Genomic DNA, 56640 nt, shown 5'->3' with positions numbered 1-56640 from the left:
CCGGGATCCGCCGCACGGTCGCTGCCGGACGCACTCGCCGCGGCCGGACCGTCCGGTGCCGACCGGGTCGGTGCGGCCTTCGCCGACAGCCTGACTTCCAGTCAGCTGATCGGCGCGGCCGCGGTACTGGCCGGCGGGCTGGTCGCGGCCTGGCTGCTCGGCCGGGCCGGCGCGCAGCAGCCCGGGCAGCCCGGCCCGTCGCAGGCCGAGCCGGTGGCGCAGCACGGCTGACGGCCGCTCTACGATCGCTGCACGGCCGCCCTCGCGACCGTGCAGCGATCACGAGCAGCGATCGCCGGCAGCGATCACCGAAGGACAGAGGAATGCCCGACAAGCCCCGCGACCCCGGCGTCAGCGTCTGGCTGGCCCCGCCCAAGGACCGCAGGCGGGGCACCGCACCCGCGGGCCTGAACCGGGACCGGATCGTCCGCGCGGCCGTCGCCCTGCTGGACGCCGACGGTGTGCAGGCCTTCTCGATGCGCCGGCTGGCCGCCGAGCTCGAGGTCACGGCGATGTCGGTGTACTGGCACGTCGACAACAAGGACGACCTGCTGGAGTTGGCCCTCGACGACGTACTGGGGGAGTTGCGGATCCCGCCGTTCGGTGCGGACGACGACTGGCGCGGCCACCTCCGCACCCTGGCCCACCAGTACCGCCGCTGCTTCCAGGGTCATCCGTGGGCCGCCCAACTGGCCAGCCGGTTCCTGGCGGTGGGCCCCAACGCGCTGTTCTTCTCCACCAGTGCGATCGGTGCGATGACCCGCAGCGGCCTGCCCGGCGACCAACTGGCCGGCGCGCTCGGCCTGCTGTTCCAGTTCACCTACGGCTTCGCGATCGTGGAGTCCCAGTGGGTCCTGCGGGTCCGCGCCTCCGGCATGGACGAGGACGACTTCCACCGGCGGGTCTTCGGCATCGTGGCCCAGGTCGACGCCCGGTTCCTGGAGAACGAGGACCTGGTCGCCTCGCACGTCGACGGCGGGGTCGCCGCGGCCCGGGACCGGCAGTTCGAGGTCGGCCTCGACCTGGCGCTCGCCGGCATCGAGGCCGCGATCACCGCGTCCACCGGTGGCCCGGGAAACGCCCCGGACCACGGGGGCGGCCTGCGATGATCGGGGCATGAACGATCTTCTGACCGACCGTCTGGCCGTGCACCCGCTGACCGCGGGCGAGGCCGAGCGGGTCGTCGCCGCCGACCGCGGCCCCGACACCGCATGGGCCCCCGACTACCCCGCCGAAGGTGAGCGGACGGGGGCCCGGATGTTCCTCAAGGCCTGCGCCGCCGTGGGCGATCCGCATCCCTTCGGAGGGTACGAGATACGCCTTCGGGCCGGTGGTCTCGCGATCGGCGGCATCGGCTTCCACGGCCCGCCGGACGCGGAGGGCGCCGTCGAGATCGGCTACGGACTCGCCGAGTCGGCCCGCGGCCACGGCTACGCCGCCGAGGCCCTCCGCGCGGTCGTGGAGCATGCCCGCAGCCTGGGCGTCCGACACGTCCGCGGCAACACCACCCACGACAACGTGCCCTCCCAGCGGGTGATGCTCGCCGCCGGCCTGGTGCAGGTCCGTACCGACGAGGAGCTCGTCCACTACGAGCTGACCCTCAGCTGATGTCCGCGGCGCCCACCACGTCCGTGATGCGCTTGATGCCGACCAGGACCCGGTAGCGCTCCCGGGCCGCGAAGTCGGCCGGCCGCCACACCGCCGGCCGGCCGACCTCCGCGCACAGGTGGAGCACCGCGTCCTCGCCCGCGCAGACGCCCACATGGGCGCCGAAGGCGTCGTCGGTGGCGTTGAACAGCAGGAGGTCCAGCGGCCGGGCCGTCGTGACCCGGACACCGGACCGGGTGTCGGCCCACAGCTCGCGGGAGCGCAGCGCCGGTGCGCGGAGACCGAAGTGCTCCAGCACCCGGTACGCGAAGAGCTGGCAGTTGGCACCCTCGGAGAGCCGGGCCGCTCGGCCACCGCCCGCGACCCGGGGTGGCGCGCACCGACGTACGGCACGGTCAGGAAGCAGGCCGGGAGCCGGAGCGGGACCGGGGGCGGGAGGAGGCCGGAAGCCTCCCGGCGGGTGGTTCCACACCGTCCATGATGACCGGTCACCGTCCGGCGCGCTCAGGCGAGCAGGACCTCGCCGATCAGCTCCCGGGCGGTCTCGGCGTCGGCGGCGGGCAGCCCGGAGTCCGTCACCCAGATGCCCACCTCCGACAGGTCGGCGAACGTGGACAGGCCGACCGTGCCCCACTTGGTGTGGTCGGCGACCAGGACCGTCCGCCGCGCCGAGGCGATGAACGCCCGGTCGGTCTCGGCCTCGGCGAGGTTCGGGGTGGAGAGCCCGGCCTCCGGGGAGATCCCGTGGGTGCCGAGGAACAGCAGGTCGAAGCGGAGCGAGCGGATCGCCCGGTCCGCGACCGGCCCCACCAGGGCGTCCGAGGGGTGCGCACCCCACCGGTCAGCACCACCGTCGCGGCCGGTCCGCCGGCCCGCTGCGCCTGCTCGAAGACGTCCGACACCCGGACGGAGTTGGTGACCACGGTCAGCCGGTCGACGTGGGTGAGCTCGCGGGCCAGCGCGTACGTGGTGGTGCCGCCCGAGAGGGCGATCGCCGCTCCCGGGGCCACCAGCCGGGCCGCCTCGCGGGCGATGGCCTCCTTGGCGGACAGCTCCAGCGACGACTTGGCCTCGAAGCCGGGTTCGTGGGTGCGCGCCGCCTCGATGCGGACCGCACCGCCGTGCACCTTCTCGACCGAGCCCGCGCGCGCCAGCGCGTCGAGGTCCCGGCGGATCGTCATGTCGGAGACGTTCAGTTGCCGGGTGAGCTCGTTGACCCGGACACCTCCGCGCCGCCGCACCTCGTCGAGGATCAGGGCGCGGCGCTGCTCGGCGAGCAGCTGGGCGTTGTCGGACACGGCTCCTCCTCCGGTGGCGGGCCGGCGCGCGTCGGCCGGCCGGTGCCATCCTCGCATGCGGCCGCCCGCCCCCGGCGGTCAGCCGGGCAGGTCGGCGGGGACGAGCAACTGGAGTTCCTCGGTGGACGGGTCGGCGAGCTGCGCGACCCGCATGGCGTGCCGCTCCACCATGGTCTCGAACACCTGCCGGGCGGCTCGTCCGTTGCCGAACGCCGGCCCGCGTTCGAGACCGGCGAAGTGCACCAGCAGGGCGTCCGCGGTGGCCTCGGTCAGGGCGTACTCGTGCTCCGCGCACTGCGACCGGGCGATCGCGAGCAGCTCGTCGGCGGAGTAGTCGGGGAAGGTGACCGTCCGGGAGAAACGTGAGGAGAGACCGGGGTTGGCCGCCAGGAAGCGCTCCATCTCGGCGGTGTAGCCGGCCACGATCACCACGACCTCGTCGCGGTGGTCCTCCATCAGCTTCACCAGGGTGTCGATGGCCTCCCGGCCGAAGTCGCGGCCGCCGTCCTCGGGGGCCAGCGCGTACGCCTCGTCGATGAAGAGCACCCCGCCGCGGGCCCGGTCGAAGGCGGCCGCGGTGCGGATCGCCGTCGAGCCGATGTGCTCGCCGACCAGGTCGACGCGGGCGACCTCCACCAGGTGGCCGCGCTGCAGCACGCCGAGCGAGGCCAGGATCTCGCCGTACAGCCGGGCCACCGTGGTCTTGCCGGTGCCGGGGGCGCCGGTGAACACCAGGTGCCGACGGAGCGAGGGCGCCTTCAGCCCGGCCTGGCGGCGGCGTCGGCCGACCGTGATGAGGTCGATCAGCGTCCGCACCTCCTGCTTCACCGTGGCCAGGCCCACCAGGGCGTCCAGGTCGGCGAGGGCCTCGTCGGCCGGGCGGCAGTCCGGGATCGGTGCGATCGCGGCGGGCGCGGCGGCGACCGCGGTGGTGAGCTGCGCGGTCAGCGGCGGGGCAGCGGCCGGTACGGGCGGCGGGGCCGCGCTGCGCGGGGCCGGCAGTGCGGGCGGGGGCGGTGGCACGTCGTCCGCGACGCACCCTTCGGTGATCGGCCCGGTCTCGGAGAACTCGAACCCGGAGCGGCCGTTCTGTTCGGCCCGGCAGCGGGTGAGCACCGTCCGGCAGCCGTCGATCACGTGGAAGCCGAAGCCGCGGCCGTGCGAGACCCGGCAGTCCTCGAAGGTGCCGCGGCCCTGCGCCGAGACGTACACCCCCGCGTCGCCGGCGCCGCGGACGGTGCAGGCGCGCAGGACGGGGTCGGCGCCCTTGGCGACGATCACGCCGGTGGCGACGTCGGAGATCTCACAGCCCGTCAGCAGCCCGCCGCTGCCGTGGTCGCGGAACCACAGCCCGGTGCCGGCGTCCTGGATCCGGCAGTCCGTCAGGTCGGCGGTGGCGCCGCCGCTGACCGAGACGGCGGAGGCCCGGATCCGGCTGAACGAGCAGTCCGTGGCGGACGCCACCGACTCCCGGTCGAGGACGAACAGCGCGTCCGGCAGGTCGTGCAGGGCGCAGTCGGTGAGGGCCAGCCGGGCACCGTCGCTCACCCAGAGCGCCGGGTAGTCGCCCTCCGCCGAGTGGATCTCGGTGCCGGTGGCGGAGACCTCGGTGCCGGTGTCCCAGACGGAGAGCGCGCCACGGCCGAAGCCGTGCACGGTGCTGCGGTCCAGCTGCAGCCGGGAGCGGCCGCGCAGGTCGGCGGCGTTCTCCGGGACGTCGTGGATCCGGCAGCCGGCGAGCCCGAGCTCGGCCTCGGTGTCGAGGCTGAGGCCGTTGCCGGTGACCCGGTGGATCGTGCAGTCGGTCAGCCGACCGACCGCGCCGTCCTCGGCCTGCACGCCGGCGCCACGGATCTCGTAGATCTCGCAGCCGGTGAGTTCGGCGCCGCTGCCGCTGCCGGTGAGCAGCAGCCCGGCGCCGCCGGTGTGGTGGATCCGGCAGCGTTCCAGGACGGCGGCGGCGCCGCCGAGCACGGCGAGCCCGGCCTGCCCGGCGGCGGCGATCTCGCAGTCCTGCAGGCCGGCCCTGGCCCCGGCCCGCAGCCGGACGCCGAGACCGGCCGGGTTGGCGACGGTACAGCCGCGCAGCACGGCCGAGGCGCCGTCGGCGATCTCCACACCGGTGGCCGCGCGGGTGTCGATCCGGCAGCCGGTGAGCCGGGCGCCGTCGGCGGTGACCAGGACGGCGGGCAGGGAGCGGTCGGAGCCCTCGACCACCACGTCGTGGACGGCCGCGGCGGCGGCCAGGGTGAGCGGGATCCCACCGGGCGGGTCGATCCTGACGCTGCCCGGCCCGTCCGCGGCCCGCAGCGTCACCGCCTTGTCGATCACCACCGCCTCGCGGAAGATGCCGGGCCGCACGGTGACGGTGTCGCCGGGTTCGGCGACGGCCAGCGCCTCCTGCAGCGTCTCGTAGTCGCCGGCGCGGCGGCGCCAGCGCGAGGCGCTGTCCTGTGTCACCCGGACCCTGTGCTCACCCATGCGGTCTGCCGTCCCCCTTCGTCGAAGCCTGCCATCGTCCCCGGACGCCGTCGCCTCCGGCTCCGCGTCCCGCTCCGGACCCGCGCCCGGCCGGCCGCGGTGCCCCGCCGGGTGTCGTGCTGCCTGCACCGCGGCCGTCGTCCTGCTAACGAGCGGGCCCGGGCGCGGTGCCGCCGGTCAGCGGCGGACGTCCGGCGCCGGGCGGGGCCCCTCCTCCAGGACGGTCACCTCGTCGCCGATCCTGACGGTGCCGAGGAGGTCGCCGTCGGAGCCGTCCGGGCGTTCGGGGATCAGGTTCTGGCCGAAGACCAGCTGCTTTCCGAACCGGCGGTGCCGGCCGAGGGCGAGCAGCGGCTCGGGGCCGCGCCGCTCGCCGCTCTCCTGGTCGGTGGTGGTGACCACGCACCGCCCGCACGGCTTGGCCACGCGGAAGGTGACCTCGCCGACCCTGATCCGGCGCCAGCCGTCCTCGGCCCACGGCTCGGTGCCGCCGACCACGAGGTTCGGGCGGAACCGCGTCATCGGCAGGGGCTGCGCGCGGCGGTCGCCGGCCGGGTGGTCCGCGGCCAGGCGCTCGTTGAGCGCGTCGAGCGAGGCGGTGGTGGCGAGCAGCAGCGGGAAGCCGTCGGCCATGCTGGTGGTCTCGCCCGGGAGTGCGTACTTCGGGTCGATCCGGCGGCTGGTGCCGGGGCGGTCCAGGTGGAGCAGGCGGACGTCGCCGAGGCGTTCGCCGAACCAGACCTGCACGTCCTTGGCGGCCTCGGCGGCGGGGAAGAAGGTGCCGAAGACGTCGGCCTCGGCGGCGGGGTCGCCGGCCTCGACGGACGGTGCGGGCACGTGGATCCGGGCACCGTCCGGGTCGGTGACGGTGAGTGAGCCGTCGGCGTGCGGCCGGACCCGGTACTGTCCGAGGCTGGGATCGTCACGCTGGGTGACCGCTCGGCCGGTGGGCCCGGCCAGCATCCACCGGCGGTCCCCGGCGAGGCCCCACGGCTCGACGTCGGCGCTCTCCGGGCTCAGCCGGTAGGTCGACTTGACGGGGTAGAGATGGAGTCCGGTCAGCACTGGCATGCCCCCATCCTGCCAGCCGCCGGGCCCGCCCCGGGCAGCCCGGGGAATGCGCGGAGGCCGCCCGGTCCGCCGCGGTGCGGCGGGCGGACGGCCCCCGTGGGAAGACCCGTGCCCTGCTCTGTTTCGCTCGGCTCGCTCGCGGCGGCCCGGCGCCCTCGTTCGCCGGGTCGGTGCGACTGGGGTCAGCCGGCCTGCTGGTAGTACGTCGGACCGGGGTACTGCTGCTGGACGGGCCGGACCGGCGCGACCGGCGCGGCCGGACGCAGCTGGTTGCCGCCGAAACTCTGGTCGGCGAAGCCCTGCGGGGCCTGGCCGCCCTGCGCGCCGAACGGCTGGCCGGTCATGCCGGACGGCGCCGAGGCGAAGGAGTTCTGGCCGCCGAACGACTGGCCCTGGTAGCCCTGGGTCTGCGGGAAGGCAGGGGCCTGGGGGCGCTGCGGCGGCAGGTACGGCTGGGGGCGCCGTAGCCCGGGACGTTCGGCTGCGGGGCCGCCGCGTACATCTGATGGGCCGGCTGGGCCGGGATGTACGAGGTGGCGGGGCCGCTGCTGGGGCCGGGGCCGAGCGCCAGGCGGGCCGGGGGCAGCGCCGGCAGGTTGCTGCCGGGGCTGTCGAATCCGGTGCCGTACCCGGTGCCGTAGCCGGAGCTGTAGCTGCCGTACGCGGTGGCCGGGGGAGGGCCGCCGGCACGTTGATGGGGGCGATCTGCGGGACACCGCGTTCTGCGACGAGGCTGTCGTAGATGGGCGTGCCGGAGGAGAAGGACGGAGGGGGTAGCCGACTCCGTCGTAGGAGCGGGGCGAGGTCATGGGGCATACCGTAAGCCCACAACGTGCCTGCTGAGGAGAGTGGAACGGGAGGGAGTTCGACTGTTTACAGAGTCTTCGCCAGAGCGAAGGGTTCGAAAGTGTAAATATCCGACATATCGGCGTCGAGTTCCGGCCAGGACACCCCTCGGGCCCCGGTTCGAACACCGGGCGAACCCCCGGCCGACGCCCGGTCGACCCGCGGCGCACGACCGGCCGTCCGAACCGGAGGCGTGCGCTGCGCTGCGCACGCCGCCCGGCCGTGGGGATGCCGCCCGCGACCGGGCGGGTGGAGCGAAACCGCCGGTCAGTGCACCCGCACCGGCTGCGAGGGGAACCCGGGCCGGCCGGCCAGGTCCGAGGTGCAGTGCGCGCATCGGACAGCCGCGGCCGGCACCGTGCTGAGGCAGTCCGGGCAGTCGGACTTGGCCACCGGGGTGTCCTTGACCGGCTCGAAACGCGCCTGCAGCCGGCCGACCGGCAGCACCACGGCGAAGTAGATCACCGCGGCCACCAGCACGAAGCTGATCAGCGCGTTCAGGAAGGCGCCGTACGGGAAGGTGGTGCCCGCGACGGAGAACGCCTCCTTGCTGTAGTCGCCGACCACGCCGCTGGCCACACCGATGAGCGGGGTGAGGAACGCGGTAACGAACCCGGTGACGACCGCCGTGAAGGCTGCGCCGATGACGATGCCGACCGCCAGGTCGACCACGTTCCCGCGCAGCAGGAAGCTGCGGAATCCCTTGAACACCGGGTGCTCCAGTCATGAGGGTGGATCAGGCCGGACGGCCCGGGGCCGCCCGCCCGGGCGGCCCGCCGAGCCATCCTGCCGACCTCGGGATTCCCGGGTCCACCTCGCTTCACCTGATCCGGCGATATGTCGTACCGCAGACCGCCGAGGCCCCCGCACGGCGCCCCGTGCGGCTAGACCCCGGCCGCCTGCAGGGAGCCGGCGGACGCCTGCACCCGGATCACCGCCGCGGCCACCTGCCGCACCGTCACCGCGTCCATGTGCGTCCAGAGCGGCACCGTGAGCACCGACTCCGCCAGCCGGTCGGTCACCGGCAGGGCGTCGGCCTGGCCGAGGTGCGCGTACGCGCGCTGCCGCTGCACCGGCGGATGGAAGTAGCGCCGGCTGTCGATGCCCTCGGCCTTCAGCGCGCGGCCCAGCGCGTCGGCGCCCAGCCCGAACACCTCGGCGTCGACGATCAGCGTCAGGTCCTTGAAGGTGGAGGTGTCGCCCGGCTCGGGCAGGGCCAGCCGCAGCCCCGGCAGCCCGTCGACCACCGCCGCGAACTCCGCGACCAGCGCGCCGCGGTGCGCGACCCGCTCGGGCAGCCCGGCCAGCGAGGCCAGCCCGACCGCGGCGTGCAGCTCGCTCATCCGCGCGTTCAGCCCCGGGAACAGGGTGTCGTAGTCACCCGGGTTGCCGTAGTCGCGGGCGCAGCGCAGGGTGCGGGCGAGGTCCGCGTCGCGGGTGGCGACCAGCCCGCCCTCGCCGGCCACCGCGACCTTGGTCGGGCTCATCGAGAAGACCTCGGCGAGGCCGAAGCCGCCCACCGGCACCCCGCCGCGGGCCGAGCCGAAGCCGTGCGCCGCGTCGTACACCAGCGGCACCCCGGCGGCGTCCGCGATCTCCTGGAGCCGCTCCACCTGGCAGGGCGTGCCGTAGACGTGGGTGGCCATCAGGGCGGCCGGCCGGTCGGCGGCCTTGAGCCGGGCCTCGGCGTCGGCCGGGTCGAGGGTGATGTCCTCTTCGCGCGCCTCGGCGAACAGCGGGACCCCGCCCGCCCAGTGCGCGGCGTGCGCGGTGGCCGAGAACGTGAAGCCGGGCATCACCACCGGGCGGCCGCCGCCCACGCCGGCGGCCTGGAGGACGAGCATCAGGCCGGCCGTGCAGTTGGAGACCGCCACCACGTGCGGCACCTGCAGCAGGTCGGCCGCGCGTTCCTCGAGTTCGGCCACCGTGCGGCCGTTGGTGAGCTGGCCGCTGTCGAGGACGTCGCCGATGCGGGCCAGCACGGCCTCGCGGTCGGGAACCCGGACACGGGTGAGCGGGAGGCCGTCGGGGAAGGCGGGAGTGCCGCCGAGGGCGGCGGGCAGGCCGAGGTCGGTGGTCGTCATGGTCGGTTCGTTCCCCCTGGGACGAGGTGGTGCTCGGTCGGGGTGGTGCGCCCGGCCCGCCGACGGCGGCCGGGGGTCGGTGCGCCGCTTCGGCCGTCCGTCCGCCCCACTGCCCGGGCTGCACCCGCCACATCGGCGGCCGGGAGTGCGGACGGGCCCTGGGCCTGTCCCCGTCGGGCCGGGGTACCGCGAGCAGTACCAGGACCAGCGGCAGGACCTGGACGCGTTCGCGGGACAGGATGCCCATGTTGTTGATGGTCGAGAAGGCCCAGCAGAACAGCAGCGTGTAGACGATCGTGAAGGCGACGTAGGACCGTCTGACGAACAGTCGGGGCAGCTGCCGCAGCCGCGGCCAGCTCCGGATGAACATCACCAGCAGGGCGAAGCACTCCACCGACTGGATCAGGTTCTGGATGTTGGACGCCTCGAACGGGAACGGCCGGAACAGCACGCTGACCACCGCCACCGGCAGCCCCGCCGGATTCAGGCTGAACTGGGGCGCCGCGTCGTCGGCCGACGCCTGGTTGATCACCGAGTTGCCCTGCGAGGTCCGCCGCGAGGTCTCCGACAGCACGTGGTTGACGCTGTCCCCGGTGGTGCCGTTCGTGCCGAAGAACGTCGAGACCTGCTGGAGCATCAACATCACCATCACGCCCAGCACCACCACCGTCAGCACCGTGCGCAGCGGCCCGAGCGCACTCACCTGCTGCGGCCGCCGGCGCAGGACGTACGCCACCGTCAGGCCGGCGCCCGCCAGCACCGTGACGTGCGGGCGGACCATGCCGGTGCCCAGCGAGCCGAGCGCGATGCAGACGAACGCGCCGAAGCGGCGGTCCAGCAGCCGGGCCACCCCGTACGCGGTCAGGCCGAGGCAGAACATCATCCAGGCGTCCTTGCCGATGCTGGACGGCCAGAACAGCAGCGACGGCAGGAAGAAGACCAGCTTCGCGTACCGCCGGGAGTCGGCCTCCGGGAAGGCGATCTGCAGGGCCCGCCAGAACAGCAGCAGACCCCAGAAGCCCAGCCAGGAGAAGACCAGGAAGCCGCCCACCAGCGAGGGCCCGGTGATCGCGTACACCACGCCGGTCACGATGATGATGAAGCCGGTGCCGGCCACCTTCATGCCCAGGTCGTAGTGGAAGGTGCCGGACAGCGGGTTGTGGGTGTCCAGGAACAGCGCCAGGTCGCTGCCGCGCTCGTGGTACATCTTGGCGTCCGCCGCACCGCCGTACAGCACGAACGCCATCAGGTACCGGGGGAAGGCGCAGAGCAGCTTGAGGGCCATCGCCAGCATCAGCAGCCGGAACACGTCGCGCTCCGAGTTGGCGGCGGCGACCCGGGCCAGGATCGGGGTGCCGATCGCCATCAGCGCCGGGAGGATCAGCAGCGCACCCCAGGTGTCGTAGCCGGTGTGCACCATCGCCAGTACGAACACCGTCACGTAGCCGAGCACCAGGCAGCAGGCCACCGCGGTCGGCCAGGGCACCCGGTCGGCCAGCGCGCGCAGCGCCGCCGCCGGGGCGGCGGGAGCGGGCCGGCCGTGCGCGGCCGCCATCAGAAGACCTCCAGGTCGCCCAGGGAGAACCGCCAGTCGGCGGTGGAGCGGTCCGCGGGCAGCGGGCCGGCGGGGGTGCGGGCGGCCAGCACCATGCCGGTGCGCGGGGCGGTCAGGTAGCCGCTGCGCAGGGCGGCGGCCGCCGCCTCCGTCCCGGCCGCCGGGTGGCCCGCGGCGTGGTCGCAGCCGGACCGCGCGGCGGCCGTGCGCAGCAGCCGGGCGGCACTGCCCCGGTCGCCGGGCCGCACGATCACGTCGGCGAGGGTGAACTCGGTGAGCGGGCCGCGCCGCCGGGGCCGCCCGAAGGCCAGCCCGGAGAGTTCGCCGCCGCGGTGGCAGGTGAGCACCCGGTAGTCCAGGCCGGGGGCGTCGCCGTACCGCCAGCGCAGGAACTCCGGGGTGCGCCGCACCGCGAGCCGGGTGTCGGTGACGTCGGCGGCGGCGCGCTCGCGCAGCAGTTCGGCGAGGCCCGTGCACGGCCCGCCGAACCAGTCGGCGGCCCGCTCCAGCGGACAGGCGACGGGGCGCGAGGTTCCCGCCGGGCGGCGCGCCAGCACGCCCCGGACGCCGCGCGCGAACGCGGTCGGCCGGGCCACCCGGATCGCGATCGGCACCCGGCCCACCTCGCGCCAGCCCATCTTCAGGTAGCCGGGCAGACTGTTGCCGTTCGGGGTGTTGAAGACCAGTTCGGTGTCGCCGGCGACCTCCTCCAGCAGCCGCAGGGTGAGCTCCCGGAAGATGCCGCGGCCCTGGAAGTCGGGATGGGTGGCGGTGTCCACCGGCCGGACCGCCGGGATCACCCGCCCGCCGGAGCGCCACTGCCAGCGCAGGAAGAGCCGTACGCCGGCCAGCCGGCCGTCCGCGTCCTCGGCGACCAGGCCCGGGCTGTGCCCGAACGGGTTGCGGCGGTGCTTCCAGTCGAAGAACTCGGCACTGCGCGTCCCAGTCGGGCCGCCCGCCAGCGAGGCGGTCAGCAGTTCCAGCACGGCCGGCGTGTCGGCCTCCGTCAGCGGACGGTGGGTCAGCCCGCTGCCTGGCTTGCTCATCTGGTCGTCGGCTCCGTTCGGTGTGCTCTCAGTGAGGCCCTGCCGTCCGGCGGCGTCGGGCCGCCGGACGCGGTCCGGGCTCTGCCCGGCCCTGGTCAGCCCGCCAGCACCCGGGCGTAGACCTGTTCGATCGCGTGCTGGGCGCCGGCCACGTCGAAGCCCCGGGACCGCTCCCGGGCCGCGGCGCCGAGCCGGGCGCGCAGGGCGGGGTCGCCGGCCAGCCGGCCGAGCGCCGCGGCCAGCGCCGCCGGGTCGCCGGGCGGCACGAGCAGCCCCTGCCGGTCGTCGTCCAGCACCTCGGGCATGCCGCCGACCCGGGTCACCACCGACGGGAGCCCGCTGGTCATCGCCTCCATCAGGGCCACCGGCAGGCCCTCCTGACGGGAGCTCAGGGTGAACACGTCCAGGGCGGGCAGCAGGGCCGGCACGTCCGCCCGCGATCCGGCGAACACCACGCCCTCGCCGGCGCGGGCCCGCAGGTCCGCCTCCAGCGGCCCGGCACCGATCAGCAGCAGCGCCGCCGCCGGGTGGTCGGCGCGCAGCAGGTCGAACGCGGCCAGCAGCGTGGCCTGGTCCTTCTTGGCCGTCAGGTTGCCGACCGTGCCGACCACCAGCGCGTCCTGGGGCAGGCCGAGTTCGGCGCGCGCGGCGGCGCGGGCCGCGGGCCCTCGGGGGCGCCGGCGAGGTCGGGACCGTGGTGCACCACCGTCACCCAGTCCGGGGCCGGGCGGCGCCGCCCGATGGTGGCGGCCACCGCGTGCGAGACCGCGATCACCGCGTCGTTGCGCCGGTAAGTGAGCGCGTTCGCCCATCGGGTCGCCGTCCGGTACCGCTCCCACACGTTGTGCTCGGTGTGCACCAGCCGCGGCGCCCGGCGCCCGAACGCGGACAGCCGGGCCGCCACCGCCGGGATCGGCATGTGCGAGTGCACCAGGTCGTACCGGCGCTCCGCCAGCAGCCCGCGCAGCCGCACCGGCCACAGCGCGCCGGGCGCCGCGCCGAGGCAGTGCACCCGCACCCCGGCCGCCTCCAGGGCGGGCACCAGCGCGTCCTTGTACGGCAGCACGTAGGCCACCTCGATCTCGTACCGTCCGGTGTCGGCGTGCCGGGCGCAGTTGAGCAGCAGCTGCTCGGCGCCGCCCCGGCCGAGGCCCTTGGCCAGCCACAGCACCCGGCGGCGGCCGCTCACAGCTCCTCGATTTCGCGGAGCTGGAGGGTGGTCTCCACGACGGTCTCGGCGGGCGGGGCCGGGCGGCGGGCCCAGCTCGGGGCCGAACGGTGGTGCTCCTCGTACACCGGCGGTTCGGCGGCCGGCCCGGGCGCGGGCGCCGCCGGGCCGGGTGCGGCGGGCGCCGCGGGACGGGGCGCGGACGCCCCCGCGGAGCGGGCGGGCAGCAGCGGGGCGCGCTGGCCGTCCCGCTTGAGTCGCCGCCCCGAGGGGCCGATCGTGCCGAGCAGCGCCACCCCGGCCACCGGCACGCCGGTGCGGGCCAGCAGTTCGGAGACGCGGTCCGCCTGCTCCGGCGTCACATTGCCGGCCAGCGCGGTGACCAGCACCGCGTCGGCGTGCTGGACGAGGTCGTAGGCGTCGTTGGCGTGCAGCAGCGGCGAGGTGTCGATGAGCACCACGTCGGCGTGCCGGCGGGCCCGTCGCAGCACCTCGCCCGCCCGCAGGACGAGCGCGGCCGGGTAGGCGGTGGTGTTGCCGCCGGTGATCAGGCTGACGCCCTCCACGCCGGTTCGCCGGATCAGGTCGTCCAGGGCGGGCAGTTGTTCACCGCTCAGCAGCTCGGCCATGCCGGGGCCGTCCCCGACGCCGAAGTGCTCGTGCGCCTGCGGGTGGCGGAAGTCGCAGTCCAGAACCAGCACCGCCCGGCCGGTCTCGGCCAGCGCGGCCGCCAGGTTGGCCACGGTCGTCGTCCGGCCGTCGCCGCTGCGGCCGGACATCACCAGGATCACCGGAGCGGCCTCCGCACGCTCCCGGACACCGCGGTCCTGGTCGCCGGCGGGCCGGGCGGCGAGCGACTCCGGTCCGGTCAGCAGCAGGGTGGAGCGCAGCGAGCGGTAGGCCTCGGCACCCGGGTCCGAGGGCCGGGCCACCACCAGCGGCTCGCGCAGTCGCCGCACCCGGCGGGACAGCTGCGGGATCTCGCCGATCACCGGCAGGTTGAAGGCCTCCTCGGTGGCGTTGCGGGTCCGCAGCCGGGTGTCCATCCGGCTGAGCATCACCGCGGCGACGATGCCGAGCGCCAGGCCGAGTCCGACCGCGAGGGAGAGCCGCAGACCGCGGCTGGGCGAGGTGAGCAGACTGCCGCCGCTGTCCTTGGCATCGATGCTGCCCCACTGCTGGATGGCGTCGGTCTGGCTGTAGCTCTGCAGGGTGTTGATGTCGGTGAGGGTCTTGGTGAGGGCGGCGAGCGCGGCGGTGAGCTGCGGCTGGAGCTTCGGCTGGTCGGCGGAGCCCGCCTTGGTGAAGTCGTGCTGCAGGCTGTTGACCTGCTCCTGCTGCTTGTCGGCCTGCGCCTGGAGGCGCTTGATCGACTCGTCGGCGCTCTTCTTCGACTCCTGGCTGTAGCCGTTGATGGTGGCCTGCGAGAAGGCGGCGGCCAGCTCGGCGCAGGACTGCTGGGTGGGGCCGGTGGTGGTGATGACCAGCATCTCGGTGGAGGCGGCGGAGACCTCGCGGCGGGCGACCAGGCCGGCGACGTCGGTGACGCCGAGCTTCTTGGCGGCCGAGGTGCTCACGTCCGAGCCCTGGGCGTAGCTGAGCACCTGGTCGGCCCGGACGGCGTCGCCGGCGCCCGCCACCGGCGTGATCGCCACCTTGCACTGCCACTTGCCGTTGTCGACGGCGTTGCCCGCCGGGGTCAGCAGGATGCCGATGATCAACGCCGCCGCCGTGCAGCCGGCGAGCAGCCGCCAGTAGCGTCGGAGGACGGTGAAGTGGTTTGCCGGTTCCACCGGTTGGATCCTCGCGTTCGTGGTGCGGGCACGCGGCGTGGCTGGTCGGCCCGTGGTCGCCGGTCGGTGCGGCGCGCCCTGGTGTTGCGGTCGTCGTGCAGGTACGGGATCAGCGCCGCGGCGGTAAGCCGGCCCCGTCTCCGGTCGGTTGCAGGCCGAGGCATCGCGGCTGTCGCTGTGACATCAGGCCCCCTGGAACGGCGTCGCCCACATCCGGTCGGCGCCCCGGCCGGATGCCCCCGCGGACTGCCGTACCCCCGGCCGACCGCTCCCCCTGCGATGCTTGCCGGTCACGGACCAGCGGCGCAAGCGCTTTGACCATTTCGCGGGTGACGAATTTCGCCACTCCTGCGCGCCCTGCGGCGGTTGCACCGGCTATGCCCGTGAATCGCCGCAGCCGGTCCGGTCCGGTCCGGTTCCTGGCCGGTCCGGTCGTGGCCGGTCCGGGTCGCAGGGCCCGGCGGGAAGCGCGGGGCGGGCCCTACGCCCGGCGCAGCGAGCGCTCGTAGAAGCCGACCATCTGCGCCCCCACCTGCTGGAGGGTGAAGGAGGTGAGAAAGCGGGCCCGCGCCGCCTTGACCCGGGTACCCGCCGCGGCCGGGTCGCCGAGCGCTTCCAGCAGTCCCGCGGCCAGCTCGGCGGGCCGCTCCGGCGGCACCAGCAGGGCGTAGTCCTGCGAGCCCACCGTCTCGCGCAGCGCCGGTACGTCCGAGCAGACCAGCGGCACGCCGACGCCCATCGCTTCCATCGCCGCGCTGCCCAGCCCCTCCCAACGGGACGGCACGGCGAACACGTCGGCCGTCGCCATCAGGTCGTACACGTCGTCGCGCGGGCCCAGGAACCGTACCCCGCCCGCCCGTTCGGCCAGCTCCTCCAGCCGCGCGGTCTCCGCGCCGCGGCTGCCCGCGAGCAGCAGCACCGCGTCGGGCTCCTTGCGGCGGACGTCGGCGAAGGCCTCCACCAGCACGTCCAGGCCCTTCTGGTACTGCTGCCGGGCGGCCGCGAGCACCACCGGGACGCCGCCGTCGAGCTCCAGTGCGGCGCGCACGGCGGCCCGCCGCTCCGGTGTCACCGCCCCCAGCAGTTCGGGATCGCGGCCGCGCGGCACCACGTCGATCCGGTCCGCGGCGATCCGCAGCCGCCGGCTCATCGAGGAGGCCACGTGCCGGGTCAGGGCGTGGAAGCGCCGGGCGCCCTGCGCGGTCACCGCGTCCACTGCCTGCGCGGCCCGCACTTTCCACGGCGACAGCCCCCGGGCGTGCAGGTGCTCCGGCCCGTACGACGAGTTGACCAGGCTGGAGACCACCGGAACGCCGGCCGACAGCGCCGCCGCCCGGCCCAGCACGTCGGACTCGTACAGCGTGGTGTGCACCAGGTCGGGCCGCTGCTCGCGGACCAGGCGGCGCAGCGCCGCGGCCGTCGCCGCCCGGCCGGGCCGGTGCACACCGAACACCCGGGCCCCGGCCGCGACCAGCTCGGGCTGGAACCCGCCGGGCGACCCCTTGAGATACGCGACGTCCAACTGGACTCCCGCGCGCACCAGTTGGGGTGCCATCGCGACCAGACCCTGCTCGGCACCACCGACCCGGTGCAGGCTGTCGATCACATAGAGCACATGCACAGCAGCAACCCCCGGGAACCCGGCGCGGCCGGTCTCCCGTCCGGTCCGCGCCCTGACAGGCGCTCAGCATCCCAGGCCGACCCGATGTCCGCCAGGGATTCCCCGAGGGAGCCGGCCCACGGCGGTCCGCCGCCGCCGCGGGCCGCGCGCGGCCATCCGGGGAACGCCTGCGCGGGTGCGCCGGGCTGTGCCAGGGTCTGGGCATGTCCGACGCAGCCTCCGCGCAGCCCCGAGTCCTGCACCTGGTCACCGACCCGCGGCGGCGCGGCGCGCAGAACCTCGCCCGCGACCTGCACGCCGAACTCCTCCGCCGGGGCGGCGCGTCGGACCTGTACGCGCTCCAGCCGCACGCCGATGCGCCGGGCGCCGCCGACACCCCCGTCCTCGGACCCGCGCGCTTCCACCCCACCACCCTGCGCGCCCTGCGCGCCGCCGCCCGGCACGCCGACGTGGTGGTCGCGCACGGCTCCTCCACGCTGCCGGCCTGCGCCCTCGCGCTGGCGGGCAGCCGCACCCCGTTCGTCTACGTCAACATCGGCGATCCCCGGCACTGGACGGCCTCCGCGTCGCGCCGGCTGCGGGTGGCCGTCTTCCTGCGCCGGGCGGCCGCCGTCTCGGCGATCTCCGACGGCGCCCGCGACGTGCTGCTGGCCCGCTTCGGGCTGCCCGCGCACCGGGTCCGCACCATTCCCAACGGCCGCGCCGCGGCGAGCTTCCCGCCCGCCGCGGACGAAGCCGACCGTCGCGCCGCCCGGCTCGGACTCGGCCTGCCCGCCGACGGCCCGCTGCTCGCCTGGGTCGGCGCCGTCGCCGCCGAGAAGCGCCTCGACCTCGCCCTCGACGCCCTCGCCGAGCTGCCGCAGGCCCACCTCGCGGTGGCCGGCGACGGCCCCCTGCGGGCCGCCCTCCAGCAGCGCGACACCACCGGCCGGGTCACCTTCCTCGGTGAACTCGCCGACCCCGCTCCGCTCTACCGCGCCGCCGACGTGCTGCTGCTGACCAGCGACAGCGAGGGGGTGCCCGGGGTGCTGATCGAGGCGGCGCTGGCCGGCCTGCCCGCCGTCGCCACCGACGTCGGCTTCGTCCGCGACGTCGTGCAGGACGGCGTCACCGGCGTCCTCGTCCCGCCCGGGGACGCGGCCGCGCTCGCCGGCGCCGTCCGCGAGCTGACCGCCGACGCCCGGAGCGCCCGGGGCGCCGCGGCACGGCAGCGCGCGCTGTCCCGCTTCGACCTCGCGGTGGTCACCGACGCCTGGCAGCGGCTGCTCTCCGACGTGCACGCCGGGGCGCGGCGCTGACCGCGGACGGGAAACCTCAACGCAGGATCAGGAAACCGCACCCCCGCTGTGCGGCGCACGTCGGCGCGCGCATACTGTCCTGCGCGGCTCGCTCGGAGCGACAGGGCCCACCCCGGGCCCGGCCAGGTCACGCCGCTGCGGGGAGGGTACGGCATGGCGATTCTCGCCATCATCATCGGACTCGGACTGCTCTGGCTCGTCACCGGCGTCCGCGTCGTCCAGCAGTACGAGCGGGGCGTCGTCTTCCGGCTCGGCAAGGTCCGCGGCAGCGTCCGCGAACCCGGCCCGACGCTGCTGATCCCGGTCATCGACCGGATGCGCAAGGTCAACGTCCAGGTGATCACCATGCCGGTGCCCGCCCAGGAGGGCATCACCCGGGACAACGTCTCGGTGCGGGTGGACGCCGTCGTCTACTTCCGGGTGGTCGAGCCCATCCGGGCCACCGTCGACGTGCAGAACTACACCTTCGCGATGTCGCAGGTCGCGCAGACCTCACTGCGCTCCATCATCGGCAAGAGCGAGCTCGACGACCTGCTCTCCGGCCGCGAGAACCTGCACCGCGGCCTGGAGCTGATGCTGGAGAGCCCGGCCCTCGGCTGGGGCGTGCACATCGACCGGGTCGAGATCAAGGACGTCGCGCTGCCCGACTCGATGAAGCGCTCGATGGCCCGTCAGGCCGAGGCCGACCGCGAGCGCCGCGCCCGCATCATCACCGCGGACGGCGAGTTCCAGGCCGCCGCCAAGCTCTCCGAGGCCGCCGCCGTCATGGACGCCACCCCGGCCGCGCTCCAGCTGCGCCTGCTGCAGACCGTGGTCGAGGTCGCCGCGGAGAAGAACTCCACCCTGGTGCTGCCGTTCCCGGTCGAGCTGCTGCGCTTCTTCGACTCGGGTGCGGCCAAGGCCGCTGCCCAGGCCGCACCGGCCCCCGCCGCCGAGGTGCCCGCCGTGCCGGCGCCCGCCCCGGCCGCGGTCGACGCGCCCGCCACCGCAGCGCCCGCCGTGCCGGCGCCCGCCGTCCCGGCCCAGCTCACCGCCCCCGAGCAGGACGGCCTCCCGGTGAAGCCCGGCTACGCGCCGTCGGCGGACTGAACCACGGCCTCCGGCCGCCGCCCGGCGGCGGCCGGAGGCGCCACCGCGGCGCCCGCCCGGCCGCGCTGCCCGCGCGACAGCACCGTGTACAGCACGGCGGCGACCAGCCCGGACAGCAGGAAGCTGACGTCGATGCCACCGGTCAGGCCCAGCAGCGGCCCGCGGTACACGGGGGTGTCCACCGCGCCCAGGCCGACCGCGGAGCCGGCCGCCCACGCCGCCGTCGCCGGCAGGTTCCAGCCCGCGCTGTACCAGTAGATCCCACCGCGGGTGCGGCGGTTGAGCACCTGGAGCGAGGCCCGGTCGTAGTCGCCGCGGCAGCGCCGGAAGCCGATCAGGGTGATCACCGCCCACGGCGCGCCGATCGCGGTCAGCACCAGCACGAACGAGGTCACCGCATCCTGGGCGCTCCACACGAAGTGGCCCAGGAAGACCAGCACGGTGGCCGCCGCCGCGACCACGTAGGTGGCCTGCCGCCGGGTGGCCCGCGGCAGGATCGCGTCCAGGTCCAGGCCCATTGAGTACAGCATCAGCCCGGTGTTCCCGGCACTGCCCAGCAGGCCGTTCAGCAGCAGCGGCAGCAGGAACCAGGCCGGGGCGCCCGCCAGCAGCCCGTGCACGTAGTCGCCGCCGGCGCCGGTCGCGACCGCGGTGAAGGTGCCGAACACCTGCGGCACCAGCAGCCCCAGGAACAGCCCGCCGCAGGTCGCCCACAGCACCCGGCGCGAGGAGTGCCGGGCCGGCGACACGTACCGGGTGTAGTCGCCCAGCAGCGTGATGAACGCGATCGGCCCGCTCAGCCCGGCCGACACCACCGCCAGCAGCCAGGTCGGCCAGAACCCGCCCAGCAGGTAGGCGCCGTGCGCCGACCCCGAGAAGTGCGGCGCGAACGCCACCAGCCCCGCGAGCAGCAGACCGGACATCGCCCACATCAGCATCCGCTCCAGCCGCAGCAGCAGCCGGTAGCCGAAGACCGCCGCGGTCGCGCTCAGCGCCGCCAGCACGCTGTACGTCAGCACGTACGCCGCACCGCTGGCCGGCAGGCCCAGCAGCCGGTTCAGCGCGCCGACCACCACGTCGCCGCCCACCCACAGCGCCAGCGCCGTGTAGCCCAGCGACAGCAGCAGCCCCACCACCGAGCCGATCAGCCGGCCCCGCACGCCGAAGTGCGCGCCGCTGCTGGTCGACAGGTTGGTGGCCGTCCGCAGCGAGATCAGCGCCAGCGGCGCGGTCAGCGCGATCCCGAGCGCCGTGCCCACCACCAGGGACGCCGTCGAGGCCCAGAACGAGAGGCCGAAGGAGACCGGCAGCCAGCCGAACACCACCACCCCGAAGGCCAGGTTCGAACCGACCAGGATCGACAGCACGTCCTTCGGGGTGCTCGTCCGCTCGGCCTCGGGGATCGTGTCGACACCGTACTGCTCGATCAACGAGTGCCCGGCGGAGGTGGCTTGCGACATGTACGTGCGACTTCCTGGTGCTCGACGCGGCGGAAGGAGGGGAGCATCGACCGCCGGTGGCATGACGGTCCGGGGACACGCCAGCCTCACCATGGTCCGTGCCGGCACGCGGCCGGGACACCGTCCGATCCTCCACACCCCCGTGCCGCCCGCCGGGGCACCTCGTACCTTCCTACGGCCCCTCCGCCCCCGGCGGCCCTCGGCCGTTCGGGGGAATCCGCGCCCACCGCCCGGCCGCGGCTGGATCGTCGCACTCCGTCACTGCCAGGCTACGGCCGTGAAACTGCTGCGCACCGCCACCGCCCTGGCCGTCCTCACCGCGGGGCTCGCGCCCGGCGCGGCCGCGGCCGCCGCCCCCGACGTGCCCCGCGAGGGCGCCCACGCCGTCCACCCCGCGCCCCGGCCGCGGGCCTCGGCCCAGCCCCGGGAGGCCGTCGAGTTCTTCTGGTACGGCTGCCGGCACTGCGCCCAGCTGGAGCCCTCGCTGGAGCGCTGGGCCGCCGGGCACCACGACGACGTGGTGCTGCGCCGCATCCCCGCGGTCTGGCCCGACGGCCCGGACGAGCGCACCCAGCTCGGCCACGCCCGCCTCTACTACACCCTGGAGCGCCTCGGCGTCGCCGAACGGCTCCAGGCGGCGGTCTTCCGCGCCGTCCGGGAGCAGCACACCGACCTCACCACCGAGGACCGCGCCGCTGCCTGGGCCCTCCTCCAGGGCCTGGACGCCACCGCGTTCCGCGCCGCCTACCGCTCCGACGAGGTCGGCCGGCTCACCGCCGACGCCTCCGCACAGCTCGTGCGCAACCGGATCACCGAACTGCCCACCGTCCTGGTCGGTGACGAACGGACGACCCCCACCAGCGCCGGCGGCGTCGACCGGATCCCCGCCGCACTGGACACGATGGTCGCCCCGCACTGAACGCCCGCCCCCGGCACCGCCGCTGAGCAGCCCGACCTTCACCGAACCAGCCCCCGCGCGCACACGTTGTGCCAGAGTGGACGCCTGGGCCGCCCCTGTCGAACAGCGGCCCTTTCCACAGCCGGAACGAGAGGGCGGGGGGCCCGGGGGATTCAGCGCGCAGGTCGTCGACGAGCGCGACAACCGGGCGGCCACCGGGCCCTCGGTACCCGAAGGACCACCGCCCGACCTGGTCTTCAAACGCCGGCTGCGCCCGGCCCAGGTCGCCCGTGAACTGTGGGGCGCACGCGAGCTGGTGCGCGCGCTGGCCGAACGCGACCTGCGCGCCCGGTACAAGCAGGCGGTGCTCGGCTTCGCCTGGGCGGTGCTGACCCCGCTCGCCCTGTGCGCCATCTTCACCCTGGTCTTCCACCGCGCCGTGAAGATCGACACCGGCGGCGCGCCCTACACGCTGTTCGCCTACGTCGGGCTGATCGTCTGGCAGTTCTTCAGCAACACGATGAACCAGGGCGCCCTCAGCCTGGCCAACAACCTCAGCCTGCTCAACAAGGTGTACTGCCCGCGCGAGGTGTTCCCGCTCGCCACCATGCTGGTCGCCACCGTCGACATGCTCATCGGCACCGCCGTGCTCGGCCTGCTGTTCCTGCTGTTCTGGACGGCCCCCGCGGTGACCTTCCTGTGGGCGCTGCCGCTGCTGCTGATCCAGTTCGCCTTCACCTACGGCGTGGCGCTGATCATGTCGGTGGCCGTGGTGTACCTGCGCGACGTCCGCCACCTCCTGCCGATCATCACCCAGATGGGCGTCTTCGCCACCCCGGTCGCCTACCCGCTGGCCAAGATCCCCGTCCGGCTCCAGGAGATCTACTGCGGGATCAACCCGCTCGGCGCCGTCATCGAGGGCTACCGCCGCGCCCTCCTCTACGGCCAGGCACCCGACCTCGGACTCACCGCCATCGCCGCCGTCTCCTCGCTGGTGTTCCTGGTCGGCGGCTACCTGTTCTTCAAGAAGCTGGAAACGGGGATCGCCGATGTCGCCTGACCTGGACCTGGGGACGATCCGCACCGAGCACGTCTGGAAGCGCTTCAAGGCCGACCAGCAGCGGATGCTGCTGCGCGACAAGGTCGAGTCGATGGCCCGCAGGCTGCGCGGCGGCCGCGGCGAGGACTGGCGCTGGGCGCTGCGCGACATCAACCTGCACATCGAGCCCGGCGAGGCCGTCGGCCTGATCGGCTCCAACGGCTCCGGCAAGTCCACCCTGCTGAAGATGCTGACCCGGGTGATGTACCCGTACGGCGGGATCATCGACGTGCGGGGCCGGATCGGCGCCCTGATCGAGATCCGGGCCGGCATCCACCCGGACCTCACCGGCCGGGAGAACGTCTACCTGTTCGGCGCGCTGCTCGGGCTCAAGCGCCGCGAGGTGGCCTCCCGCTTCGACGACATCGTCGAGTTCGCGCGGCTCGGCGGCGCCATCGACCGGCAGGTGAAGTTCTACTCCTCCGGCATGCAGATGCGGCTCGGCTTCGCGGTCGCCGCCTATCTGGAGCCGCACGTCCTGCTGGTCGACGAGGTCCTCGCAGTCGGCGACGCCGTCTTCCAGCAGCGCTGCCTCGACCGGATGCGCGAGGTCGCCGAGCAGGGCACCACCATCGTCTTCGTCTCCCACGACCTGCCCGCCGTCGAGTCGATCTGCCGCCGCGGCATCTGGCTGGAGCAGGGCACCGTCCGGGTGGACGCCGGGATCAAGGACGCCCTCGCCGGCTACCGCGACTCCATCGAGGCGCAGTCCGAGGGCGGCGCCCGCACCGGTGAGCCGCTCCAACTGCTCAAGCACGCGATCCGCGGCGAGGACCGCGACAGCCTCACCACCGACGAGCCGATGACCGTCGAGCTCACCCTCGGCGGCGACTACCGGGGCGACGCCACCCTGCACCTCGGCGTCAGTGAGGGCACCTCCAGCCCGATCTTCCAGATCAGCCACGAGGTCCGGCTCAACGGCGAGGACCACGAGGCGGTCTGCGTGATCCCGCGGCTGCCGCTGCCGCGCGGCCGGTACACCCTGTGGGCCGGCGTGTACTCGATCGGCAGGACGGACGGCGGCACGCTGATGAGCTGGCACTCCGTCGGCCAGTTCGACGTGTTCGGCCCGATGCTCGACACCCCGCCGCGCGCCGTGGTGCTGGCCGCGCCCGTGTTCGTACCGCACCAGTGGGAGGAATGACCGGATGAGACCCGTGCGTGTGCTGGTGCACCTGAACAACCTCGCCCTCGGCGGTGCCCAGCTCAACGCGGTCGACATCGCCCGCACCCTGCGCGAACGCGGACACGACCCGGTGCTCTTCGCGCAGGGGATCGCCGGCACGGCGCCGCTGGTCGACGTCGCCGCCCGCCACGGCCTCCAGGTCGTGGTGGCCGGCGGCCCGGACACCCCGCACCGCGAGGTCCGGCGCAGGCTCGACAGGGTCGCCGCCGACCACGGCAGCGACCTCGTGCACGCCTGGGAGGTCCGCGCCGCCCGCAACGCCTACTTCGGGCCCGGCCGGCTCGGCCGGATCCCCGTCGTCACCACCTTCTACGGCATCCGGATGCTGCGCGGCCTGCCCCGGCACCAGCCCCTCGTCCTCGGCCTCGGCGCCCTGATGGGCGACGGCCGCGCCTTCGGCCACCGCGACGTCCGCCTGATCGAGCCGCCCGTCAACACCGGCACGGACGCTCCCGGAGTGGTCGACGGCACCGCCTTCCGCCGCGAACACGGCATAGCGGACGACGAGTTGCTGCTCGCCATCGTCACCCGGCTGGTGCCCGACCTGGAAAAGGACGCGGGCGCCGAGCTCACCGTCGACGCCGTCCGACGGCTCGCCGACCCGCGGATCCGGCTGGTGATCGTCGGCGCCGGCCCGAGCCTCGACCGGCTGCGGGTCCGCGCCGCCGACGCCAACCGGGCGCTCGGCCGCGACGCGATCCTCGTCCCCGGCCAGTCCGCCGACCCGCGGCCCGCCTACCAGGCCGCCGACCTCGTCCTCGGCATGGGCGGCTCCGCCCTGCGCGGCCTCGCCTTCGGCAAGCCCGTGATCGTCCACGGCGCGGCCGGCTACACCGCGATCCACCGGCCCGGCCCGCTGGTCGAACCGCACGCCTCCCGCTGCATGTACGGCTTCGGCGACGGCGAGCGCGACCCGCAGCGACTGGCCGCCCAGATCCGCGAACTCCTCGACGATCCCGACCAGCGCGCCGAACTCGGGCACTGGGGAAGGGAATGGATCGTCGGGCGCTTCTCGCTCGACGGCGTCGCCTCCGCCTTCGAGCGGATCTACCGCGAGGTGCTGGCCGCCCCGCCCGGGCCGGCGGGCTGGCTGCGCGACCTGGAGCAGATGGTGCGCTACGAGTTCACCAAGCCGGCCGCCCTGCGGCTGCTCGGACGCTGAACGGACCCGCGGGCCCGACCCATCGGAGTCTCTGATCTGCCGTTGTGGCCTGCTCCGGGGTGCTGCGAGCATCGCAGGGTCGGGCCGGTGCGGGTACGGATCACGCCGGTGTCGACTTCAGTCGCCTTACCAGCAGAGGGATCTGACGCCATGTCACGCGAGACCACCGTTGCCGTCGCCTACCACAGCGGATACGGCCACACCGCCCGTCAGGCCGAGGCCGTCCGCCAGGGCGCCGAGGAGGTCGCCGGCACCACCGTCCACCTGATCGCGGTCGACGAGATCACCGACGAGCAGTGGGCCGTCCTGGACGCCGCCGACGCCATCATCTTCGGCTCCCCGACCTACCTCGGCGACGTCTCCGCCGGGTTCCGCACCTTCGTCGAGAAGACCAGCGGTCGCTGGATGAAGCAGGAGTGGAAGGACAAGCTCGCCGCGGGCTTCGTCAACTCCGGTGCCAAGAGCGGCGACAAGCTGCACAGCCTGCAGTCCCTCTCGCTCTTCGCCGCCCAGCACAGCATGACCTGGGTCAACCTCGGCCTGCTGCCCGGCTGGAACAAGTCCACCGCCTCCGAGTACGACCTCAACCGCCTCGGCTTCTGGCTCGGCGCCGCCGCCCAGTCCAACGGCGACCAGGGCGCCGACGCCATGCACAAGTCCGACCTCTCCACCGCCGAGCACCTCGGCCGCCGCGTCGCCGAACAGGCCCGCCGCTTCGCTGTGTAGTCGCCCGCTCGCCTCCGGGCGCTCGAACCCGGCGCCGACGTTCGTCGCTCCGGCACTCCCTCCTTCGTCGGTCGCTTGTCGCTCCTCGCTTTCGGCACCGGCGCGCCCTTCGGCTCGGGGCGGGAGTCGCCCGCTCGCCTCCGGGCACTCGAACCCGGCGCCGACGGTCGTCGCTTGGGGCGGGAGCTTCCGGTGGCGGGCTCACCACGAGGGGCGCGGGGAACTGCGCGCGGCGGAAGGGCAGCTGCCCTGCCTCTCCCGCCCGCCCGGTTCCCCCGCTCCGCTCGGCCCTCCCGGGCTTCGGTACTGGCGCGCCCGGTGGCGGGCTCACCACGAGGGGCGCGGGGAACTGCGCGCGGCGGAAGGGCAGCTGCCCTGCCCCTCCCGCCCGCCCGGTTCCCGGCGCCGCCCGGCCTTCCCGGGCCGGCCCCTCAGTACGTCCGGCCCTTCCAGGCGGCGCCGCGGCCGCGCCAGTGCTGGACCGCCGAGTCGACCGTCATCAGCAGGTAGAGGCCCGCGGTGAACGGCAGCAGCACCGCCGCCGCGGCCGGCTGCCGGTAGTAGCGCAGCATCGGTACGAACGTCCCCGCCATCAGCGCCCACGCCGCCGCCCCCGTGCCCCAGAGCGCCGGCCGTCCGGCCGCTGCCCCGGCCGCCACCGCCACCGGCGGCACCAGGTAGACGAGCCCGAGCCCGAGGACCGTCCCCGCCAGCAGCAGCGGCGAGTGGCGCAGCTGGGCGTACGCACTGCGCGACACCATCCGCCACAGCTCGCCCAGGTGCGGGTACGGCCGCACGCTGTCCACCTGGTCGGCCAGCCCCAGCCAGGTCGCGCCGCCGGTCCGTTTGACCGCCCGGGCCAGCGACACGTCGTCGATCACGGCCCCGCGGATCGCGGCGACCCCGCCGGCCCGCTCCAGCGCCGTCCGCCGCACCAACGAGCAGCCGCCCGCCGCGGCGGCGGTCCGGGCGCCCGGACGGTTGCTCCGCCGGAAGGGGTACAGCTGGGCGAAGAAGTAGACGAACGCGGGGACGATCAGCCGCTCCCAGCCGGTGGCCACCCGCAGCCGCGCCATCTGCGAGACCAGGTCGAGGCCGTCGGTCTCGGCCGCGGCGACCAGGTCGGCCAGCGAGGTGGGGCCGTGCGCGATGTCGGCGTCGGTGAGCAGCAGGTGGTCGACGTCCCCGGCGAGCTCGACGCCGTGCCGCAGCGCCCAGAGCTTGCCCGTCCAGCCGGCGGGCAGCGGGGGAGGGACGGCCACCGTCAGGGGGAGCCCGCCCTGGGCACCGAGCCGTTCGGCGAGCGCGCCCGTCCCGTCGCTGCTGTGGTCGTCCACCAGGATCACGCGGGCCTGCCCGGGGTACTTCTGGGCGAGCAGGCCGGGCAGCGAGGCCGACAGTACCCCGGCCTCGTCGCGGGCGGGCACCACCACCGCCACGGAGGGCCAGCGGGCGGGCTCGGCCCGGGCCGGCAGCCGTTGGTCGGTCCGCCAGAACATGCCGTGGCACGCGGTCAGCCAGACCCACACCACCAGGGACAACCCCGACACCCACACCAGGAACGTCACTCCGGCAGTCTGCCGCACGGGGGCCGCCCGGGGCCGTTCGGTAGAGTCGTGCCCTGTGAAGATCGCACTGCTGGACTCCGGAATCGGCCTGCTCGCAGCGGCGGCCGCCCTGCGGCGCCTGCGCCCGGACGTGGACCTGGTGCTCTCCTCCGATCCGGACGGCATGCCCTGGGGCCCGCGCACCCCGGAGGATCTCACCGAGCACGCCCTCGCCTGTGCGCGGGCCGCCGCCGCACTCCGGCCGCATGCCCTGGTGGTGGCGTGCAACACCGCCTCTGTGCACGCCCTGGCCCGGCTCCGCGCCGAGCTGGAGCCCGGTCTGCCGGTGATCGGCACCGTTCCGGCGATCAAGCCGGCCGCTGCCGACGGCGGCTCGGTGGCGATCTGGGCCACCCCGGCCACCACCGGCAGCGCCTACCAGCGGGGTCTGATCGCGGACTTCGGCGGTGCCGCCGAGGTCACCGAGGTTGCCTGCCCGGGGCTGGCCGACGCCGTGGAGCGCGGCGACCGGGCCGCGATCGCCGGCGCCGTGACGGACGCCGCGGCCCGGACCCCGGTGGGCACCACGGCGGTCGTGCTCGGCTGTACCCACTACGAGATGGTCCGGGACGAGATCAGGGCCGCGGTCGCCGACCGGGCCGCGCCCGGGGTCCGGTTCCACGGGTCGGCCGACGCGGTGGCCGCGCAGGTGCTGCGCCGGCTGGACGCCGCCGCGATCGGTCCCGGATCGGGCACCCTGACGGTGCTGCACAACGGGCGGTCCTCGCAGCTGACCGGGGCCGCGCTCGGCTACCCGGAGGGCGCCCTGATCGCGTCGGCCGTTCCGGCGGGCTGAGCCCGGGCCGCGCGGAGTACGGCGTTCCGGCCCGCCGCCGCAGGCCGTTCCCCTAGCGTGAACGCATGATCGACGACGGACTGTTCGAGCGCCTCTGCAACTTCCGCGACCTCGGCGGCCACCGGACGGCCGACGGCCGGACGGTCCGCGACGGCCTGCTCTACCGGTCGGACTCGCTCGGCAAGCTGGCCGGCGACGACCTGCGGCGCTTCGATGCCCTCGGCGTGCGCACGGTGATCGACCTCCGCTACCCGTGGGAGATCGCGCAGACCGCCCGCATCCCGGACCTTCCGGGTCGGCGCTGGTACAACCTGTCGATCGAGCACCGCCCGTACGACCAGGCCGCGCTCGGCCCGGAGACCGACCCGGCGCCCTACCTCGCGGAGCGGTACGCCGAGGTGGCCGAGGACGGCGTCGCCGAGATCGCCGAGGTGCTCCGACTGATCGCGTACGAGGACGGCCCGACCGTCTTCCACTGCTTCTCGGGCAAGGACCGTACGGGGCTGATCGCGGCCCTGGTGCTGACCCTGCTCGGGGTCGGCGAGGAGGATGTCCTCGCCGACTTCGCCCGTACGGAGCTGGCGACCGGCCGGCTGGTGGCCGAATGGCACGCCCGCCATCCGGACGGGGAACTGCGCTGGCCCGGCTACGGCCGCGCGCCCGCCCGAATCATGGAGCTCTTCCTTGCCGGGCTCACCGACCGGTACGGATCGGTGGCCGGGTACGCGGCGCAGCGGCTGGAGGCCGGACCGGAGGTGGTCGCGGCCCTGCGCGACCGCCTGCTGGAGCCGGAGCCGGAGCCGGAGCCGGTCCGGCCCGGCCGGTAGGGGAGGGCAGGACCGGCGGCGCGATACCTCCGCGATACGCGGCTCCGGCAGGATGGGCCCGGGTCTGCCGGGGCCGCTTCCGGCCCCGGCGGAACGGGCCGGTCAGGCCGGCGAACCCCGCCAGCGCTGCAGGGCCGGCTCCAGCCCGGACAGGATCGTGTCGAACCGCCGGCTGCCGGTCGTCGAGTCGACCTGGAGCCGGCTGATCCGCAGCGGATGGGCCGGCAGCCGCGGGCCGAGCCGGTGGTCGGAGAGGAAGCCGAGCCGGTAGCCGAGGCTGCGCAGCACCGCGTCCGCGCGCGGGTCGTACCCTCCGTCGGGGTAGGCGAACGCCGTCGGCGCCTCGCCCAGCCACTGGGTCAGGGCCAGGTGCGCGCCGGTGATCTCGGTGTGCACCGTCGAGTCGTCGCAGCGGCTCAGGCTGGGGTGTCCCAGGGTGTGGTTGCCGATCGTGACGCCGCCCGAGCGCAGCGTCCGGAGGTCCTCCGGGCGCAGCTGCTCCTGGTGCGGGGGCCGGCGGTGGGCGCTGACCCGCAGTTCGTGCAGGCAGCGTCTGCGGTCCGGGTCGGGCAGCTCGCGCAGCCGGGCCAGCACCCGGCCCGGGTGGCCGCCGGGCAGCAGCCGCGCCCGGCCGCCGTGCCGGGCCAGGAACGCCGCCTCGTGCCACCAGAACGGCCGGTCGGTGCCGATCAGCTCGGCGATGACGAACGCCGCCGCCGGGATCCCGCGCGCCGCGAGCACCGGCAGGGCATGGGTGAGGACGGTGCGGTCCGCGTCGTCGAAGGTGATCAGCACCGAGCGCGGCGGCAGCGGTCGGTTCTCGGCGATCGCGCGCTCCACTGCGGGCAGCGACACCGGGGTGGCCAGCCGGCGCAGCCGGTCCAGCTGGTGGGCGAACGACCGGGGGTCGGTCACCCCGTGGTAGGCGAGCACCGCGAGCCGCTGTGCGGCCCGGGCCCGGAAGAGCGGCTGCGCCGGGGTGAGCCGCAGCCAGCTGCCGCGGTCACGGCCGGCCGTGGCCCGGCCGGCCGGCCGCGGCCGGACGGCGGTGACGGTGGACGGCGGGGTGCTGATGGTCGTCGTGGCAACGGAGTACGGCACGCGGTTCCCCCTCGGTCGCCGGAGTGCGGCGTGGCGGTACCGTCGGCAGGCGGAGCCCGGCCGCCGACCCCGGGGACGGCGGCTCCGCCCCGGGTGATCCGGACCGCGGTGGGGACTCCCTACCCGTGCCGCGGACGGCTCCTGGATCGCTCAATGTAGTGGAGACCCACAGGCCGGCCGGATGGTTGTACGGCGGACGGCGAATTTTCGCGGGGCGCTTTCGGGGCGCCCGGGCGCCCCGGGGCGCACCGGATGACGGGCCGCGCACGGGGTACGGGTATACCGTGGAAGGCATGATGGGCACGGATGGTCACCACTCGGTGACACGCTGGGCACGGGCCTGGAGCGGCTGTGCGCTGCAGCGCCACAAGCTGCTGCTGACCGCGGTCGGTGCCGCCTGTGTGGCCGCGGGCATTCTGGTCGCGGTCCTGGTGCCGCAGAGCGACGGCCCGGCCTGGGCGATGGCGGTGGCGGGCTGCCTGGCCGCCGGCGTGCTGCTGCTGACCCGCGTCGCGGTGGCCTGGCTGCGTCCCTCGGGGCCCCCGCTGCGCCCCGGCGGCGGCTCCGCACTGTAGGGCCCGCCGGGGGCTCCGCCCGTACGGCCTGTCTCCTGGCGCCTGCGCGGCGGCTGTCCGCCGTTGTGCGTTCCGCGTCCCGGTTGCGGTCCGGATCCGGACAGGAACGACCGGACCGTACGGGTTTCGGCCCACCTCCGCGCTTCTTTCACATTTAGCCAGCAGCAGCCCCACATCTCCCCCTACTGTGGTTCCCGCCCGGCGCCGCACCTGCCGCCGGGCTGGGCTCGCCGGCGCCGGGGAGGGCGCCGCGGAGGGGTAACGATGGGGACGACCGCCGCGCCCGCGGCCGCCGGAGGGTTCCGCACCACGCTCAAGCGCGGCCTGGCCCGTGCCGCGGGCTCGACCCCCGGCGAGGGTGCCACGCTCCTCATCTACCACCGCATCGGCGGCGGCACCCCGGACGAACTGGACGTCGCCACCGCGGACTTCACCGCCCAGCTCGACCTGCTCGCGGACCTGCCGCCCGGCCGGGTGGTCTCCATCGACGAGGCCGGCGACCGGCTCGCCGCCGGCCGCCGCACCCCCAGCACCGTCCTGACTTTCGACGACGGCTTCGCCGACGTGTACGAGCGTGCCTGGCCGCTGCTCAAGGAGCGTGGCCTGCCCTTCACGGTCTACCTCGCCAGCGGCCACGTCGGCGGCGAGATGCGCTGGGAGGGCTCCACCGCGAAGGGCCCCGGCGCCCCCGGGCTGAGCTGGGACCAGCTGCGCGAGATGGCCGGCTCCGGCCTCTGCACGGTCGCCAACCACACCCGCACCCACGCCCGCCCCGCCCTGCTGACCACCGCCGAGCTGGACGGCTGCAGCGACGACGTCGAGGAGCACCTCGGCACCCGCCCGCGGCACTTCGCCTACACCTGGGGCGTGCCGGTGCCGCACATGGCGGTCGCCCTGCGCGCGCGCTTCCGCACCGCCGCCACCGGCGAGGTCGGCCGGAACCTCCCGGGCTCCGACCCGGCCCGCTTCTGCCGGGTGCCGGTACGCCGCACCGACCCGATCGACTTCTTCCGCGCCAAGCTGTACGGCCGGCTCGTCCCCGAGCGGGCCTACGCCCGCATCGTCGCCACCGCGAAGGCGGTGGGCGCACGTGCCTGAGCGGCTCCCGCTCCCGCCCCGGCTGCGCGGCCCCGGCGGCCGCCCGCTGCGGGTGGCGCACCTGACCACCGTCGACATGAGCCTCCAGCTGCTGCTGGCCACCGAGCTCAAGGTCGACCTGGAGGCCGGGTTCGAGACGTACGGCATCAGTGCGCCCGGCCCGTACGTGCCGCAGCTCACCGCGATCGGCGTCCGGCACGAGCCGCTGCACGCCCTCACCCGGGCCTGGCAGCCGCGCGCCGACGCGGCGGCCGGCCGGGAGCTGCTCGCGGTGCTGCGCCGGATCCGCCCGGACGTGCTGCACACCCACAATCCGAAGACCGGCGTGCTCGGCCGCGTCCTGGGCCGGCTGGCCCGGGTGCCGGTCGTCGTCAACACCTGCCACGGGCTCTGGGCGCAGGCCCACGACCCGTTCGCCAAAAGGGCGTTCGTGCTAGGGGCGGAGGCCTTCGCGGCCCGCTTCTCGCACGCGGAGCTGTACCAGAACGGCGAGGACCGGCGCACGCTGGCGCCCGCCGTGCCCGGGTACCGTTCACGGGTGGTCGGCAACGGCGTGGACCTCTCGCGCTTCCCGGCCGGCCCGGCGGCCCGCGCCCGGATTCGCCGCGAACTCGGCGTCGCCGACGACGAAATTCTGGTCGGCGGGGTGGGCCGGCAGGTCGCCGAGAAGGGCATCGCCGAGTACGCCGAGGCGGCCCGGGCGCTGGCCGGCAAGGCCCGGTTCGTCTGGATCGGCCCCGAGGACCCGGACAAGCCCGACGCGCTGGCCGGCACGGAGGCCGGCGTCGACTTCCTCGGCAGCCGCTCCGACATGCCCGAGCTCTACGCGGCGCTCGACGTCTTCGTCCTGCCGTCGTACCGCGAGGGGTTCTCGCGCTCGGCCATGGAGGCCGCCGCCTGCGGCCTGCCGATGGTGCTGAGCGACATCCGGGGCTGCCGGGAGATCGGCACCCACGGCGAGCACCTGCTGCTCGCCCCGCCCGGCGACGCCCGGGCGCTCACCACGGCGCTCGGCCGGCTCCTCACCGAGCCGGCCCTGCGCGCGCAGTTGGGTGCGGCGGCCCGCCGCCGCGCCCTGGCCGAGTTCGACCAGCGGGCGGTCGCCCGGGTCTCCCTGGAGACCTATGCGGCCGTCGCCAGGGCACGACAACTGCCCTGGACGGTCGGCTGAGGCCGGCACACCACCACACCAGTTGGGGGACACATGCAGCCAGTCGGGGGAGGAATCAGGCGCGGCGGCGATCTCGCGATCGCCGCCCTGGCCGGGATCGTCGCGATCCCGCTCGGCCTGCTCATCGTCGTCATGATCCGCTGCACCATGGGTGGATCGGCCCTGTTCCGGCAGACCCGGACGGGCCGGGACGGCCGCGAGTTCGACATCCTCAAATTCCGCACCATGCGGGACAAACGTTTCCCCGAGGAGCCGGACGCCCCGCGGATCACCCGCCTCGGGGCCCTGCTCCGCACCACCAGCCTGGACGAACTGCCGCAGCTGTGGAACGTCGCACGCGGCGAGATGGGCGTGATCGGCCCCCGGCCGACGCTGCCCGAGCAGGTCGTCCACTACTCCGACCACCAGCGCGGCCGCCTCGCCGTCCGGCCCGGCCTGACCGGCTGGGCCCAGGTGCAGGGCCGCAACTCGATCAGCTGGCCCGAGCGGATCGAACTCGACCTCTGGTACATCGCGCACCGCTCGCTCGTGCTCGACCTGCGGATCCTGCTGCTGACCGTCAAGGTGCTGCTCCGCCCGGCCGGGGTCACCGCCGCGGGCGGGGTCAACCCCGGGTTCCCCGTGCCCTCCGACACATCCGCCATATCCGCCCCGCCCACCCGCGTGGTCCTGCCGCGCCAGGCCACCGCACCGCGGCTCGCCCAGCGGGCCGTGGAGGAGGCGTCCTGACCGGGGCCCGCCAGAATAGCGAGCCATGACCGCACCACAGTTCTGGATCGCCGGCGCCGGTGGCGTCGGCCGCGAGGCCCTCGACACCGCCCTCGCGGCCGGCGTCCCCGTCACCGGTTTCCTCGACGACCGGGCGCGCGGCACCACCGTGCGCGGCCTGCCCGTCCGCGCGCCCGAGGACCTCCCGGCGGGTGCCCGCTACCTGGTCGGCATCGCCGATCCCGCCGTCCGGCAGCGGCTCGCCGCCCTGCTGGACGCGGCCGGCGGCGAGCCCGCCGTGCTCGTCCACCCGCGCGCCCTGATCGCCCCGGAGACCGAACTCGCCCCCGGCTGCCTGGTGATGGGCGGGGCGTACGTCTCCAGCAGTGTCCGCCTCGGCCGGCACAGCCAGGTCCACTACAACGCGACGGTCGGTCACGACGCCGTGCTGGGCGAGCGGGTCACCGTCTACCCCGGCGGCAATGTGTCCGGGTCCGTGCGGTTGGCCGACGGAGCCACCGTCGGCTCCAACGCGGTGGTGCTGCAGGGCCGTAGCGTCGGGCCGGGCGCCTTCGTCGGCGCGGCGGCGGTGGTCACCCGGGACGTCGCCGCGGGTGCGGTGGTCGTCGGCTCTCCCGCCCGGCCGCTGGGCGGACCGGCCGCGGCCAGGCCGTAGGGTCGGGTCATGGCCATTCCGAGTTTCCTCGCAGACCTGCGTGCCGTGGTCGGCACCCGCCCGCTCTGGCTCTCCGGCGTCGCCGCCGTGGTGGTCGACGACCGGGGGCGGGTGCTGCTCGGGCGGCGCAGCGACAACGGCCGGTGGGCCCTGATCGGCGGCATCCTCGACCCGGGGGAGCAGCCCGCGGAGGGCCTGGCCCGCGAGGTCATGGAGGAGACCGGGGTCACCGTCGTCCCCGAGCTGCTGACCTCGGTGTCCGTCTCCTCCCTGCTGCACTACCCGAACGGCGACCGGGCCCAGTACCTCGACCTCACCTTCCGCTGCCGCCCGGTGGCCGGCGAGGCCCGGGTCAACGACGACGAGTCGCTGGAGGTGGGCTGGTTCGCGCCGGACGCCCTGCCGGACCTCGACGACTACGCCCTGCGCCGGCTCAAGACCGCCCTGGCCGGCGCCGAGCGCACCGTCTTCGACTTCGACGGCGAGGGGCTCAGCGCGAGCTGAACCACTCGGCCGTCCGCTCCAGCCCTTCGCGCAGGGGCACCGGCACCACCTCCGGGAACAGCTCGCGCAGCCGCGCGTTGTCCGCCTGCGAGTCCCGGACGTCGCCGGCCCGCGGCTCGGTGTGCGCGGTCTCCAGCGGGCGGCCGAGGACGGCGCCCAGCTCGCCGACCAGTTCCATCAGCGTCGTCCGGGTGCCGAACGCGAGGTTGACCGGATCCGGGTGGACGACCCGGCGCAGCACGGCCTCGGTCAGCACCTGGGCGACCGTCCCGACGTAGGTGAAGTCGCGGCTCTGGCCGCCGTCCCCGTGCACGGTCAGCGGCCGCCCGGCCAGCGCCGCGTCCAGGAAGGCCGGCACCACCGCGGCGTAGGCGTGCCCGGCCGGCTGGAGCGGACCGAACACGTTGAAGAAGCGCAGCGGCAGCACGCCCAGCCCGTAGCAGTGGTGGTACGCCGCCAGGTACGACTCGGTGGCGAGCTTGCTGACCGCGTACGGGCTCATCGGCGCGGTGCGCATCGTCTCGCGCTTCGGCAGTTCGCGGTTGGCGCCGTACACCGAGGACGAGGAGGCCGCGGCGACGTAGAGGCCACCGGCCCGGCGGGCCGCCTCCAGCACCTCCAGGGTGCCGGTGGCGTTCGCGTGGTGGCTGGCCAGCGGGTCGGCCACCGAGCGGGGGACGGACGGCAGTGCCGCCAGGTGCACCACGGCGTCCGCGCCGGCGAACGCCTCGTCCAGCAGGGCCCTGTCCAGGATCGTGCCCTGGTGGAACACCACGCCCAGACCGTCCAGGTTGGCCTTGTCGCCGGTGGAGAGGTCGTCCACCACCCGGACCTGCTCGACCTCCGGGCGGGCCAGCAGGGCCCGGGCCAGGTTCGCTCCGATGAATCCGGCTCCGCCGGTCACGACCACGCGCATCGCGGGTTCTCCCCCACTCCGGCGGGGGCTCCCCGCCCCGCGCACTGCGCCGATGCTATCGGCGGCCGAGACGGCCGCGCGGGCGATCTGTCATACCTTGTGCTGACGGTAGGTCTCCTCTGCGGCGTCCAGTACCGCCGCCAGGTCCCCTCCCGCGGTGGCCGTCAGCACCGCGGCCACCGATCCCTCCACGAACGGCGCATCGGCGAACCGCACCGGGAACGGCAGGCCGTGCTCGTCGGCCTCCGCCAGCAGGGTCAGCACGGTGGAGACGGCCGCACCGATGTCGGACAGCACCGCCACCCCGTGCCCCTGGTCGACCCGCCGGGCGGCGGCCGCGATCAGCACGGCACTGGTACCGAGACCGTCGTCCAGGCTGCCGCCGGTCGCCGCGACCGGTGCCGGGTCGTCGTTGTGGGCCAGCGACAGGGCCAGCGCCCGGGTGGCCAGGGCGAGTTCCTGGCTGTGCGAGACCAGCACCACCCCGACCCGGCCGAGCCCCGCGGGCCGGCTGGGCCGCGGCACCTGCGCGGGCCCGGGGGAGGGCGTGGTCGGACCGGACGGGGCCGACGGTGCGTCGGAGATCGGGATCACGTCGGCACCGGTGCCGGCCCTGCGGTCCATCGGCTGCTCCCTGGGGGCTGCGGGATCTGGACGGGGTGCTTCGGGCACCACTCTGGCAGCCCGTCCGGCCGGCACGGGCCAACACGGGCCGTGTGTCTGCCGCTCCCGATACCACAGCGGGCCGCCCCGGGGCAGGTGATCCGCCGATGCCGGCCGGACCGGCCCGGCGTGCTGGCTACGCTGGATCGACGACGGACCAGCACCGCTTCGGGAGGAACCACCATGGCGACCGAGACCGCGACCACGCCGGAGACCGGCGGCAAGCTCCGGCCGGACCTGAGCGGGGCCGAGTGGCGCTCCGGCAGCCGGACGGCGGGCGACGTCGAGATCGCGTTCGTGGACGGCCTGATCGCGATGCGGGACGGCCGGGACCCGGACGGCCCGGCACTGATCTTCACCCCGGCCGAGTGGCGGGCCTTCGTGCTCGGGGCCCGGGACGGCGAGTTCGACCTCGGCTGATCCACCGGGCGGCCGGGGCAGGCCCGGCGGGGAACGCGCCGGAGGAGGGCCCGCGGGGCCCGGATGAACCCCTGGTGACGCCCCGGAGGTCACAAATGAATTCTGATGGTCCGAAACTCGTTGACTGCTGGACAAGCAGCGGCCCACAGTATGGAGCAGGCAGACGCCGTGCCGACCGCCCCCACGCGGTCGTGCACGGCGCCGGCCGTCCTACCCGTCACCGGCGCCGGCGACGAGCTCCTCCCGAGGTGATCCCCAAGCGCACCAGGTGCGTCGGCCGGTCCCGCACCCCACGAAGGGGCACGGCAGTCGCCGGGAGGTGGTGGCCCCGCGGTCAAGAGCTACTCGACCGCGGCACCGGATCGTCCGGGATCCGCACGCCCCCACGCGGCGGTGTCCCGGACAGGTCCGCGAGTGCGACGGCCCAGGGGCCCCGCGAACCTGGTCTGTGGAGTTGTCGATCGTGGCCCCGCCCGCCCTCCGGCGCCCGCAGGGGCGCCGCACGGCAGACGGCCGGTCAGATCTTTTCGCACGACGACGTGCTGGATGAGGGAAGGCGTGACACGGCACGCCCGAACAAGCCGCCCCCCGGTGGGTCATGCCCACGGCGGTTTCTCGTGCTGAACCGAACGTAGCCCGGACGGTTGCTCAGAGTCAACATTGGTCCCTGAGCGTAGATCCCCCGCAAGTCACCGACACTCGTCACGGAGCGTCGCCGGACCCGTCCGGCGAGCCTCGGGCACCGGCCACGTACGATGGTGCCATGTCTTTCCTCCGCCGTCGCTCCGGCTCCCCCGCAGGTCCGGACTTCGACGTGCTCGCGATGGACCCGGGCGACTGGCCCGGTCACTTCGGAGCCATGATCATGACCGGCGCGGACGGCTCCTGCCAGGGGATCTTCCTGCGCTACGACCTCTACGGCGGCCGCGGCCCCGCGATGTTCATCGGCAACCTGCCGGAGGGATCGGCGGCCCGGGAGACCGAGGACGGCGTCCCGTTCGAGGTCCGCCAGCTGCTGGCCGCGCTGGAGAACACCGAGGAGGTCGACCTCGTCTCCACCGAGGACTTCCCGGTGATGCTGGGCGACGACCTGCTCATCGTGAAGAAGGTCAAGGTCAGCGAAGGCCGGGTGTTCTGCTCCCAGTTCGGGCGCAGCGACGGTGTCCTGGTCACCATCGCCTCCTGGGACCGCCCGATCGCGGACGACCTCTACCAGCTGCTCAAGCCGCTGCCGGCGGAGATGTTCCAGCAGGGCTGAGGGCACCGCCCGGGGAGTGCTTGACGGTGGCGATCAACGCTTCGTACAGTCACGGCATGCCGTGCCGTCTCCCGCTGCTCACCCGTCGCAGGCACCTCGACCTGCGCCGGGACGCGGGCGGCACCTGTCCGGGCCGCTGACCGGGGCGAACCGCCCCCTCCCCGCGCAACACCGGGTGCCCGCGGCCGCCCGCCCGCCCCATCGGGGCCGGGACGACGGAGCGTCCGAACCGGCCGCCGCCGGGCCCGCGTGCCGCCAGCACCCGCCGCGTCCCAGCTGCCCGCCCGGAGGCCCCACCATGACCCCAGCCGCGCCCCCGGTCGACGGCGCCGCAGCCGTTGCCGACGCCCTCGGCCGCCTGCCCCGCGTCGCCGACCTGCTCGCCGCCCGTGCCGAGGAGCACGACCGCGACGGCACCTTCCCGTACCAGGGCGTCGAGGCCGTCCACGAGGCCGGGCTGCTCACCCTCACCGTGGCCCGCCGGCACGGCGGACCGGGCGCGGGCCTGGCCGAAACCGTCCGGGTACTGGCCGGACTCGGCCGCGGCGACGCCTCGGTGGCCGTGCTCACCGCCCACACCCTGCTGCTGCACGCCGAGCAGTCGCGCACCGGCCTGTGGCCCGCCGCCGGCTACCGGCGGCTGCTCACCGAGTCCCGGCGCGGGCCCGCCCTGCTCTCCGCGCTGCGCGCCGAACCGGGCCTGCCGGCCGGTGCGCAGCCCACGACCACCGCCCACTGGGACGGCGAGGCCTGGAAGTTGACGGGCCGCAAGACGGACTGCAGCGGCGCGGAGGCGCTCGCCTGGATGGCCGTGCCGGCCCGGACGGACGAACCGGAGCCCCGCACCGGCCTGTTCCTCGTCCGCGGCGACAGCCCCGGCCTGGAGATCGACCCGGTCTGGGACCAGCTCGGCCTGCGCGCCAGCGCCGGACACGACGTGCTGTTCGACGGCGTCCGGGTCGCCCCCGACCACGCGGTGCGGCTCGTTCCGCCCGGGCCGGCCACGCCCGAACGGCAGGCCGCCGCCGACGCCACCCGCGCCTGGCACGACCTCGCGCTCTCCGCCGTCCACCTCGGCACCGCGCGCGCCGCCCAGGACTGGCTGATCCGCTTCCTCCGGCAGCGCACCCCCGCCAACCTGACCGAGCCGCTCGCCACCCTGCCCCGCTACCGCGCGGCCCTCGGCGAGATCGAGGCCGCGCTGATCGGCGCCGAGGAGCTGCTCGCCGCGCTCGCGGCCGGCATCGACCGCGGCGAGCCGGCCGCCGTCGCCCGCAGCGCGGCCGGCCAGCTGCTCGCCAACCGGGCCGCGGTGGCCACCGTCCAGCAGGCGGTCACGCTCACCGGCACCCCGGGCTCAGCCGCCGGCACCCGCTGGAGCGCTACCTGCGCGACGTCCTGAGCGGCCGGATGCACTTCGCCGCCGACGAGACGGTGCTCGACGCGGTCGGCCGCGCGGCCCTGGAACGGGGTGCCCCCGCCGGGGCTGACCCGTCCGGCGCGATGCCGTCCGTCGCGGGGGCCGCCGCGACCGGCGGCCCCGACCGGCAGGTGCGGCTCGGCAGCTGCCGCTCAGCGGGTGCCGACCGCCGCCCGCACCGCGCGTCGGGCGAGCCCGGCGTCGTCGTACAGCCGGCGGATCATGATCCGCTGCTCCTCGCCGGCGCCCGGGACGTCGTGCAGCCGGATCTCGCGCATCAGCACCAGGACGAGGTTCACCAGGAAGGCGTCCCGGGCCAGTGTGCCTCCCGCCTGGGCGAGTTGGCTGATCTGCCGGCGCGCTGCGGTGTCGCCGGACAGCACGCTCCACAGCACCGCCATGTCGTAGCCCGGCAGGTACCAGCCGGCCTCCTCCCAGTCCAGCAGGACGGGGCCGGACGGCGCGAGCAGCATGTTGCCGAGCAGTGCATCACCGTGGCACAGCTGCCAGTTGGTGTTCGCCAGGCCGTGCAGCAGCTGCCGCAGGTCGCCGGCGTCCCGGTCGGTGAGCTGGCCCACCGAGTGGAACCGGGCGATCTCCATCTGGTAGTCCAGCGGCTTGCCGAACACGTCGGACGGCGGGCGCCACAGGTTCAGCGTGCGCACCGCGCCCAGCATCGCCCGCACCTCGCCCGGGGTCGGCGGGTTCACCGGGTGCCGCTCGCGCGCCGCCGGCCGGCCGGGGATCCGCTCCAGCACCAGCACGCAGCGGTCGTGGTCGGCCGCGACCAGGCGCGGCAGCCGCACCGGCGGACGGTGCCGGACGAACGCCCGGTACACGGCCACCTCGTGGTGGAACCGCTCGACCAGCTGCTCGTCGCGGGCCGCCTGCGGTGCCAGGCACTTCGCCACCACCGGGGCCCGGCCGATCGTGCCGGCCACCAGGATGTGCCGGCTCCCCTCCCGCAGCACCTGCCGGGGGAGGAAGGCGGGACATATCCGCGAGACGGCGGCGAGCGCGGCCTTCACCGCGGGCGTCTGCAGCGCCGCGGGGTCGACCCGGTCCACGAACCCGTCGCCCGTACGGGTGGTCAGCAGGCGCCCGCCGGCGGACCGTGCGCCCGCCTCACCGGGCCGCGGGGCGAGCGGTGCGCGGACGAGCCCGGCGCGGGGGTCGCGCAGCTCGACGGCTCGGGGAGCGGGCCGGCCGCCGGTCGCGGTGGGGGCCGCAGCCCGGTGCGGGCCTGGCCCGGAAGGTGGCGCGCCGTGCCCGGTTCGACGACGGGGGCCGGGCGGGTGCCGGTGCTGGCTGTGGAGTACATGGGCTGGTGAGGGTCCCTTCCTGGCCGACTGGGAATGCCGGCTCCTGACGAGCCGTCCGCCGCCGGCGGTAGACGGGTGCCGCCGGCGAGGGCCCGGGTGGAGTGCGGGCGTCGGGCGCGGAGGCGGCCGTCCGGTCCGTGTCCGCACCCTGGGGAATGCGGTGGTCCGTCCTGCCGCGCCGTGCCCGGCGCCCCCGCGCCACCCCGGCTGCGCCACCCCTCCGCCGGGCCCTTCGAGGCCCCCGGAAGGGTCCTGACGGTCCGTCGGGCCCGTGCGGCGGCCGGTTCGGGCCGCTGCCCGGATCCGGGGTGGGGAGGCGCATTCCTACCTGACACCCGGTCACCACTGGCACACCACGTAGCGGACCCTGGCGAAGGCTGGCGAATGGTCGCGTGGCATGTGACAGAGCCACTACTGTCGAAATCAGCCGAGGAACCTGGGGGCTTCACGTGGACAAGGGGCCGAACACCAGACTCGCCGACCTCTTCGCCCTGACCGGATGGTCCAAGGGCGAACTGGCCAGGCTGGTCAACCGGCGCGGTGCGGCGATGGGGCAGCAGCAGCTCTCCACCGACACCTCGCGGGTGCGGCGCTGGATCGAGCAGGGGGAGATCCCCCGCGATCCGGTGCCGAGGGTGCTCGCCGCCGTGTTCACGGAGCGGCTCGGCCGTGTCGTCACCACTGAGGACCTCGGTCTCGAGCGACACCGGCCCACCAGGACGGGTACCACCGCGCAGACCGAGGCGGCGGTGCCCTGGGAGCCGGATCGAACAGCAGCGGTCCTCACCGAGTTCACGGGAATGGACCTCATGCTGAACCGACGCGGTCTGGTCGGCGCGGGCGCCGCGCTCGCCGCCGGCGCCGTCATCGCCGACAACCTCCACGACTGGCTGACCGGGGACGGGGTGGCGTACGCCGCCCAACGACCCGGACCGCGCCACGTGCTCACCCAGGGCGGCCCCCAACCGGTCGTCGACGTCTACGACGCCGGCCCGGTTGGCAACGACGAGGTCGCCGCCCTGGAGCGGTCGGTGGACGTCTTCCGGGCCTGGGACGCCTCCCGCGGCGGAGGCCTCCAGCGCAAGGCGGTGGTCGGCCAGCTCAACGAGGTCGGCGGTCTGCTGACCCACCGCCACAGTCCGCCCGTGGAGCGCCGGTTGTGGACGGTGGCGGCCAACCTGGCGGTGCTGGCCGGGTGGATGTCCCACGACGTGGGCCTGGAGCCCACCGCGCAGAAGTACTTCGTGATCGCCGCCCAGGCCGCCAAGGAGGCCGACGACCGGCCCCGGGCCGGCGAGGCGATCTCCCGCGCGGCCCGGCAGATGCTCCATCTCGGCCGGGCCGACGACGCACTCGAACTGATGCAGCTCGCCAACGCCAGCGCCGGCGACCGCGCACTGCCGCGCACCCGCGCCATGCTGCACACCGTGGAGGCGTGGGCGCAGGCCTCGCTCGGCCGCTCCGACGCCACCCACCGGGTGCTCGGCGAGGCCGAGGACCTCTTCGTCCAGGACGACGGGGAGACCCCGCCCAGCTGGATGCAGCTGTTCAACGAGGCCGAGCTGCACGGCATGGAGGCGCTGGTCTACCGGACCCTCGCCGAGCACGACCCCGGCGCCGTCCGGCTGGCCGAGCACCACGCCCAGCGCGCCATCGACCTCCGCCCGGTCGGCCGGGAGCGCTCCGCCCTGCTCGACCAGATCACCCTCGCCTCGGTGTACTGGATCTCCGGCGAGCCCGACGCGGCCTGCCTCCAGGCCAAGCTCGCCATGGGCGCGATCAACCAGACCTCGTCCCTGCGCACCTGGGACCGGCTGCGCGAGATGTACCGGCTGGCCGGCCGCTACCAGACGATGCCGGCGGTGGCGGAGCTCCGCGAGGAGATCGACTCCGTGATGCCGCAGCGGCGTCGGCAGGTCTAGCGCGTCACTGGCGCGTCGCAGGAAGCCCGCCTGCCCGGCGGGGCCCCCGGGTGCGGCCGGGGACGCCGGGTGCCGGTGGCGGGCGGTGTCGGCGATCCGTTCGGGTCGAAACAGGAGGTGTACGGACGATCGTTGGGGTGGCCGCCCGCGGGCGGCCGGTTCCGGGCGCCCTGTGTGCGCGCCCGGCCGTCAGGCGGTAGCCTTCGGTGATTCCGGCGCCCGGGCGCCTGTTCAGGACCGATCCACCCCCGGCGACGGAAATCCCGTTGCCTCGACGACCGCCGCAACGGATGCTGACCTCATGTTCGAGCCAGTGATAGCGCCCAGTGCCAGTCTCGTCGGCCTCCTTCAGAGAGGCCGCGGCGACGGGCAACTGCATGCCCTGGCGGCGGACCGCAGCGAGGCCGTCGAGGCACTGGAGACCTGCGTCACGCGCGACCCCCGGCCCGACTGGCAGGTCGAGAACCGCTCCCTCTACTACGCACGCCTCTACATGGAGCTGGAGGCGCCGCTCACCGGCATGGAGCGCCACCTGCACTCCCTCGACGACGCCCTCGACCAGGACGAGTCCCGCACCGGCCTGGCCCTGTCCGTGCTCGGCCACCTCGCCGCCTACGGCCGCCGGGACGCCCGTGACCTGCTGCGCGACTACGTCGCCACCGGCTGGAACTGGGCCTGGGCGCTCGACGAGCTCGCCCTGCGCGACGACGACCGGGCCCTGCTGGAGCTTGCCCCCGCCGTCCTGAGGCGCTTCCCCGAGGGCCCGGCGGGCGACGCCGAGCTGCGCGCCGCCGTGCGCGGGGCGTACGAGCCGCGCCCCTGGCGGCTCTGGGCGGCCCACCACCCGCGGGTCGCCACCGCGGGCGAGCAGTCACCCTTCGACCTGTGGCAGCGCCAGCTGAACCGCGGTGGCGTCACCCCGGGCTGGAGCACCGCCGACGTGCTCGCCTGGGCCGACCGGCCCGAGACCGGCGAGGCCGGCTCCGGCGAGCCCGAGGCCGCCGCCCGCCGCGCCGCCGCCGCGGCCCGCTGCCTGGCCGCCGTCGTCCGCACCGAGGACCGCGACGCCGTCCTCGACGCCGCACGGCACGGCCTGCCCGGTGCCCGCGCCGCCGCGCTGCGCTACCTCGTCGACCGGCAGGACGAGGCCGTCGCCGGGCTGATCGAGGTGGCCGCCGCCGACATCGACGAGCGGGTCGTTTCCGCCGCGCTGTCCGTCCTGGGCCGCATGCGCGGCCCGGAGGCGCTCGCCCATGCCCGCCGCTGGGCCGACCCCTCGACCGGCGGCGCCGACAGCGCCCTCGGCGAGGCCGCCGTGCAACTGCTCGCCGACGCCGGTGAGGCCGCCGACGGTCCGCTGGTGGTGGACGCGCTGCGCCGCTGGATCTCCGTCCGGGGCGTCGAGGGCGCCGGGCTCGCCACCCTGGTCGACGGTGCGGGGCGGCTGGCCGCCGCCGCTGCCGTCCCCGCGCTGCGCCACGTCTACGGCGAGACGGTCTCCTCCGAACTGCGCGGCCGCGCCGCCCGCGCGCTGGCGGGCACCGACCCGTACTTCGCCCAGGGCCTGGCCGTCGAGTGCCTCTGGGACTGCGAGGAGTCGACCCGCGAACTCGCCGCCCGCCATGTCACCACCACGGGTGATGTCCGCGTGCTGGAGCGACTGCGCCGGCTGGCCGCCGATCCGGCCGAGGAGGCCGAGGTCCACGCGGCCGTCCGGGGCCGGCTGACCTCGCGCGAGCGGCCGTAGGCGGAGCCGGAGCGCCGCGGCGCCGTTGATCGGCGGTGCCGATGGCGGGCGGGCCGCTCCACCGGGTGCGGCATCATGGGTGGGCCACGTCAGCCCAGCACTGGAGCATCCGGCGCCATGAACCGTTCCCGTCTCGTCGCCCGCCTCGCCGCACCGGTGGCTGCCCTCGCCGGGGCGCTGGCCCTCGCCGGACCGGCCTTCGCCCACGTCGAGGTCGAGTCCGCCACCCCGCAGGCCCTCGCGGTCGACGCCGTGGTCTCCTTCAACGCCGAGGGCGAGTCGCCGACCGCGGGCATCAAGCAGGTGCGGGTCGTCCTGCCCGCCGGTCTCACGTCCGGAGACGTCTCGCTGGTGGACGCCCCCAAGGGCTGGCAGCTGAGCGCCGCCTCCGACGGGTACCAGGTGGCCGGCCCGGCCCTCGCCCCGGGCAAGAGCGCCGTCTACAAGATCAAGGTCAGGCAGCTGCCGGACGCCAAGCAGCTGGTCTTCAAATCGGTGGTGACCTACTCCGACGGGCAGGTCGACCGCTGGATCGAGCTGCCGCAGGGCGGGACGGAGCCGGAGCACCCGGCCTCCGTGCTCAAGCTGACCGCGGCCGCGCCCGGCGCCAAGCCGCTGCCGTCCGGCGGCGCCGCGAGCCCGGCCCCGGCCTCGCCCGCGGCCTCCTCCTCGGCACCTGCCGCCGCCGCACCCGTCCCCGACCCCTCCTCGGCCCCGGCCGCCGCCCCGTCGGCGAGCCCCGCCACCGGCACCGCGAGCAGCTCCTCGGGCAGCGCCGCCGCCACCGTCGCGGTGGTCGGCCTGCTCGTGGTGGCGATCGCCGGCGTGATCGTCTGGCGGCGGCGGGCCGCGCGCGGCTGAGCCGCCCCGCCCGCTTCCCGCCCCCTTCCCGGCTGCCGGTGACGGCATGTCAGCCGGGCGCGCGCCCGTGCCTGCGGCATCCTGGCGCGGACGGCACCACGAAGGCGCCACGGAAGGCACCGCGGACGGGAGCGACGGCATGGGCGGCGGGCGACTGGCGGGCAAGGCGGCGGTGGTCACCGGCGCGGCCCGGGGCATCGGGCGGGCCACCGCGGAACTGTTCGCGGCGGAGGGCGCCCGGCTGGTGGTCACGGACGTGGACGCGGCGGCCCTGGACGGGCTGCGGGCCGCCCTGGCCGCCCGCGGCGCCGAGGTGACCGCGGTCGCGGGGGACGTGGCCGCCGTCGACGACGCCAGGTCGATGATCGCCGCGGCCGTCCGGGCGTACGGGCGGATCGACGTCCTGGTCGCCAACGCCGGCATCCTTCCGCTCTCGACCGTGGACCGGACGGAGCCGGAGGACTGGGACCGGGTGATGGCCGTCGACGGCCGCGGCATGTTCCTCACCTGCAAGTACGCGATCGAGGAGATGGCCGCCCGGCCCGGTGGGGGAGCCGTGGTGTGCGTCTCCTCGATCTCCGGCGTGGCCGGCCAGGCGGGCCAGGCCGCCTACGGGCCGGCCAAGTTCGTCGCCACCGGGCTGACCAAGCACCTCGCGGTGGAGTGCGCGCCGCAGGGCATCCGGGTCAACGCGGTTGCCCCGGGCACGATCCGCACCGACCGGGTCCGCGACCTGGCGGACGAGCCCGGCGGCGCCGAGTACCTCGACGCGATCGTCCGCCTCCATCCGCTGGGACGGCTCGGCGAACCCGCCGAGGTCGCCCGGGCGATCCTCTTCCTCGCCTCCGACGAGGCCTCCTTCGTGACCGGCGCCGTCCTGCCGGTGGACGGCGGCTACCTCGCGCAGTGACGCGCCGTCAGCCCCGCAGCGGGACGAAGCGCACCGGGGTGCCGGGGCGGGCCTGGGCGGCCGCGGCGAGGTCCGCGCGCGGGACGACGCCGACCACGGGGTAGCCGCCGGTGGTGGGGTGGTCGGCGAGGAAGACCACCGGAAGCCCGTCCGGGGGGACTTGGACGGCGCCCAGCACCATGCCCTCGCTGGCGAGTTCGCCCGTGCGGGCGCGGGCCAGGGCCGGGCCCTCCGTCCGCAGGCCGACCCGGTTGCTCGCGGCGGCGACCCGGTGGCCCGGGCGGGCGAGCAGCAGCGGGTCGGCGAACCAGTCGGCGTGCGGGCCGAGCCGCAGCCGCAGCACCAGCTCGGCCGGCGGCCCGGGCAGCGGCACCAGCGCGGCGGCCAGCCCGGGCGGGGCGTCCCCGACGGGCAGCAGGTCGCCCTCGGCGAGCGGCGCCGGGCCGAGCCCGGAGAGCAGGTCCGCGGACCTGCTGCCGAGCACCTCCGGGACGGCGATGCCGCCCGCCACGGCGAGGTAGCTGCGCACACCGTGGGTGGCCGGGCCGACCTCCAGCAGCGCACCGGCCGGCACCGCCACCGCCGCGCCCCAGGCGGCCGGCCGGCCGCCCACCCGGACGGGCGCGGGTGCGCCGGTGACCGCGACGACCGCCGGCGCGAGCGCCCGCAGGGCGACCCCGCCGAGCGTGGTCTCCAGCGCGGCGGCGCCGGGCGGGTTGCCGAGCAGGCGGTTGGCGGCGCGCAGCGCGGGTTCGTCGAGCGCTCCGGCGCGCGGCACGCCGAGGTGGGCGACGCCGCGCCGCCCCAGGTCCTGAACGGTCGTCAGCGGCCCCGGGCGCACCACCAGCAGGTCGGTCATGCTCCCGCACCTCCCTGAGCGTCCTGGGTCGCGCCCGGCGCATCCGCCGCCCCGCTGACCGCGGTGAAGCGCACGCGCACGCCGGGCGCGAGCAGGGCCGCCGGTTCGCGCCCGGTGTCCCACAGCCGGAGCGCTGTGCGCCCGACGAGCTGCCAGCCGCCGGGGGAGGAGCGCGGGTAGACGCCGGTGTACGGGCCGGCCAGGGCGACCGAGCCGGGCGGCACGCTGCTGCGCGGGGTGGCACGGCGCGGCACGGCGTACCGGTCGGGCAGCCCGGTGAGGTACCCGAAGCCGGGCGCGAAGCCGCAGAACGCCACCCGGTACTCGGCCGCGGTGTGGATCCGGACGGCCTCCGCGGGGAGACCCCCACCGCGCGGCCACCTCGGCGAGGTCGGCGCCGTCGTACACGGTCGGGACCTCGATCAGCGGCCCCTCGGCGGGCGGGTGCTCGGGCACCGACCAGCGGGTGAGTTCGCGGGCGAGGGCGGCCCGGTCGGCGACGCCGTCGACCAGCACCGTCCGGGCGGCCGGGACGATCTCGGTGATCTCCGGCAGGGTGTCCCGACGCTCCGTCAGCAGGGCGTACAGCGACGCCACCTGGTCGGCCGACCCCACCTCCAGCAGCAGCGCGTCCTCGCCGACCCGACGCACCGTCACCGCACCGCCCATGGATGTCCCCCTCCGCCGTCGCCTCGACCTCCACCGGGGCCCGGGGCGCCGGTGGTGCCATCATCCGGCCCGCCGGCCGTCAGCTGAAGGGCTCCACGCGCACGCCCGCCGTGGCCAGTGCGCCGCGCACCCGCCAGGCCAGCTGCGCCGCGCCGGGGGTGTCGCCGTGGACGCAGAGCGAGCGGGCCTGCACGGCCACCGGCTCGCCGCCGACGGCCGTCACGGTGCCGTCCCGGGCGATCCCCACCGCCCGGGTGATCACCGACTCCGGGTCGTGCACGACGGCGCCCGCCTCGCTGCGCGGGACGAGGGTGCCGGCCCAGGTGTACGCGCGGTCGGCGAACGCCTCGGCGACCACCGGCAGCCCGACGCCCTCGGCGACCGCGAGCAGTTTCGAACCGGGCAGACCCAGGACGGGCAGCGGCCCGTCGCAGACCGCGCCGGCCCGCAGCACGCCGGACACCACCGCCTCGGCCTGCTCGTCGTCGTGCACCACCCGGTTGTAGAGCGCCCCGTGCGGTTTCACGTAGCTGACCCGGGAGCCGGCGGCCCGGGCGAACACCTGCAGGGCGCCGATCTGGTAGGCGATCTCGTCCGCCAGTTCCTCGGAGGGCACGTCCATCGCCCGGCGGCCGAAGCCGGCCAGGTCCCGGTAGGAGACCTGGGCCCCGATCCGTACTCCGCGTTCAGCGGCCAGGGCGCAGACCCGCCGCATCGTCGAGGGGTCGCCGGCGTGGAAGCCGCAGGCGACGTTGGCACTGGTCACCACCGACAGCAGGGCCTCGTCGTCGGTCAGCGTCCAGCGCCCGAACCCTTCACCGAGGTCCGCATTGAGATCGATCACCGCGTCGGTCACGCGTCGCCCGCCTTCCAACCGCTCCTGGGGGTGATCGTAGGGCCTGATCGTTTGCGCGGGTGACCGGCGGGGGTGTCGGGTGCGCGCGCCCCCACCAGCGGCCTCACTCCACCCGGTTGATGCACCGCCAGGTGGCCGCACGGGTGGCGCCGGACGGACGGGGAGCCGCTGTGCCGTGCTGTCAGGCCACGAGGAACACGAGGCCGCCGACGAGGTCGACGAGCAGGACGAGGGCGAGCAGGACGACGGCGGAGGCGATCCACATCGCCAGCCCGACGGCGCAGGCGCGGACCGTCCACAGGCTCGTGGGCCCCGCTCCGAGGGGACCGCCGCCGCGGATCCACCGCCGGGTCAGAGCACTGTTCGCGGCGGGGCCGCCGGCCAGCGAGATCAACCACATCAGGACGCCGACCGGCGAGAGCGCGGCCTCGCCGACCACTCCCGGCACTGCCGCGACGAGGATCAGCAGCGCGACCTGGACGGTCAGGCCGGCGCCCAGGACGGCGAACACCCGGGGCGCCACCCCGGCGTTCCCCGTCACCGGGCCCGCCCCAGCGCCCGGGCGGCCCTTGCCGCGACCGCCGCCACGTCGACGGTGAAGCGCAGCCGGGGCACCCCGAGCACCCGCAGGGCCGGCCCGTGGTCCGCGGCCACGAACACCGCCGCGCCGAGGGCCAGCAGCCACCAGCCGGCGACGGCGGGGGAGCGCAGCGGCGCCGGCAGCCCGTCGAGCGACTCCCGCAGCCGGCGGCAGTGGAACGGGATGTGCCGCCGCTCGTCCGCGAGGATCCGCCCGGCCACCTCGGCGACCAGCGGGTCCCCGGCGCCGTCCCGGACGGCCCGGTGGTACCGCACCGCGACCACCTCGGCCACCAGCAGCACCATCAGTTCCAGCCGCAGGCCGAGCAGCCGTCGCAGCCGGACGAAGAGCGCGTCGCTCCAGTGCGCGCCGAGCAGCGGTGTCCCGGCCGCCGCCAGCAGCCGGGCCAGCAGCCGCGCGTGGTTCTGCTCCTCGGCGACGAAGAGCCGCAGGGCGGCCGTGTAGGCGGCGTCGCCCGCGGCGTCCGCCTTGGCGATCAGCGCCGACCCGTCGCCGTCCTCGCCGACCTGGAACTTCTGCAGGCTGCGGCGGAGCGCGGCCGAGGCGCGGGCGCCCCGGCTCCAGTCCGGGTCGCCCTGGGCGGCGCGGCGGTGGGCTTCGGCGGTGAAGTGCGCGACCCATCCCGGGTGGTCCAGCCCGGCCAGGGCAGCGGGCGGGGCGGCGGCCCCCGACAGGCCGGCCGGGCTCATCGGACCCCCGCCGGGGTGGCGGCCCGGGCAGCGGCCTGGGCGGGGGCGGGGGTGGTGAAGCCGTTCGGCGCGGTGGTGGCCCGGGCCCACTCCAGGCGCCGGATCGCCCGGTCGACGATCAGCAGCGGGACGGCGCCCACCACTCCGAACGACATGTCGACGAATCGCCAGTAGAGCGGGATGCCGCGCAGCGGGCCGCAGATCAGGGCGAGCGGAATGATGCCGCCACAGGCCAGCAGCGCCCACCGGATCACCCACACGTTGCGGACGGGTCGCGCAGCGGCCCCAGAACGCGGCGGCGATCACCAGGTGCGCGAAGGCCAGCCAGTCGGTGCCGTAGGCGAGGAAGGGGTAGCGCGCGCCGGTCTCCGCGAGGCCGTCGCGGATCCGCTCCGTCCAGTCGGCGAGGGCCGGCCAGTGCGCGCCGAGGCCGCTGCCGTGCACCGCGTCGGCCAGCCAGCGGCTCTCGGTCTGCAGGGGGAAGGCGGTGAGCCCGCTCAGCGCCAGGCAGACGATGAAGATCCAGAGCCAGGTGCGGATGCGCCGCACTGCGGCGCGCCGGCCGGCCGGATCGGGATCGGTGGGCATACGGGTCTCCCCAGGCCGAAGGAGCAGTCCGGGGTGTCCCGGCTGCGCAGGGCGACTCTAGCCGTGGAATTGAACGTGTTCAAGATAAAAACTGAACACGTTCAGGAGGGTGTGTCGGTGCCGAACGGGGGCGCGGGGGAGCGAGGCGGGAGCGAGGGGGAACGACCGCCGGCACCGGGCCCCGAGCGCCCGGAGGCGAGCGGGCGCCGGCGGGAGGTGCCGCCGGAACCGGGGCAAGCAGGCTCGTTTCGGATGTTGTCGGTGCGAACCTCTAATCTTGTCCACCGTGACCGCCACCGCAGACCAGCCCACCCGGCCCGCACCCGGCCCGGCCGCCGACGAGGGCCTCGCCCGCCGGCTCAAGGCGCTGGCCTGCACCGCGCCGCTGCACGACCTCGACGCGCGCAAGGTCAACCTGGCCGGCGAGTACGGCTCGTACGCCATGGCCGAGGTCGGCCTCGCCGTGATCGACCTGGTCACGCTGAACATGGACTTCGACACCGGCGCCGACCGCGACATAGTGCTCGGCCGCCTCCACCCCCGGATCGCCGCGCAGAACCCGGCCCGCAGCACCGCCGAGCACGAGCGCGTCGGCCGCTGGGTGCTCGAGTCGCTGATCAACGTCGGAAGCGTCGACCGGGGCTTCCGCGCCGTCTACGGCACCTTCGGCGCCGACGGCGGTTACGTCCGCCGCGACTACGACTTCAAGCTCGTCGAGGAGGTGCCCGGGCCCGACGGCGGTGTCTACCTGCGCACCACCGACGAGGCCGTCAACGTCCTGGTCGGCGCGCTCGACACCGACGTCACCTCCGCCCAGATCGCCGCCGAGGTCAAGCTGGAGGTGCTGATCCGGCGCGGCCGCCTCGCCGACGCCCAGCTCGCCGCCGAGCAGGCCCGGTACCGCACCGTCCAGTACGCCGAGACGCTGCGCCGCGCCCTGGAGGCGACCCGGCGCAACGTCCGCGCCGTCGACTGGATGGAGACCGTCCCCGACCTGATCGACGAGGCGCTCGACCACATCGCCGACCGCTACCGGCACGAGAACGCGATCCTCACCAACATCCGCAAGGCCCGCGACGAGTCCACCGACCCCGAGCACAAGCGCCGTGCCGCCGAACTCGTCGACATCGTCAAGGACTGCATCCGCCGCCACACCCAGCTGCAGACCCGCCTGCTGGAGGCCGGCCCGCTGTTCCGCGCCGAGCAGGACCGCCAGGCCTTCGCCGCCCCCGCCGCCCGCAGTGGCATCGACCTGTACGGCCACCTGCTCGCCCCGCTGCTGGAGCTCCCGCTGGAGACGGCCGTCCGGCCCACCGACGCGTTCTTCGCCCGCGGGACGGGCCTGCGCACCCCCGCCTCCGTCCGCGTCGCCGACCTCGTCGACCTGCTGCTCACCCCGCCCGTCGAGCGCGAGCACCTCGGCGCCGAACTGCCCGACCCGGATCTCGTCGCCACCCCCGACGACAGCCGCTTCACCGAGGCCCAGCTGGAGGCCGCACTCGAGCTGCTCGACCTGCCGGCCGACGCACCGCGCCGGCTGTCCGGCCTGCTCCTCGACGCCCGTCGCCAGGACCCGGACCTGCCCTACCTGGTCGCCCTGCTCGCCGTGCACGCCGCCAGCCCGCCGGTCGGCACCGCCTACCGGCAGGGCGAGGAGCGGCTGCTGTTCGCCGTCGACGACGGCACCCGCCTCGACGACCCCGAGTTCGGCGGCGCCGACCTCATCGTCGGCGCCGCCCTCCTCGACGCCGTCGGCATGGCCGCCGCCCGCAAGGAGGCCGGCTGATGACGCCGGCCCCGCAGGGGACACCCCCACGCGCCCCTGTCGGATCACCCCGCTCGCAAGGAGTCCCGTCCGTGACGATCACCCACGAGGCGGCCTGGGCCCCCGAGCCGGAGGCCGCGCCCGCCGCTATCACCCCCGCCGACGTGTCCGACGCCGCCCGCCTGGTCTCCTTCGGCCTCCAGGCCAAGCTGCTCCCCGCCCGCGACGCCGAGTACGCCGAGCTGGTCCGCCGCTACCGCGAGGACCCGCCCTTCTCCCGGCTCGCCGACGCCGTCGCCACCGGCATGGGCCTGGTCGTCCTGGAGGTCAGCCCCCGGGCCGGCATGGCCGTCGCCGCCGCCGAGGACTCGGTCTTCGCCGTCCGGATGGGCGACTACTCCCGCCGCGCCGCCTCCGAGTCGACCGACCGCTTCCTGCACGGCCTGGCCCACCTCGCCGTGGCCGCGCTCGCCTTCCCCCGCCCCGAGGACCTCGCCGACGACGGCTACCTCGGCCGGGTCACCGTCAACGGCGTCGACGCGTTCGTCCGGCAGGCCTGCCGCCGCCTGGAGGAGCGCGCCGAGGCCGACGGCACCGTCACCGACCCGGCCAGCGACGCCCCCGGCCTGGAGGCCGCCTGGCGGGTCTGGGCCCGTCGCAGCGCCACCGGCGCCACCAAGGACGCCCGCCGGCTCGCCGGCTCGACCACCGGCATCGTCTCCAAGGCGGTGCTGTTCCTGGTCGACTCCGGCTTCCTGCAGAAGACCTCCGACGACGCCGGCGGCACCTACCGCACCACCGCCCGCTACCAGCTCCAGGTCCGCGACCTGGCCGGCAGCGCCGCCATGGCCGAGCTCACCGAGCTCGGCGTCGTCCCGGTCACCGACGGCACCGCCACCCTGCTGCCCGCCGACCACGCCGACGAGCTGGTCGCCGACGCCGGCCTGCCGTTCCACTCGCTCTGATCAGCGCCAGGAGAAACCGCACCTCATGTACGAGCTCAACCGGGTCCGCCTGTACTCGATCGGGCCGGCCGGCGCCCGCTACGCCGACACGGTGCTCGACCTGCGCGGCGTCGGCGAGCCGGTGGCCCAGCCCGCGCCGCAGCAGATCGGCCTGTTCGGCGAGGAGCCGGAGGGCCCCCGCCGCCGCCCGGCCCCGGCCGGCGTGCTCTTCCTGGAGAACGGCGGCGGCAAGTCCGTCCTGCTGAAGCTGATCTTCTCGGTCATGCTGCCCGGCCACCGCAACACCCTGGGCGGTGCCAGCTCCGGCGTGCTGCGCAAGTTCCTCCTGGCGGACGACTGCGGGCACGTCGCCCTCGAGTGGCAGCACACCGTCACCGGCGAGCTGATCGTCGTCGGCAAGGTCAGCGAATGGCGCGGCCGCCAGGTCTCCTCCGACCCGCGCAAGTTCGCCGAACTCTGGTACTCCTTCCGGCCCGGCCCGGGCCTGACCCTCGACTCGCTCCCGGTCGCCGAGCGGATCGGCCTGGCCGGCGAGCAGAAGGCCCGCGGCCGCCGCCGCACCATGAAGGGCTTCCGCGACGCGATGACCGAGGCCGGCAAGGCCAACCTCCACCTCGACCTCGGCTTCGAGGAGATCCACGACCGCTGGAACGAACACCTCGGCGAGCTCGGCCTCGACCCGGAGCTCTTCCGCTACCAGCGCGAGATGAACGCCGACGAGGGCGAGGCCGCGGGCCTGTTCGCCGTCAAGCACGACGCCGACTTCACCGACCTGCTGCTGCGTGCCGTCACCGACACCCGCGACACCGACGGCCTCGCCGACCTCGTCCACGGCTTCGCCGCCAAACTCGGCCGCCGCGCCGAACTCACCGCCGAACGCGACTTCACGGCCGGCTCGCTCGACCTCCTCCAGCGGATCGTCGACGCCACCGCCGCCCGCGAGAGCGTCCGCGAGACCCACCGCGGCGCCGAACGCCGCACCCGCCGGCTCGCCCACACCCTCGGCGCCCGCGCCGCCGCCGAACGCGACCGCGCCCAGGACCTCGCCATCGACGTCGCCACCGCCGCGAGCGCCGTCACCGCCGCCGAGGCCGACCGCACCCGGCACTCCCTGATCACCGCCGAGCTCACCCACCGGCACGCCACCCTCGGTCTCGCCGCCGCCACCGCCGACGCCGCCGCACTGCGCCGCGAGCTCACCGAGGCCCGCACCCTGTACGCCGCCTGGCAGGCCGCCGAGGCCGTGCTGCGCCACCGGGCCGCCGCCGACCGGGCCGCGCGGGTCGCCGCCGCCATCCGCGAGGCCGAGCTGGACGCCGCCCCGGCGCTCGCCGCCCGCGCCCAGGCCGCCGGCGCCCTCGCCCGGGCCCTGGAGGCCGCCGCCCACGCCGCCGAGACCCGCGCCGACCAGGAGGAACTGCGCGCGGGCGAGCTCCAGGAGGACGGCTCCGCCGCCCAGGCCGAGGCCACCGCCGCCGCCACCGCCGCCCAGAAGGCCCGCAGCGAGGCCGAGCACCTGCGCCAGCGCCTCGCCGAGGTCGAACAGGAGACCCACGCGGCCGTCGATGCCGGCTGGATCGACGCCACGACCGACGAACCCGACCCGGCCCGCGCCGCCCTGCACGCCGCCGACGCCGAGAAGGCCGCCGGTGCCGCCCTCGAACAGGTCCGCGCCACCGCCGAGCAGGCCGCCGCCCGGGTCCGCGAAGCCGCCTCCGGCGAGGCCCGCGCCGAACTCGCCGCGGCCCGCGCCGCCGACGCCCGCACCGCCGCCGAACGCGCGCTCGCCGCCGAGCACCGGACGGCCGCGCTGCTCGCCGCCGAGCCGCGGCTGGCCGACCTGCTCGCCCTGACGCCCTACCAGCAGGACGCCCAGGAGGGCGAGGGCTTCCTGACCCCGGCCGTCCTCGACCGCAGCGCCGAGGACCTGCGGGACCAGCTCGACCGGACGGTCGCCACCGCCGAGCGCACCCTGTTCGACCTGCGCACCGCCGCCGCCGACGACTCGCGCATCCTCGCCGCGCTCGGCGACGGCGGCCTGCTGCCGCCCGGCCCCGACGTCCTCGCGACCGTCGAGTACCTCGGCGAGCACGGCATCCCCGCCCTGCCCGGCTGGCGCTACCTCGCCCAGTCCGTCGACCCGGCCGACCACGACGCCATCCTCGCCGCCCGCCCCGAGCTCGTCGACGGCGTCGTCGTCACCGACCCGTCCTCGCTCGACCGCGCCCGCGAGGCCCTCCAGGACGCCGCCCTGCTGCCGCGCTCCACCGTCGCGGTCGGCACCGCCGCCGCCCTGATCGCCCCGATCCAGGACGAACCGGCCTTCTTCCTCGTACCGCCCAACCCGGCCATGCACGACGAGCGGGCCGCCGACGACGAGCGCCGCGAACTGCGCACCCGCGCCACCGCCCGCGAGGAGCACATCCGCGAACTCGCCGCCCGCCTCGGCCACGACCGGGCGCTGGCTGCCCGGCTCGCCTCCTGGCACGCCCAGTGCCCGCCCGGCACGCTCGCCGAACTCGCCGACGCCGCCCGCACCGCCGCCGAGCAGGCCGAGCTCGCCGCCGCCGTGCTCGCCACCGCCCGCGCCGAGCACACCGAGGCCGAGTCCGACCACGCCGCCGCCGGCGCCGCCCACGAGGAGCGCCGCGAGGCCGTCCAGCAGGCCCGCCGCCGCGCCGACGCCCTCGCCGGGCTCGCCTTCCGGCTGCGCGAACGCGCCACCTGGACACGCCGACAGCGCGAACTCGCCGATGACGCGGCCGAGTGCGACCGCCGCCAGGCCACCTGCGCCGACCGCGCCCGCACCTGCGACGAGGACCGCCGCGCCGCCCAGCGCGCCGCCGACGACGCCCGCCGCACCAGCCGCACCCTGCGGGCCGAACGCGCCGAGCTCTCCACCGTCGCCGACGACACCCCCGCGGCTGACGCCACCGCCACCTCCCTGCCGGCCCTGCGCGAGGCCTACCGGGCCGCGTCCCAGGTCTACGAGAAGGTCGGCGTCGGCGCCGACCTGCGCGCCGAGCAGGCCCGCGCCGAAGGCGACGAGACCGCCGCCGCGGCCGAGCTCGACCGCCTCACCAACAAGGTCCGGACCCGCGCCGAGGAGCTCCTCGCCAGCCCCGACGGCGCCGACGGGCCCGCCCGGCAGGCCGCCGCAACCCGCGCCGAGGAGCTCGTCGCCACCATCGAGGCCCGCGCCGCCACCGCCAGCGAGCAGCTCGGCCGGCTGCGGGGCGAGGCCGAGCGCTCCGCCCCCGCCGACGGCGAGGCGCACACCGAGCTCCCCGAGGACCTCGTCCCCGCCGACCCCGAGCACGCCCAGGTCCTGCTGCGCACCGCGACCACCCTGCTTGCCGAACGCCGGGACCGGCTGGACACCGCCCGCACCGAACACGCCGACCTGCTGCGGACCTTCGAGTCCGCGCAGGCCGCCGCCGCCGACTTCGACGAGGCGGCCGGCCAGCTCCGCGACGGCCTGCGCGACCACCCCGAGGAGGCCGAGCCGAGCGCGGAGCCGTACCTCGGCGGCCTCGCCGAGGCCCGCGCCGCCGCCACCGACACCCGCCGCACCCTGCGCGCCGCCGCCGCCGACCTGAGCAGCGCCGAACTCGCCGTCCGGGACGCCTCCGACGCGCTGATCCGGCACGCCAACGC

General features: G+C 75.5%; 50 protein-coding genes and 3 pseudogenes (2 of these 53 running past the window's edge). 29 read left to right on the top strand and 24 right to left on the bottom strand.

Going from position 1 to position 56640, the window contains the following annotated elements; genetic code table 11:
• The 3 genes from ABEB13_RS09900 to ABEB13_RS09890 form a co-directional block, all read left to right on the top strand.
• A protein-coding gene (locus ABEB13_RS09900) for an MFS transporter (protein ID WP_345705193.1) crosses the window boundary here: on the top strand, positions 1 to 231 show its 3' portion. Its footprint begins 1290 nt before the window's first position; 231 of the gene's 1521 nt are visible here — the last part of the coding sequence; its start codon lies beyond the left edge, outside the window; its stop codon occupies positions 229 to 231.
• Positions 232 to 323: 92 nt separating this feature from the next.
• Positions 324 to 1109: a TetR/AcrR family transcriptional regulator gene (locus ABEB13_RS09895; protein ID WP_345705192.1), complete on the top strand. Its 786-nt coding sequence runs from the start codon at positions 324 to 326 to the stop codon at positions 1107 to 1109.
• 7 nt (positions 1110 to 1116) lie between these two features.
• On the top strand, positions 1117 to 1608 hold the full coding sequence (locus ABEB13_RS09890; RefSeq protein WP_345705191.1) for a GNAT family N-acetyltransferase: 492 nt from the start codon (positions 1117 to 1119) through the stop codon (positions 1606 to 1608).
• Here ABEB13_RS09890 and ABEB13_RS09885 read toward each other — a convergent pair.
• The 7 genes and pseudogenes from ABEB13_RS09885 to ABEB13_RS09855 all read right to left on the bottom strand — a co-directional run bounded on the left by ABEB13_RS09885 (position 1601) and on the right by ABEB13_RS09855 (position 9388).
• Complete coding sequence (locus ABEB13_RS09885; protein ID WP_345705190.1) at positions 1601 to 1906, bottom strand: hydrolase; 306 nt, start codon at positions 1904 to 1906, stop codon at positions 1601 to 1603. The two genes, ABEB13_RS09890 and ABEB13_RS09885, sit on opposite strands and share 8 nt — an antisense overlap.
• Before the next feature lie 206 nt (positions 1907 to 2112).
• A pseudogene (locus ABEB13_RS09880) lies at positions 2113 to 2906 on the bottom strand (DeoR/GlpR family DNA-binding transcription regulator).
• Positions 2907 to 2984: 78 nt separating this feature from the next.
• Entirely contained in the window at positions 2985 to 5387 is a 2403-nt protein-coding gene (locus tag ABEB13_RS09875; protein ID WP_345705189.1) for a right-handed parallel beta-helix repeat-containing protein, read from the bottom strand.
• A gap of 177 nt (positions 5388 to 5564) precedes the next feature.
• Positions 5565 to 6458, bottom strand: a complete 894-nt coding sequence (locus ABEB13_RS09870) for an MOSC domain-containing protein (RefSeq protein WP_345705188.1) — start codon at positions 6456 to 6458, stop codon at positions 5565 to 5567.
• A gap of 182 nt (positions 6459 to 6640) precedes the next feature.
• Entirely contained in the window at positions 6641 to 6802 is a 162-nt protein-coding gene (locus tag ABEB13_RS09865; protein ID WP_345705187.1) for a hypothetical protein, read from the bottom strand.
• Between the two features lie 769 nt (positions 6803 to 7571).
• A complete protein-coding gene (gene mscL / locus ABEB13_RS09860; protein WP_100891168.1) occupies positions 7572 to 8015 on the bottom strand; it encodes a large conductance mechanosensitive channel protein MscL in 444 nt (147 codons plus the stop codon).
• A 173-nt stretch (positions 8016 to 8188) separates the two neighbouring features.
• Complete coding sequence (locus tag ABEB13_RS09855; RefSeq protein ID WP_345705186.1) at positions 8189 to 9388, bottom strand: DegT/DnrJ/EryC1/StrS family aminotransferase; 1200 nt, start codon at positions 9386 to 9388, stop codon at positions 8189 to 8191.
• A 362-nt stretch (positions 9389 to 9750) separates the two neighbouring features.
• Here ABEB13_RS09855 and ABEB13_RS09850 point away from each other — a divergent pair, with 362 nt between their 5' ends.
• The gene (locus ABEB13_RS09850; RefSeq protein ID WP_345705185.1) at positions 9751 to 10524 is read left to right on the top strand and encodes a hypothetical protein; all 774 of its coding nucleotides are present in this window, start codon (positions 9751 to 9753) and stop codon (positions 10522 to 10524) included.
• Positions 10525 to 10942: 418 nt separating this feature from the next.
• On the opposite strand, the gene ABEB13_RS09845 is transcribed toward ABEB13_RS09850, so the two are convergent.
• The 5 genes from ABEB13_RS09845 to ABEB13_RS09825 form a co-directional block, all read right to left on the bottom strand.
• A complete protein-coding gene (locus ABEB13_RS09845; protein ID WP_345705184.1) occupies positions 10943 to 11989 on the bottom strand; it encodes a GNAT family N-acetyltransferase in 1047 nt (348 codons plus the stop codon).
• Positions 11990 to 12084: 95 nt separating this feature from the next.
• A complete protein-coding gene (locus ABEB13_RS09840; RefSeq protein ID WP_345705183.1) occupies positions 12085 to 12600 on the bottom strand; it encodes a glycosyltransferase in 516 nt (171 codons plus the stop codon).
• Positions 12576 to 13178 (bottom strand): glycosyltransferase, encoded by a 603-nt coding sequence (locus tag ABEB13_RS09835; RefSeq protein ID WP_345705182.1) that lies wholly within the window; start codon positions 13176 to 13178, stop codon positions 12576 to 12578. The genes ABEB13_RS09840 and ABEB13_RS09835 overlap by 25 nt, the downstream gene beginning before the upstream one ends.
• Entirely contained in the window at positions 13175 to 14950 is a 1776-nt protein-coding gene (locus ABEB13_RS09830; protein WP_345705181.1) for a tyrosine-protein kinase family protein, read from the bottom strand. Before ABEB13_RS09830 ends, ABEB13_RS09835 begins: the two co-directional genes overlap by 4 nt.
• 481 nt (positions 14951 to 15431) lie before the next feature.
• The gene (locus ABEB13_RS09825; protein WP_345705180.1) at positions 15432 to 16571 is read right to left on the bottom strand and encodes a glycosyltransferase family 4 protein; all 1140 of its coding nucleotides are present in this window, start codon (positions 16569 to 16571) and stop codon (positions 15432 to 15434) included.
• 203 nt (positions 16572 to 16774) lie between these two features.
• On the opposite strand from ABEB13_RS09825, the gene ABEB13_RS09820 reads away from it, so the two are divergent.
• Together ABEB13_RS09820 and ABEB13_RS09815 are read left to right on the top strand one after the other, a co-directional pair.
• A complete protein-coding gene (locus tag ABEB13_RS09820) occupies positions 16775 to 17869 on the top strand; it encodes a glycosyltransferase (protein ID WP_345705179.1) in 1095 nt (364 codons plus the stop codon).
• 153 nt (positions 17870 to 18022) lie between these two features.
• Positions 18023 to 18958 (top strand): slipin family protein, encoded by a 936-nt coding sequence (locus ABEB13_RS09815; RefSeq protein WP_345705178.1) that lies wholly within the window; start codon positions 18023 to 18025, stop codon positions 18956 to 18958.
• On the opposite strand, the gene ABEB13_RS09810 is transcribed toward ABEB13_RS09815, so the two are convergent.
• Positions 18937 to 20418, bottom strand: coding sequence for a purine-cytosine permease family protein (locus tag ABEB13_RS09810; RefSeq protein WP_345705177.1), 1482 nt, complete (start codon positions 20416 to 20418; stop codon positions 18937 to 18939). The two genes, ABEB13_RS09815 and ABEB13_RS09810, sit on opposite strands and share 22 nt — an antisense overlap.
• 277 nt (positions 20419 to 20695) lie before the next feature.
• Here ABEB13_RS09810 and ABEB13_RS09805 point away from each other — a divergent pair, with 277 nt between their 5' ends.
• The 5 genes from ABEB13_RS09805 (at position 20696) to ABEB13_RS09785 (ending at position 25489) form a co-directional block, all read left to right on the top strand.
• Positions 20696 to 21337: a thiol:disulfide interchange protein DsbA/DsbL gene (locus tag ABEB13_RS09805; RefSeq protein WP_345705176.1), complete on the top strand. Its 642-nt coding sequence runs from the start codon at positions 20696 to 20698 to the stop codon at positions 21335 to 21337.
• Between the two features lie 76 nt (positions 21338 to 21413).
• Positions 21414 to 22376, top strand: coding sequence for an ABC transporter permease (locus ABEB13_RS09800; RefSeq protein WP_345705175.1), 963 nt, complete (start codon positions 21414 to 21416; stop codon positions 22374 to 22376).
• Positions 22366 to 23559: an ABC transporter ATP-binding protein gene (locus tag ABEB13_RS09795; RefSeq protein ID WP_100891181.1), complete on the top strand. Its 1194-nt coding sequence runs from the start codon at positions 22366 to 22368 to the stop codon at positions 23557 to 23559. Before ABEB13_RS09800 ends, ABEB13_RS09795 begins: the two co-directional genes overlap by 11 nt.
• Positions 23560 to 23563: 4 nt before the next feature.
• Complete coding sequence (locus ABEB13_RS09790; protein WP_345705174.1) at positions 23564 to 24763, top strand: glycosyltransferase family 4 protein; 1200 nt, start codon at positions 23564 to 23566, stop codon at positions 24761 to 24763.
• A 150-nt stretch (positions 24764 to 24913) separates the two neighbouring features.
• On the top strand, positions 24914 to 25489 hold the full coding sequence (locus ABEB13_RS09785; RefSeq protein WP_100891183.1) for a flavodoxin family protein: 576 nt from the start codon (positions 24914 to 24916) through the stop codon (positions 25487 to 25489).
• A gap of 431 nt (positions 25490 to 25920) precedes the next feature.
• Here the strand turns inward: ABEB13_RS09785 and ABEB13_RS09780 are convergent, their stop codons facing one another.
• Positions 25921 to 27057, bottom strand: coding sequence for a glycosyltransferase (locus tag ABEB13_RS09780; protein ID WP_345705173.1), 1137 nt, complete (start codon positions 27055 to 27057; stop codon positions 25921 to 25923).
• Positions 27058 to 27112: 55 nt separating this feature from the next.
• On the opposite strand from ABEB13_RS09780, the gene ABEB13_RS09775 reads away from it, so the two are divergent.
• Positions 27113 to 27892, top strand: a complete 780-nt coding sequence (locus ABEB13_RS09775; RefSeq protein ID WP_345705172.1) for a glutamate racemase — start codon at positions 27113 to 27115, stop codon at positions 27890 to 27892.
• 65 nt (positions 27893 to 27957) lie between these two features.
• Complete coding sequence (locus ABEB13_RS09770; protein WP_345705171.1) at positions 27958 to 28719, top strand: tyrosine-protein phosphatase; 762 nt, start codon at positions 27958 to 27960, stop codon at positions 28717 to 28719.
• A 102-nt stretch (positions 28720 to 28821) separates the two neighbouring features.
• On the opposite strand, the gene ABEB13_RS09765 is transcribed toward ABEB13_RS09770, so the two are convergent.
• Entirely contained in the window at positions 28822 to 29820 is a 999-nt protein-coding gene (locus ABEB13_RS09765) for a polysaccharide deacetylase family protein (RefSeq protein ID WP_345705170.1), read from the bottom strand.
• 293 nt (positions 29821 to 30113) lie between these two features.
• On the opposite strand from ABEB13_RS09765, the gene ABEB13_RS09760 reads away from it, so the two are divergent.
• The 6 genes from ABEB13_RS09760 to ABEB13_RS09735 all read left to right on the top strand — a co-directional run bounded on the left by ABEB13_RS09760 (position 30114) and on the right by ABEB13_RS09735 (position 34552).
• Positions 30114 to 30395 (top strand): hypothetical protein, encoded by a 282-nt coding sequence (locus ABEB13_RS09760; RefSeq protein ID WP_345705169.1) that lies wholly within the window; start codon positions 30114 to 30116, stop codon positions 30393 to 30395.
• A 264-nt stretch (positions 30396 to 30659) separates the two neighbouring features.
• On the top strand, positions 30660 to 31493 hold the full coding sequence (locus tag ABEB13_RS09755; protein ID WP_345705168.1) for a polysaccharide deacetylase family protein: 834 nt from the start codon (positions 30660 to 30662) through the stop codon (positions 31491 to 31493).
• Positions 31486 to 32664, top strand: coding sequence for a glycosyltransferase (locus ABEB13_RS09750; RefSeq protein WP_345705167.1), 1179 nt, complete (start codon positions 31486 to 31488; stop codon positions 32662 to 32664). Before ABEB13_RS09755 ends, ABEB13_RS09750 begins: the two co-directional genes overlap by 8 nt.
• 33 nt (positions 32665 to 32697) lie before the next feature.
• Positions 32698 to 33393 carry a sugar transferase gene (locus tag ABEB13_RS09745; RefSeq protein ID WP_345705166.1) on the top strand — a complete coding sequence of 232 codons (696 nt, stop codon included), beginning with the start codon at positions 32698 to 32700 and terminating at the stop codon, positions 33391 to 33393.
• 25 nt (positions 33394 to 33418) lie between these two features.
• Entirely contained in the window at positions 33419 to 34048 is a 630-nt protein-coding gene (locus tag ABEB13_RS09740) for a NeuD/PglB/VioB family sugar acetyltransferase (RefSeq protein ID WP_345705165.1), read from the top strand.
• A gap of 9 nt (positions 34049 to 34057) precedes the next feature.
• The gene (locus ABEB13_RS09735) at positions 34058 to 34552 is read left to right on the top strand and encodes an NUDIX hydrolase (RefSeq protein WP_345705164.1); all 495 of its coding nucleotides are present in this window, start codon (positions 34058 to 34060) and stop codon (positions 34550 to 34552) included.
• Here the strand turns inward: ABEB13_RS09735 and ABEB13_RS09730 are convergent.
• Positions 34539 to 35468, bottom strand: coding sequence for an NAD-dependent epimerase/dehydratase family protein (locus ABEB13_RS09730; RefSeq protein ID WP_345705163.1), 930 nt, complete (start codon positions 35466 to 35468; stop codon positions 34539 to 34541). The genes ABEB13_RS09735 and ABEB13_RS09730 overlap by 14 nt on opposite strands.
• Before the next feature lie 90 nt (positions 35469 to 35558).
• Positions 35559 to 36092 carry a PTS-dependent dihydroxyacetone kinase phosphotransferase subunit DhaM gene (locus tag ABEB13_RS09725; RefSeq protein WP_345705162.1) on the bottom strand — a complete coding sequence of 178 codons (534 nt, stop codon included), beginning with the start codon at positions 36090 to 36092 and terminating at the stop codon, positions 35559 to 35561.
• A gap of 222 nt (positions 36093 to 36314) precedes the next feature.
• Here ABEB13_RS09725 and ABEB13_RS09720 point away from each other — a divergent pair, with 222 nt between their 5' ends.
• From ABEB13_RS09720 to ABEB13_RS09710, 3 genes are all read left to right on the top strand, one after another.
• Positions 36315 to 36551 carry a DUF397 domain-containing protein gene (locus tag ABEB13_RS09720; RefSeq protein WP_345705161.1) on the top strand — a complete coding sequence of 79 codons (237 nt, stop codon included), beginning with the start codon at positions 36315 to 36317 and terminating at the stop codon, positions 36549 to 36551.
• A 763-nt stretch (positions 36552 to 37314) separates the two neighbouring features.
• Entirely contained in the window at positions 37315 to 37809 is a 495-nt protein-coding gene (locus tag ABEB13_RS09715) for a hypothetical protein (RefSeq protein ID WP_100891197.1), read from the top strand.
• Between the two features lie 298 nt (positions 37810 to 38107).
• A complete protein-coding gene (locus ABEB13_RS09710) occupies positions 38108 to 39211 on the top strand; it encodes an acyl-CoA dehydrogenase family protein (protein ID WP_345705160.1) in 1104 nt (367 codons plus the stop codon).
• Positions 39212 to 39381: 170 nt separating this feature from the next.
• Here ABEB13_RS09710 and ABEB13_RS09705 read toward each other — a convergent pair whose 3' ends face one another.
• Entirely contained in the window at positions 39382 to 40410 is a 1029-nt protein-coding gene (locus ABEB13_RS09705; RefSeq protein WP_425559959.1) for an aminoglycoside phosphotransferase family protein, read from the bottom strand.
• A gap of 590 nt (positions 40411 to 41000) precedes the next feature.
• Between ABEB13_RS09705 and ABEB13_RS09700 the strand changes: the two genes are divergently transcribed.
• From ABEB13_RS09700 to ABEB13_RS09685, 4 genes are all read left to right on the top strand, one after another.
• Positions 41001 to 42473, top strand: a complete 1473-nt coding sequence (locus tag ABEB13_RS09700) for a DNA-binding protein NsdB (RefSeq protein ID WP_345705158.1) — start codon at positions 41001 to 41003, stop codon at positions 42471 to 42473.
• 301 nt (positions 42474 to 42774) lie between these two features.
• Positions 42775 to 44220, top strand: a complete 1446-nt coding sequence (locus ABEB13_RS09695) for a HEAT repeat domain-containing protein (protein ID WP_345705157.1) — start codon at positions 42775 to 42777, stop codon at positions 44218 to 44220.
• A gap of 117 nt (positions 44221 to 44337) precedes the next feature.
• Positions 44338 to 45081, top strand: a complete 744-nt coding sequence (locus tag ABEB13_RS09690; protein ID WP_345705156.1) for a DUF1775 domain-containing protein — start codon at positions 44338 to 44340, stop codon at positions 45079 to 45081.
• 139 nt (positions 45082 to 45220) lie between these two features.
• A complete protein-coding gene (locus ABEB13_RS09685) occupies positions 45221 to 45991 on the top strand; it encodes an SDR family NAD(P)-dependent oxidoreductase (protein WP_345705155.1) in 771 nt (256 codons plus the stop codon).
• A 7-nt stretch (positions 45992 to 45998) separates the two neighbouring features.
• On the opposite strand, the gene ABEB13_RS09680 is transcribed toward ABEB13_RS09685, so the two are convergent.
• The 6 genes and pseudogenes from ABEB13_RS09680 to ABEB13_RS09655 all read right to left on the bottom strand — a co-directional run bounded on the left by ABEB13_RS09680 (position 45999) and on the right by ABEB13_RS09655 (position 50253).
• Complete coding sequence (locus ABEB13_RS09680) at positions 45999 to 46850, bottom strand: 5-oxoprolinase subunit C family protein (protein WP_345705154.1); 852 nt, start codon at positions 46848 to 46850, stop codon at positions 45999 to 46001.
• Positions 46847 to 47519, bottom strand: a pseudogene (pxpB, locus tag ABEB13_RS09675) (5-oxoprolinase subunit PxpB). The gene ABEB13_RS09680 and the pseudogene pxpB overlap by 4 nt, the downstream one beginning before the upstream one ends.
• A gap of 79 nt (positions 47520 to 47598) precedes the next feature.
• Positions 47599 to 48375 carry a LamB/YcsF family protein gene (locus ABEB13_RS09670; protein WP_345705153.1) on the bottom strand — a complete coding sequence of 259 codons (777 nt, stop codon included), beginning with the start codon at positions 48373 to 48375 and terminating at the stop codon, positions 47599 to 47601.
• Positions 48376 to 48556: 181 nt separating this feature from the next.
• Complete coding sequence (locus ABEB13_RS09665; protein ID WP_345705152.1) at positions 48557 to 48916, bottom strand: hypothetical protein; 360 nt, start codon at positions 48914 to 48916, stop codon at positions 48557 to 48559.
• On the bottom strand, positions 48913 to 49665 hold the full coding sequence (locus ABEB13_RS09660; RefSeq protein ID WP_345705151.1) for a ferritin-like domain-containing protein: 753 nt from the start codon (positions 49663 to 49665) through the stop codon (positions 48913 to 48915). The genes ABEB13_RS09665 and ABEB13_RS09660 overlap by 4 nt, the downstream gene beginning before the upstream one ends.
• Positions 49662 to 50253 (bottom strand): annotated as a pseudogene (locus ABEB13_RS09655) (hypothetical protein). Before ABEB13_RS09655 ends, ABEB13_RS09660 begins: the two are co-directional and overlap by 4 nt.
• Before the next feature lie 286 nt (positions 50254 to 50539).
• Here ABEB13_RS09655 and ABEB13_RS09650 point away from each other — a divergent pair.
• The 3 genes in view from ABEB13_RS09650 to ABEB13_RS09640 are tightly spaced (at most 25 nt apart) and all read left to right on the top strand, a layout consistent with a single transcriptional unit that may run on beyond the window.
• Positions 50540 to 52039 carry a hypothetical protein gene (locus ABEB13_RS09650; protein ID WP_345705150.1) on the top strand — a complete coding sequence of 500 codons (1500 nt, stop codon included), beginning with the start codon at positions 50540 to 50542 and terminating at the stop codon, positions 52037 to 52039.
• Positions 52039 to 52983 carry a hypothetical protein gene (locus ABEB13_RS09645; RefSeq protein WP_425559876.1) on the top strand — a complete coding sequence of 315 codons (945 nt, stop codon included), beginning with the start codon at positions 52039 to 52041 and terminating at the stop codon, positions 52981 to 52983. Before ABEB13_RS09650 ends, ABEB13_RS09645 begins: the two co-directional genes overlap by 1 nt.
• A 25-nt stretch (positions 52984 to 53008) precedes the next feature.
• Positions 53009 to 56640, top strand: the 5' portion of a protein-coding gene (locus ABEB13_RS09640; protein ID WP_425559875.1) for a hypothetical protein. The gene runs 439 nt beyond the window's last position; the window shows 3632 of its 4071 coding nt (coding positions 1-3632); the start codon lies at positions 53009 to 53011; the stop codon falls past the right edge of the window.

The sequence above is a fragment of the Kitasatospora paranensis genome, assembly GCF_039544005.1.
In the GTDB taxonomy this organism is placed as follows: Bacteria; Actinomycetota; Actinomycetes; order Streptomycetales; family Streptomycetaceae; genus Kitasatospora; species Kitasatospora paranensis.
The sequence above is the reverse complement of the archived record's forward strand: the minus strand, read 5'-3'. Positions and strand labels throughout refer to the sequence as shown.

Excerpts from the sequence above, each read along its gene's own strand:
- ABEB13_RS09680 (WP_345705154.1), bottom strand. The coding sequence starts at position 46,850 with ATGACCGACCTGCTGGTGGTGCGCCCGGGGCCGCTGACGACCGTTCAG.
- ABEB13_RS09845 (WP_345705184.1), bottom strand. The coding sequence starts at position 11,989 with ATGAGCAAGCCAGGCAGCGGGCTGACCCACCGTCCGCTGACGGAGGCC.
- ABEB13_RS09725 (WP_345705162.1), bottom strand. The coding sequence starts at position 36,092 with ATGGACCGCAGGGCCGGCACCGGTGCCGACGTGATCCCGATCTCCGAC.
- ABEB13_RS09760 (WP_345705169.1), top strand. The coding sequence starts at position 30,114 with ATGATGGGCACGGATGGTCACCACTCGGTGACACGCTGGGCACGGGCC.
- ABEB13_RS09785 (WP_100891183.1), top strand. The coding sequence starts at position 24,914 with ATGTCACGCGAGACCACCGTTGCCGTCGCCTACCACAGCGGATACGGC.
- ABEB13_RS09755 (WP_345705168.1), top strand. The coding sequence starts at position 30,660 with ATGGGGACGACCGCCGCGCCCGCGGCCGCCGGAGGGTTCCGCACCACG.
- ABEB13_RS09720 (WP_345705161.1), top strand. The coding sequence starts at position 36,315 with ATGGCGACCGAGACCGCGACCACGCCGGAGACCGGCGGCAAGCTCCGG.
- ABEB13_RS09895 (WP_345705192.1), top strand. The coding sequence starts at position 324 with ATGCCCGACAAGCCCCGCGACCCCGGCGTCAGCGTCTGGCTGGCCCCG.
- ABEB13_RS09790 (WP_345705174.1), top strand. The coding sequence starts at position 23,564 with ATGAGACCCGTGCGTGTGCTGGTGCACCTGAACAACCTCGCCCTCGGC.
- ABEB13_RS09855 (WP_345705186.1), bottom strand. The coding sequence starts at position 9,388 with ATGACGACCACCGACCTCGGCCTGCCCGCCGCCCTCGGCGGCACTCCC.
- ABEB13_RS09875 (WP_345705189.1), bottom strand. The coding sequence starts at position 5,387 with ATGGGTGAGCACAGGGTCCGGGTGACACAGGACAGCGCCTCGCGCTGG.
- ABEB13_RS09795 (WP_100891181.1), top strand. The coding sequence starts at position 22,366 with ATGTCGCCTGACCTGGACCTGGGGACGATCCGCACCGAGCACGTCTGG.
- ABEB13_RS09690 (WP_345705156.1), top strand. The coding sequence starts at position 44,338 with ATGAACCGTTCCCGTCTCGTCGCCCGCCTCGCCGCACCGGTGGCTGCC.
- ABEB13_RS09770 (WP_345705171.1), top strand. The coding sequence starts at position 27,958 with ATGATCGACGACGGACTGTTCGAGCGCCTCTGCAACTTCCGCGACCTC.
- ABEB13_RS09685 (WP_345705155.1), top strand. The coding sequence starts at position 45,221 with ATGGGCGGCGGGCGACTGGCGGGCAAGGCGGCGGTGGTCACCGGCGCG.
- ABEB13_RS09730 (WP_345705163.1), bottom strand. The coding sequence starts at position 35,468 with ATGCGCGTGGTCGTGACCGGCGGAGCCGGATTCATCGGAGCGAACCTG.
- ABEB13_RS09865 (WP_345705187.1), bottom strand. The coding sequence starts at position 6,802 with ATGACCGGCCAGCCGTTCGGCGCGCAGGGCGGCCAGGCCCCGCAGGGC.
- ABEB13_RS09735 (WP_345705164.1), top strand. The coding sequence starts at position 34,058 with ATGGCCATTCCGAGTTTCCTCGCAGACCTGCGTGCCGTGGTCGGCACC.
- ABEB13_RS09815 (WP_345705178.1), top strand. The coding sequence starts at position 18,023 with ATGGCGATTCTCGCCATCATCATCGGACTCGGACTGCTCTGGCTCGTC.
- ABEB13_RS09660 (WP_345705151.1), bottom strand. The coding sequence starts at position 49,665 with ATGAGCCCGGCCGGCCTGTCGGGGGCCGCCGCCCCGCCCGCTGCCCTG.
- ABEB13_RS09820 (WP_345705179.1), top strand. The coding sequence starts at position 16,775 with ATGTCCGACGCAGCCTCCGCGCAGCCCCGAGTCCTGCACCTGGTCACC.
- ABEB13_RS09810 (WP_345705177.1), bottom strand. The coding sequence starts at position 20,418 with ATGTCGCAAGCCACCTCCGCCGGGCACTCGTTGATCGAGCAGTACGGT.
- ABEB13_RS09710 (WP_345705160.1), top strand. The coding sequence starts at position 38,108 with ATGACCCCAGCCGCGCCCCCGGTCGACGGCGCCGCAGCCGTTGCCGAC.
- ABEB13_RS09645 (WP_425559876.1), top strand. The coding sequence starts at position 52,039 with ATGACGCCGGCCCCGCAGGGGACACCCCCACGCGCCCCTGTCGGATCA.
- ABEB13_RS09890 (WP_345705191.1), top strand. The coding sequence starts at position 1,117 with ATGAACGATCTTCTGACCGACCGTCTGGCCGTGCACCCGCTGACCGCG.
- ABEB13_RS09695 (WP_345705157.1), top strand. The coding sequence starts at position 42,775 with ATGTTCGAGCCAGTGATAGCGCCCAGTGCCAGTCTCGTCGGCCTCCTT.
- ABEB13_RS09870 (WP_345705188.1), bottom strand. The coding sequence starts at position 6,458 with ATGCCAGTGCTGACCGGACTCCATCTCTACCCCGTCAAGTCGACCTAC.
- ABEB13_RS09850 (WP_345705185.1), top strand. The coding sequence starts at position 9,751 with ATGAACATCACCAGCAGGGCGAAGCACTCCACCGACTGGATCAGGTTC.
- ABEB13_RS09745 (WP_345705166.1), top strand. The coding sequence starts at position 32,698 with ATGCAGCCAGTCGGGGGAGGAATCAGGCGCGGCGGCGATCTCGCGATC.
- ABEB13_RS09740 (WP_345705165.1), top strand. The coding sequence starts at position 33,419 with ATGACCGCACCACAGTTCTGGATCGCCGGCGCCGGTGGCGTCGGCCGC.
- ABEB13_RS09715 (WP_100891197.1), top strand. The coding sequence starts at position 37,315 with ATGTCTTTCCTCCGCCGTCGCTCCGGCTCCCCCGCAGGTCCGGACTTC.